Annotated in this window: 52 protein-coding genes (2 of these 52 running past the window's edge); 17 read left to right on the top strand and 35 right to left on the bottom strand. The window is 62.6% G+C overall.

Features of this window, described 5'->3' with window-relative positions; genetic code table 11:
• The 7 genes from argC to leuB form a co-directional block, all read right to left on the bottom strand.
• Positions 1–699 carry the 5' portion of an N-acetyl-gamma-glutamyl-phosphate reductase gene (gene argC / locus KOM00_RS16450; RefSeq protein ID WP_216500023.1) on the bottom strand. The gene continues 342 nt to the left of window position 1, outside the view, so the window shows 699 of its 1,041 coding nt (coding positions 1–699); its start codon is at positions 697–699; its stop codon lies beyond the left edge, outside the window.
• Positions 700–1,003: 304 nt separating this feature from the next.
• Entirely contained in the window at positions 1,004–1,393 is a 390-nt protein-coding gene (gene rpsI, locus KOM00_RS16445) for a 30S ribosomal protein S9 (protein WP_015719162.1), read from the bottom strand.
• A 22-nt stretch (positions 1,394–1,415) separates the two neighbouring features.
• Entirely contained in the window at positions 1,416–1,844 is a 429-nt protein-coding gene (gene rplM / locus KOM00_RS16440) for a 50S ribosomal protein L13 (RefSeq protein ID WP_216500022.1), read from the bottom strand.
• Positions 1,845–1,967: 123 nt separating this feature from the next.
• Positions 1,968–2,720, bottom strand: coding sequence for a tRNA pseudouridine(38-40) synthase TruA (gene truA / locus KOM00_RS16435; RefSeq protein WP_216500021.1), 753 nt, complete (start codon positions 2,718–2,720; stop codon positions 1,968–1,970).
• A gap of 1 nt (position 2,721) precedes the next feature.
• On the bottom strand, positions 2,722–3,741 hold the full coding sequence (locus tag KOM00_RS16430; RefSeq protein WP_216500020.1) for an aspartate-semialdehyde dehydrogenase: 1,020 nt from the start codon (positions 3,739–3,741) through the stop codon (positions 2,722–2,724).
• 124 nt (positions 3,742–3,865) lie between these two features.
• Positions 3,866–4,963, bottom strand: coding sequence for an aspartate-semialdehyde dehydrogenase (asd, locus tag KOM00_RS16425; protein ID WP_216500019.1), 1,098 nt, complete (start codon positions 4,961–4,963; stop codon positions 3,866–3,868).
• Positions 4,964–5,031: 68 nt separating this feature from the next.
• Entirely contained in the window at positions 5,032–6,120 is a 1,089-nt protein-coding gene (leuB, locus tag KOM00_RS16420; protein WP_216500018.1) for a 3-isopropylmalate dehydrogenase, read from the bottom strand.
• Positions 6,121–6,553: 433 nt separating this feature from the next.
• Here leuB and KOM00_RS16415 point away from each other — a divergent pair, with 433 nt between their 5' ends.
• The 3 genes from KOM00_RS16415 to KOM00_RS16405 all read left to right on the top strand — a co-directional run bounded on the left by KOM00_RS16415 (position 6,554) and on the right by KOM00_RS16405 (position 11,334).
• Positions 6,554–7,813: a ChaN family lipoprotein gene (locus KOM00_RS16415; protein WP_216500017.1), complete on the top strand. Its 1,260-nt coding sequence runs from the start codon at positions 6,554–6,556 to the stop codon at positions 7,811–7,813.
• Between the two features lie 50 nt (positions 7,814–7,863).
• Positions 7,864–9,105, top strand: a complete 1,242-nt coding sequence (gene glgC / locus KOM00_RS16410) for a glucose-1-phosphate adenylyltransferase (RefSeq protein ID WP_216500016.1) — start codon at positions 7,864–7,866, stop codon at positions 9,103–9,105.
• Positions 9,106–9,195: 90 nt separating this feature from the next.
• Positions 9,196–11,334 carry a hybrid sensor histidine kinase/response regulator gene (locus KOM00_RS16405; protein WP_216500015.1) on the top strand — a complete coding sequence of 713 codons (2,139 nt, stop codon included), beginning with the start codon at positions 9,196–9,198 and terminating at the stop codon, positions 11,332–11,334.
• Positions 11,335–11,350: 16 nt separating this feature from the next.
• Here the strand turns inward: KOM00_RS16405 and msrA are convergent, their stop codons facing one another.
• Positions 11,351–11,905 (bottom strand): peptide-methionine (S)-S-oxide reductase MsrA, encoded by a 555-nt coding sequence (msrA, locus tag KOM00_RS16400; protein WP_216500014.1) that lies wholly within the window; start codon positions 11,903–11,905, stop codon positions 11,351–11,353.
• Between the two features lie 51 nt (positions 11,906–11,956).
• The gene (locus KOM00_RS16395) at positions 11,957–13,744 is read right to left on the bottom strand and encodes a GspE/PulE family protein (RefSeq protein ID WP_216500013.1); all 1,788 of its coding nucleotides are present in this window, start codon (positions 13,742–13,744) and stop codon (positions 11,957–11,959) included.
• Positions 13,745–13,899: 155 nt separating this feature from the next.
• Here KOM00_RS16395 and KOM00_RS16390 point away from each other — a divergent pair, with 155 nt between their 5' ends.
• The 6 genes from KOM00_RS16390 to KOM00_RS16365 all read left to right on the top strand — a co-directional run bounded on the left by KOM00_RS16390 (position 13,900) and on the right by KOM00_RS16365 (position 23,227).
• On the top strand, positions 13,900–14,232 hold the full coding sequence (locus KOM00_RS16390) for a phasin family protein (RefSeq protein WP_216500012.1): 333 nt from the start codon (positions 13,900–13,902) through the stop codon (positions 14,230–14,232).
• Positions 14,220–15,905, top strand: a complete 1,686-nt coding sequence (locus KOM00_RS16385; protein WP_216500011.1) for an ABC1 kinase family protein — start codon at positions 14,220–14,222, stop codon at positions 15,903–15,905. Before KOM00_RS16390 ends, KOM00_RS16385 begins: the two co-directional genes overlap by 13 nt.
• Positions 15,906–16,097: 192 nt before the next feature.
• Positions 16,098–17,015: a UDP-3-O-acyl-N-acetylglucosamine deacetylase gene (gene lpxC, locus KOM00_RS16380; RefSeq protein ID WP_216500010.1), complete on the top strand. Its 918-nt coding sequence runs from the start codon at positions 16,098–16,100 to the stop codon at positions 17,013–17,015.
• 127 nt (positions 17,016–17,142) lie between these two features.
• Positions 17,143–19,404: a sensor histidine kinase gene (locus KOM00_RS16375; RefSeq protein ID WP_216500009.1), complete on the top strand. Its 2,262-nt coding sequence runs from the start codon at positions 17,143–17,145 to the stop codon at positions 19,402–19,404.
• A 115-nt stretch (positions 19,405–19,519) separates the two neighbouring features.
• Positions 19,520–22,696, top strand: a complete 3,177-nt coding sequence (locus tag KOM00_RS16370; RefSeq protein ID WP_216500008.1) for a YhdP family protein — start codon at positions 19,520–19,522, stop codon at positions 22,694–22,696.
• A 111-nt stretch (positions 22,697–22,807) separates the two neighbouring features.
• Entirely contained in the window at positions 22,808–23,227 is a 420-nt protein-coding gene (locus KOM00_RS16365) for a hypothetical protein (RefSeq protein WP_216500007.1), read from the top strand.
• 102 nt (positions 23,228–23,329) lie between these two features.
• Here the strand turns inward: KOM00_RS16365 and KOM00_RS16360 are convergent, their stop codons facing one another.
• From KOM00_RS16360 to cdaA, 3 genes are all read right to left on the bottom strand, one after another.
• Positions 23,330–25,033 (bottom strand): B12-binding domain-containing radical SAM protein, encoded by a 1,704-nt coding sequence (locus KOM00_RS16360; RefSeq protein WP_216500006.1) that lies wholly within the window; start codon positions 25,031–25,033, stop codon positions 23,330–23,332.
• 63 nt (positions 25,034–25,096) lie between these two features.
• A complete protein-coding gene (locus KOM00_RS16355) occupies positions 25,097–26,116 on the bottom strand; it encodes a C40 family peptidase (RefSeq protein ID WP_216500005.1) in 1,020 nt (339 codons plus the stop codon).
• A gap of 128 nt (positions 26,117–26,244) precedes the next feature.
• Entirely contained in the window at positions 26,245–27,414 is a 1,170-nt protein-coding gene (gene cdaA, locus KOM00_RS16350) for a diadenylate cyclase CdaA (protein ID WP_216500004.1), read from the bottom strand.
• A 186-nt stretch (positions 27,415–27,600) separates the two neighbouring features.
• Between cdaA and ubiE the strand changes: the two genes are divergently transcribed.
• A complete protein-coding gene (gene ubiE, locus KOM00_RS16345; protein ID WP_216500003.1) occupies positions 27,601–28,308 on the top strand; it encodes a bifunctional demethylmenaquinone methyltransferase/2-methoxy-6-polyprenyl-1,4-benzoquinol methylase UbiE in 708 nt (235 codons plus the stop codon).
• A gap of 90 nt (positions 28,309–28,398) precedes the next feature.
• Here ubiE and KOM00_RS16340 read toward each other — a convergent pair whose 3' ends face one another.
• Positions 28,399–29,007: a class I SAM-dependent methyltransferase gene (locus KOM00_RS16340; RefSeq protein ID WP_216500002.1), complete on the bottom strand. Its 609-nt coding sequence runs from the start codon at positions 29,005–29,007 to the stop codon at positions 28,399–28,401.
• A gap of 180 nt (positions 29,008–29,187) precedes the next feature.
• Between KOM00_RS16340 and KOM00_RS16335 the strand changes: the two genes are divergently transcribed.
• From KOM00_RS16335 to KOM00_RS16320, 4 genes are all read left to right on the top strand, one after another.
• The gene (locus tag KOM00_RS16335) at positions 29,188–29,451 is read left to right on the top strand and encodes a hypothetical protein (RefSeq protein ID WP_216500001.1); all 264 of its coding nucleotides are present in this window, start codon (positions 29,188–29,190) and stop codon (positions 29,449–29,451) included.
• Positions 29,452–29,661: 210 nt separating this feature from the next.
• Positions 29,662–31,023 (top strand): OmpP1/FadL family transporter, encoded by a 1,362-nt coding sequence (locus KOM00_RS16330; protein ID WP_216500000.1) that lies wholly within the window; start codon positions 29,662–29,664, stop codon positions 31,021–31,023.
• Between the two features lie 27 nt (positions 31,024–31,050).
• Entirely contained in the window at positions 31,051–33,540 is a 2,490-nt protein-coding gene (locus KOM00_RS16325; protein WP_216499999.1) for a hypothetical protein, read from the top strand.
• A gap of 234 nt (positions 33,541–33,774) precedes the next feature.
• The gene (locus tag KOM00_RS16320; protein WP_216499998.1) at positions 33,775–35,400 is read left to right on the top strand and encodes a fumarate hydratase; all 1,626 of its coding nucleotides are present in this window, start codon (positions 33,775–33,777) and stop codon (positions 35,398–35,400) included.
• Between the two features lie 140 nt (positions 35,401–35,540).
• On the opposite strand, the gene KOM00_RS16315 is transcribed toward KOM00_RS16320, so the two are convergent.
• The 3 genes from KOM00_RS16315 to KOM00_RS16305 all read right to left on the bottom strand — a co-directional run bounded on the left by KOM00_RS16315 (position 35,541) and on the right by KOM00_RS16305 (position 37,508).
• On the bottom strand, positions 35,541–36,044 hold the full coding sequence (locus KOM00_RS16315) for a chemotaxis protein CheX (RefSeq protein ID WP_236027028.1): 504 nt from the start codon (positions 36,042–36,044) through the stop codon (positions 35,541–35,543).
• A 202-nt stretch (positions 36,045–36,246) separates the two neighbouring features.
• The gene (locus KOM00_RS16310; protein ID WP_216499997.1) at positions 36,247–37,209 is read right to left on the bottom strand and encodes an HD-GYP domain-containing protein; all 963 of its coding nucleotides are present in this window, start codon (positions 37,207–37,209) and stop codon (positions 36,247–36,249) included.
• Positions 37,210–37,325: 116 nt separating this feature from the next.
• Entirely contained in the window at positions 37,326–37,508 is a 183-nt protein-coding gene (locus KOM00_RS16305; RefSeq protein WP_216499996.1) for a MerR family transcriptional regulator, read from the bottom strand.
• A 251-nt stretch (positions 37,509–37,759) separates the two neighbouring features.
• Between KOM00_RS16305 and KOM00_RS16300 the strand changes: the two genes are divergently transcribed.
• A complete protein-coding gene (locus tag KOM00_RS16300; protein WP_216499995.1) occupies positions 37,760–38,737 on the top strand; it encodes an HD domain-containing phosphohydrolase in 978 nt (325 codons plus the stop codon).
• Positions 38,738–38,918: 181 nt separating this feature from the next.
• Here KOM00_RS16300 and KOM00_RS16295 read toward each other — a convergent pair whose 3' ends face one another.
• Together KOM00_RS16295 and KOM00_RS16290 are read right to left on the bottom strand one after the other, a co-directional pair.
• Positions 38,919–39,287 (bottom strand): glutaredoxin domain-containing protein, encoded by a 369-nt coding sequence (locus KOM00_RS16295; protein WP_216499994.1) that lies wholly within the window; start codon positions 39,285–39,287, stop codon positions 38,919–38,921.
• Between the two features lie 2 nt (positions 39,288–39,289).
• Positions 39,290–39,673, bottom strand: a complete 384-nt coding sequence (locus tag KOM00_RS16290; RefSeq protein WP_216499993.1) for a S41 family peptidase — start codon at positions 39,671–39,673, stop codon at positions 39,290–39,292.
• Positions 39,674–39,782: 109 nt separating this feature from the next.
• On the opposite strand from KOM00_RS16290, the gene asnS reads away from it, so the two are divergent.
• Positions 39,783–41,168 carry an asparagine--tRNA ligase gene (gene asnS, locus KOM00_RS16285; protein WP_216499992.1) on the top strand — a complete coding sequence of 462 codons (1,386 nt, stop codon included), beginning with the start codon at positions 39,783–39,785 and terminating at the stop codon, positions 41,166–41,168.
• Between the two features lie 147 nt (positions 41,169–41,315).
• Here the strand turns inward: asnS and KOM00_RS16280 are convergent, their stop codons facing one another.
• The 4 genes from KOM00_RS16280 to hpnJ form a co-directional block, all read right to left on the bottom strand.
• A complete protein-coding gene (locus tag KOM00_RS16280; protein ID WP_216499991.1) occupies positions 41,316–42,071 on the bottom strand; it encodes a DUF3108 domain-containing protein in 756 nt (251 codons plus the stop codon).
• Positions 42,072–42,238: 167 nt separating this feature from the next.
• On the bottom strand, positions 42,239–42,619 hold the full coding sequence (locus tag KOM00_RS16275) for an EamA family transporter (RefSeq protein ID WP_216499990.1): 381 nt from the start codon (positions 42,617–42,619) through the stop codon (positions 42,239–42,241).
• On the bottom strand, positions 42,612–43,478 hold the full coding sequence (gene hpnK, locus KOM00_RS16270) for a hopanoid biosynthesis-associated protein HpnK (protein WP_216499989.1): 867 nt from the start codon (positions 43,476–43,478) through the stop codon (positions 42,612–42,614). The genes KOM00_RS16275 and hpnK overlap by 8 nt, the downstream gene beginning before the upstream one ends.
• A 43-nt stretch (positions 43,479–43,521) precedes the next feature.
• Positions 43,522–44,943, bottom strand: coding sequence for a hopanoid biosynthesis associated radical SAM protein HpnJ (hpnJ, locus tag KOM00_RS16265; RefSeq protein ID WP_216499988.1), 1,422 nt, complete (start codon positions 44,941–44,943; stop codon positions 43,522–43,524).
• A 157-nt stretch (positions 44,944–45,100) separates the two neighbouring features.
• On the opposite strand from hpnJ, the gene KOM00_RS16260 reads away from it, so the two are divergent.
• The gene (locus KOM00_RS16260) at positions 45,101–45,874 is read left to right on the top strand and encodes a phosphorylase family protein (RefSeq protein ID WP_216499987.1); all 774 of its coding nucleotides are present in this window, start codon (positions 45,101–45,103) and stop codon (positions 45,872–45,874) included.
• A 2-nt stretch (positions 45,875–45,876) separates the two neighbouring features.
• Here the strand turns inward: KOM00_RS16260 and ptsP are convergent, their stop codons facing one another.
• From ptsP to hldE, 13 genes are all read right to left on the bottom strand, one after another.
• Positions 45,877–47,637, bottom strand: a complete 1,761-nt coding sequence (gene ptsP, locus KOM00_RS16255; RefSeq protein WP_216499986.1) for a phosphoenolpyruvate--protein phosphotransferase — start codon at positions 47,635–47,637, stop codon at positions 45,877–45,879.
• Positions 47,618–47,884, bottom strand: coding sequence for an HPr family phosphocarrier protein (locus KOM00_RS16250; protein WP_216499985.1), 267 nt, complete (start codon positions 47,882–47,884; stop codon positions 47,618–47,620). The genes ptsP and KOM00_RS16250 overlap by 20 nt, the downstream gene beginning before the upstream one ends.
• A gap of 56 nt (positions 47,885–47,940) precedes the next feature.
• Complete coding sequence (locus KOM00_RS16245; protein ID WP_216499984.1) at positions 47,941–48,336, bottom strand: PTS sugar transporter subunit IIA; 396 nt, start codon at positions 48,334–48,336, stop codon at positions 47,941–47,943.
• A complete protein-coding gene (gene rapZ / locus KOM00_RS16240) occupies positions 48,333–49,196 on the bottom strand; it encodes an RNase adapter RapZ (RefSeq protein WP_216499983.1) in 864 nt (287 codons plus the stop codon). Before rapZ ends, KOM00_RS16245 begins: the two co-directional genes overlap by 4 nt.
• Before the next feature lies 1 nt (position 49,197).
• Positions 49,198–50,148, bottom strand: a complete 951-nt coding sequence (gene hprK / locus KOM00_RS16235) for an HPr(Ser) kinase/phosphatase (protein WP_216499982.1) — start codon at positions 50,146–50,148, stop codon at positions 49,198–49,200.
• 150 nt (positions 50,149–50,298) lie between these two features.
• Positions 50,299–50,847, bottom strand: a complete 549-nt coding sequence (gene hpf / locus KOM00_RS16230; protein WP_183349769.1) for a ribosome hibernation-promoting factor, HPF/YfiA family — start codon at positions 50,845–50,847, stop codon at positions 50,299–50,301.
• A gap of 60 nt (positions 50,848–50,907) precedes the next feature.
• Complete coding sequence (gene rpoN, locus KOM00_RS16225) at positions 50,908–52,455, bottom strand: RNA polymerase factor sigma-54 (protein WP_216499981.1); 1,548 nt, start codon at positions 52,453–52,455, stop codon at positions 50,908–50,910.
• 277 nt (positions 52,456–52,732) lie between these two features.
• Positions 52,733–53,470: an LPS export ABC transporter ATP-binding protein gene (lptB, locus tag KOM00_RS16220; protein ID WP_216499980.1), complete on the bottom strand. Its 738-nt coding sequence runs from the start codon at positions 53,468–53,470 to the stop codon at positions 52,733–52,735.
• Positions 53,451–53,942 carry a lipopolysaccharide transport periplasmic protein LptA gene (lptA, locus tag KOM00_RS16215; RefSeq protein ID WP_216499979.1) on the bottom strand — a complete coding sequence of 164 codons (492 nt, stop codon included), beginning with the start codon at positions 53,940–53,942 and terminating at the stop codon, positions 53,451–53,453. The genes lptB and lptA overlap by 20 nt, the downstream gene beginning before the upstream one ends.
• Positions 53,942–54,514: an LPS export ABC transporter periplasmic protein LptC gene (gene lptC, locus KOM00_RS16210; protein ID WP_216499978.1), complete on the bottom strand. Its 573-nt coding sequence runs from the start codon at positions 54,512–54,514 to the stop codon at positions 53,942–53,944. The genes lptA and lptC overlap by 1 nt, the downstream gene beginning before the upstream one ends.
• A 205-nt stretch (positions 54,515–54,719) precedes the next feature.
• Entirely contained in the window at positions 54,720–55,649 is a 930-nt protein-coding gene (gene fcl, locus KOM00_RS16205; RefSeq protein WP_216499977.1) for a GDP-L-fucose synthase, read from the bottom strand.
• Positions 55,639–56,691, bottom strand: coding sequence for a GDP-mannose 4,6-dehydratase (gene gmd, locus KOM00_RS16200; RefSeq protein ID WP_216499976.1), 1,053 nt, complete (start codon positions 56,689–56,691; stop codon positions 55,639–55,641). Before gmd ends, fcl begins: the two co-directional genes overlap by 11 nt.
• Before the next feature lie 75 nt (positions 56,692–56,766).
• Positions 56,767–56,975, bottom strand: partial view of a bifunctional D-glycero-beta-D-manno-heptose-7-phosphate kinase/D-glycero-beta-D-manno-heptose 1-phosphate adenylyltransferase HldE gene (hldE, locus tag KOM00_RS16195; RefSeq protein ID WP_216499975.1) — the 3' portion only. It continues 1,255 nt past the right edge of the window; only the last 209 of its 1,464 coding nucleotides appear in the window; its start codon lies off the right edge, out of view — the gene reads right to left on this strand; the stop codon is at positions 56,767–56,769.

Raw genomic sequence — 56,975 nt, 5'->3', positions numbered from 1 at the left:
CGGCGTGAACGAGATGGTGAGCGGGTTGCCCGCCAGAAGCGAGAGCTCCTGCTCGATCTCGGGGATATGACGATGCACGCCTCCCACGCCGTAGGCCTTGAAGCCTTCGTTGACCTCGCAGTAGAGGTTGTCCACCTTGGCACTGCGCCCGGCGCCCGAGGTCCCGGACTTGGCGTCGACGATGATGCTCTTCGGGTCGATCACCTTCCCCTTCAGAAGCGGCGCGAGGCCGAGGATGACGCTGGTCGGGTAGCAGCCCGGGTTGGCGATCAGGTTCGCCTCGCGGATCCTGTCGCGGCGCAGTTCCGGGATCCCGTAGACGGCCTGGGAGAGCAGCTCCGGGGTCAGGTGTTTTTCGTACCACTTGCCGTACACGTCGGCGTCGTGCAGCCGGTAGTCGGCGGAAAGATCGACCACGTCCTTGCCCATCTTCAGGAAGGTCGGCACCACAGCCATGGCCGCCTTGTGAGGGAGCGCGGTGAAGACCACGTCCACCTGCTCGGCGATCCCGACCGGCTCGAGGTTCTGAAGGACAAGGTCGCAACGACCGCGCAGGGTCGGGAACACGTCGCTCACCGGGCGCCCGGCGCTCTGCTCGGAGGTGACGCAAGTGACGGCGACCTCGGGGTGGGCATGCAGGATACGGATAAGTTCGACGCCGGTATAGCCGCTGGCACCGACGATGGCAACCTTGATCATAAAGATCCTCCCTTCTCACAACGAAAAAATGGAAGCTTGATGTTAGCACAGCTCCCATATAGTTGACACGCATAAACATTAAAACCATTGGCCACAGAGAAAATCTGAGGACGTCCGAGAAAACAAATCCAAAAAGAGTTGACTCTCTCGGATTTTCTCAGATTTCCTCCGAGCCTTCGCGCCGAAGCGCTACGGCTCGCAAGCGTGGCCGATGGTCTTGGGTTCTGGTTTTGAAACAGCAAAAGGAGGAACCCTGACGGATTCCCCCTTTGCAATACAGACAGCAATTGTTCCCGGCAGCGGATTAACGCTTGGAGAACTGGAAGCTGGCGCGTGCCGCCTTCTTGCCGTACTTCTTTCTTTCCTTGATGCGCGAGTCGCGGGTGATGAACCCGGCCTTCTTCAGGGTACCGCGCAGGTCGGCATCGGCCTCGATGAGGGCCTTGGTGATGCCGTGCTTGATGGCGCCGGCCTGGCCGGAGTCGCCACCGCCCTTGACGGTGCAGAAGATGTCGAACTTGCCGACATTCTCGGTCAGCTCGAGCGGCTGCATGACCACCATCTTGGAGGTTTCGCGGCCGAAGTAGCTGTCAAGAGTCTTGGTATTTACAATGATCTCGCCGTTGCCCGGCTTGATCCAAACCCTGGCGATGGACGACTTCCTTTTCCCAGTTGCGTAAAAGCTGACTGCCATTTTCTATCTCCTGATGAACGAATTAAATGTTCAGATTCTTCGGATTCTGAGCCGCGTGCGGATGGGCACCGCCGCTGTAGATCTTCAGCTTCTTCAGCATGTGGCGGGCAAGCTTGTTTTTGGGCAGCATGCCTTTGACAGCCTTCTTGATCAGCTCTTCCGGCTTCTTGTCGATGAGCTTGGCTGCAGAAATCTCTTTCAGCCCGCCCGGGAACGAAGAGTGGCTATAGTAGGTCTTGTTAGCAAACTTATTGCCGGTCAGGGCAATCTTCTCCGCGTTCACGACAATGACGAAGTCGCCGGTGTCAACGCTCGGGGTGAAGGTCGGCTTGTTCTTGCCGCGCAGCACGTTGGCGATTTCAGTCGCGACACGGCCGAGCACCTTGCTATCCACATCAACCAGGTACCAATCCCTGGTCACTTCTTCTTTTTTGGCAACTTGCGTCTTCATTGAAACCTCACAGCTATCTGGAATTAGCACATTAACTTACAGAAGATTGAGAATTTAATCGATTCGTCCGTTCATGTCAAGACAAAAAACCGGGGAGCGAATTAACGCTCTATTAAAGTGGCGTCATTCCCCGCTCTCTCCGGGGTAGAAAACCTGCATCAGGCAGAGCCCTTGGGGCGGCACTGTCATTCCCGCGTTCTGCCTGTCGCCCCCCTTGAGCAGGCGCGCCACGTCTGCCGCGCTCAACCGCCCCTGCCCCACTTCGATGAGCGTCCCGGTAATGATGCGCACCATGTTCTTCAGGAAACCGCTGCCGTTGATGTCGAGGTGCAGCAGGCGTCCCTCCTGCACCAGCTCCATGCTGTAGATACGGCGCACGGTGGTCTTGGCGGCGCAGTTGGCGCCGCGGAAGGCTGCGAAATCGTGCTCCCCGACGAAGAGCCTGCAGGCCGCGCGCATGGCCTCGAGATCGAGCTTCCCCTTGACGCGCCACGCGGTGTGGCGGACCAGCGGCGAGCGGAGGTTGTCGAGCAGCATCGTGTAGCGGTAGTGTTTTGCCTGGGCATGGAAGCGCGGATGGAAGTCCAGCGGCACCTCCGCCGCATCCCGCACCGCGATGTCGCTTGGGAGCAGGGAGTTCAGCCCCTCGCGGAAGGCGCGCAGCGGCATGGTGCGCCCGGTCTTGAAGCAGGCGACCATGCCGCGGGCGTGCACCCCCGCGTCGGTGCGGCCGGAGGCGTGCAGGGTGGCGTGTTCCCCGAGCATCCGGGCCAGGGCCTTCTCCATGACCTCCTGGATGGTCAGCCCGTTGGGCTGCACCTGCCAGCCGGCGTAGGCGGTGCCGTCGTACTCTATGATCAGTTTGATGTTGCGCATACTACTTCAGGTATTTCTCCACCAGGATCTCCGCGATCTGCACTGCGTTGGTGGCGGCACCCTTTCTCAGGTTGTCGGCCACGATCCAGAGGTTCAGACCGTTCTTGACGCTCGCGTCCTCGCGGATGCGTCCCACCAGGGTCAGGTCCTCGCCCGCAGCATCCATCGCCATGGGATACTCGCCGTTGGCCGGATTGTCCACGAGCTCCACGCCCGGCGCATCCTCCAGGAGCTCACGCGCCTTGGCGACGGTGATCTTCTTCTCGGTCTCGATGTTGACCGACTCGGAGTGACCGTAGAAAACCGGGACCCGGACGCAGGTCGCCGTGGTGGCGATGTCCGCCTCCATGATCTTCCTGGTCTCGTTCACCATCTTCATCTCTTCCTTGGTGTAGCCGTTGTCGCAGAAGGAATCGATCTGGGGCAGACAGTTGAAAGCGATGCGGTGCGGGTAGATCTCGTTCTTGGGCGGACGGCCGTTCAGAAGCTCGCCGGTCTGGACGCGCAATTCTTCGATCGCCTTGTTGCCGGTGCCGGAGACGGCCTGGTAGGTGGAGACGACGATCCTCTTGATGGTGCCGAAGTCGTGCAGGGGCTTAAGCGCCACCACCATCTGAATGGTGGAGCAATTCGGGTTGGCGATGATCCCCTTCTTCTTGTAGTCGGCAACGGCGTGCGGGTTCACCTCGGGAACCACCAGCGGCACGTCCGGATCCATGCGCCAGGCGCTGGAGTTGTCGATGCAGACCGCCCCCGCCTTGGCCGCGGACGGACAGAACTCCTCGGAGCGTGCTCCGCCCGCCGAGAAGAGCGCGATGTCGATCCCCTCGAAGGAATCGTGCTTCAGCTCCTCGACCGGGACTGCCTTGCCGTTGAACTCGAGCACCTGCCCGGCGCTTCTCGCGCTGGCCAGGAACTTGATCTGGCCCACCGGGAACTTGCGCTCTTCCAGGCACTCGATCATCTGCGTCCCCACGGCGCCGGTGGCACCCACCACTGCTACGTTCCATGTTTTCTTCATGCTTTTACATCTCCTCAAGACAAAAACGGGAGCGCGTCACCCGTGTAAGCCGGACGACGCGCTCCGTTTGTAGTTCGACCTGGGGACAATTGTCAATTGTCCATCGTCAAATGCCCCTTGCTTGCTAGCGCTCCTTCAAGACCTGCAGCATGCGGCGCAGCGGTTCGGCGGCGCCCCACAGGAGCTGATCGCCGCAGGTGAAGGCGGAGAGGTACTGCGGCCCCATCTTCATCTTGCGCACGCGGCCGACCGGAACGGTGAGCGACCCGGAAACGGCTGCCGGGGTGAGCCCCGCCAGGGATTCGGCCTTGTTGTTCGGGATGAACTTCACCCACTGGTTGTCGTTTCTGATCATGTCCTCGATCTCGCCGATCGGGATGTCCTTGGTGAGTTTCATGGTGATCGCCTGGCTGTGGCAGCGCATCGCCCCCACGCGGACGCAGATGCCGTCCACCGGGATCGGGTTCGCAGCACCGAGGATCTTGTTGGTCTCGGCGTATCCCTTCCACTCCTCGCGGCTCTGGCCGTCCTCGACCTCGCGGTCGATCCAGGGGAGCACGTTGCCGGCCAGCGGGAAACCGAACTCCTTGGTCGGCATCTCGGCGCTTCTCAGGGTGGCGGTGACCTTCTTGTCGATCTCGAGGATCGCGGAGCCGGGGGTGGCCAACTGTTCGGCCACGGAACCGTGCAGGACGCCCATCTGGGAGAGGAGCTCGCGCATGTTGGGCGCGCCGGCGCCGGAGGCCGCCTGGTAGGTCATGGAGGAGAGCCACTCGACCACGCCGGCCTTGAACAGCCCGCCCAAGCCCATGAGCATGAGGCTCACGGTGCAGTTGCCGCCGATGTAATCCTTGATCCCTTTGGAGAGGGCCGCGTCGATGACGTTGCGGTTGATCGGGTCGAGGATGATGACCGCGTCGTCTTCCATGCGCAGGGTGCTCGCCGCGTCGATCCAGTAGCCGTTCCAGCCGGCTTTCTTCAGCTCGGGACGGACCGCCTTGGTGTAGTCGCCCCCCTGGCAGGTGATGATCACGTCCAGCTTCTTCAGCTCGTTGATGTCCGAGGCATCCTTGAGCGTTCCCGCGTTCAACGGTGCGGGCTGCCCGACCTGGGACGTGGTGAAGAATACCGGCTCAACCCCTGCGAAATCGTTCTCTTCCTGCATGCGCTGCATGAGAACCGAGCCAACCATGCCACGCCAACCGACCATTCCGACTTTCATAGGCGACCTTCCTTTCTATTTAATATTTGATGTAAGTGCGGCGGGTCTCCCCGCCTCAACCGTGCTGTCTAGAGGTTGGCGATGATGGCGTCGCCGATTTCCTTCGTGTTGACCAGCTTCTCGCCCGCCTTCTCCTGGTAGATGTCGCGGGTGCGGTACCCCTGGTCCAGCACCTTGGCGACGGAGTTGTCGATGGCGTCGGCCGCCTCGACCATGCCGAAGGAGTAGCGCAGCATCATCCCCGCAGAGAGGATCTGGGCGATCGGGTTGGCGATCCCCTGCCCCGCGATGTCCGGGGCGCTGCCGCCGGAGGGCTCGTACATGCCGAAAGTCCCCTCGGCAAGCGAAGCGGAAGGGAGCATCCCGAGAGAGCCGGTCAGCATGGCGGCCTCGTCGGAGAGGATGTCGCCGAACATGTTCTCGCACAGGATCACGTCGAACTGCTTGGGCCACTTTACCAGCTGCATGGCGGCGTTGTCCACGTACATGTGGGAAAGCTCGACATCCGGGTAATCCTTGGCGATGTTGATCACGATCTCGCGCCAGAGCACCGAGGTGGAGAGGACGTTGGCCTTGTCGATGGAGCAGACCTTCTTGCCGCGCTTTCTGGCCGCCTGGAAGGCGACGTGCGCGATGCGCTCGATTTCGGGAACGCTGTAGCGCATGGTGTCCACGCCGACGCGGTCACGGCCGGCCCCATCGATCCCCTTGGGCTGGGAGAAGTAGATGCCGCCGGTCAGCTCGCGGATCACCAGTATGTCGAAACCGCCGGCGATCACCTCTTCCTTCAGGGAGGAGGCGCTGGTCAGCGACGGGAAGATGATGGCGGGACGAAGGTTGGCGTAAAGGCCGAAGATCTTGCGAAGCGGCAACAGGGCGCCGCGCTCGGGCTGCTCGTCCGGGGGAAGGGTCTCCCACTTGGGGCCGCCCACCGAGCCGAACAGGATGGCGTCGGCAGCCTTGCATATATTTACAGTGGTCTCGGGAAGAGCGCGCCCTTCTAGGTCGATCCCCGCGCCGCCTACGTTGGCGTGGGTACGCTCGAATTTCACATCGTAGCGCTTCTCGATCGCATCCAACACCTTCAGTGCTTCTGCCATAACCTCCGGACCGATGCCGTCACCCGGCAGCACCGCCACCTTAAAAAGCTGTCCCATTGCACAACCTCCGATATGTATTAAATTAGCGATTCTATTTGCGAGACAGTGATATTGTCAACATAAAAAAGGCCGTCAAACATACGTTTAGCGCCCCAAACCATGACTGCGAGCTAATGCTTTGGGGACTGATCCAGTTCCGGCACGAAATGAGCCTTACCAGAGGCTTTTTATTAGAGAACGGTAAAACTTTCGGTTTATCTCCGTGAGGTGTTGTGGTACATTCCCCGACTACCGGCCCGGCTCATCCGGCTCCAGAAACCTCGCCGCAGGCGCCGCTAACTAAAGAGCTGCTAACGAGAAGCGCCGGCTGGACAAATTCATTAGAGTAGGTATCATTCCTAGGCGCCCGCAAGGAAGCCTCCCCTCTCGATGGAGCCGTGAACGCCATGACCGTCCCCCCAGAGGGAACATCATATTTTCAGGAGAAGAAATGCTATCGATCGCTCGTCTCGCGCAGTACGCCGCCGTGCTATCTCTGCTCACCATGACCGCCTGCTCGACGCCCCGCACCGGCAAGCACGTGCTCGGCAACCCGGAGAACCCGTACCCCCTGCAGAAGGCTCCCGAGATCGGCGACGTCATCCACCTCCCTACCGGTACCCTGGTGACGCCGCAGCAGATGTTCGACGTGGTGACCGATGCCCGCGTGGTCTACGTCGGGGAGACCCATGACAACCCGGCGGCCCACCGCCTGGAACTGGATACCCTGAAGGCAATGGAGCAGCGCCATCCCGGCAAGGTCGCGCTCGGCATGGAGATGTTCGTGAGGTCGCAGCAGCCGGTCCTGGACCGCTGGGTGGCGGGGGAACTGGATGAGAAGGCCTTCTTGAAGGCGTCGCGCTGGTACGACAACTGGAAGATGGATTTCGCCTACTACCGCGACCTGCTCCTCTACGCGAAGGAGAAGCGCATCCCGGTCATCGCGCTGAACGCGGAGAAGGAACTGGTGCAGGCGGTCCGTTCCAAATCCCTTGACGAGCTGACGCCGGAGCAGAAGGCGCAGCTGCCACAGATGGACCTCTCCGACCCGTACCAGCGCGCCCAGACCGAGAGCATCTTTTCCGGACACGGCAGCCACGGCAAGCTCGCCGCCGAGGGGTTCATCCGGGTCCAGACCCTGTGGGACGAGACCATGGCCGAATCGGCGGTGCGTTACCTGACCAGCCCCGAGGGGAAGGAGCGCAGCCTCCTGGTGGTGGCCGGCGGTACCCACGTCAGCTACGGTTTCGGCATCCCGCGTCGCGTCTTCCGCCGCCTCCCCACCTCCTACGCCACCATAGGCGGCCGCGAGCTTGCTGTGCAGCGCGCGGAAAAGCCGGAGACCATGGACGTGGAACTTCCCGACTACCCGAGCGTCGCCTTCGACTTCCTGGTGAACTACGCCTACGAGGGGCTCCCCGAGCCGGGGGTGCTGCTCGGCGTCATGTTCGAGCCGGACCCGAAAGGGCGCGGGTTGGTGGTCAACACGGTGGTACCGGACTCCAACGCCGCCCGGGCCGGGGTGCAGACGGGGGACCTGTTGCTGGCCCTGGACAACGATCCGTTGAAGGACAGCCTCGACCTGATCTACGGGGTGAAACAGAAGCACGTGGGGGACAAGTCCACGTTGAAGCTGGAGAGAAAGGGAGAGGTCTTGAACCTCGAGGTGGTCTTCAAGATCGGAGAAGCCCACAAACACGGCACCCCCTGAAAACCGCAGGGTAGCCACCCAGACCGCGATACCGGAGGACAACGACTGTTATGTATGCCATGAGTAATGTCGGGAACACCATCGCCATGGTGCTTGCCGGCGGCAAAGGGGAGCGCCTCAGCCCCCTCACCAGCAGAAGGGCCAAGCCGAGCGTCATGTTCGGCGGCAAATACAAGATCATCGACTTCGTCTTGAGCAACCTCTTCAACTCGGGGATCAAGAAGGTCTACATCCTGACCCAGTACCGCGCCTACTCGCTCACCAAGCACATTCGCGAGTCCTGGGGCAAATGGACCGGCCTGGGTGAGTTCTTCGTGGCCATCTCGCCCGAGACCAGCTCCGAGAGCGAGGAGTGGTTCAAGGGGACCGCGGACGCCATCCTGCAGTACCTGCGCTTCGTGGAATCCTCCGATGCGGACTACGTGGCCATCTTCGGCGGCGACCACATCTACAAGATGGATGTCAGCCAGATGATCGACTACCACCGCAGAAACCGCGCCGACCTGACCGTGGCGGCTCTCGAGGTCCCGGTGCAGGAGGCGAGCCGCTTCGGCGTCTTCTCGGTCGACGACGACTTCAAGATCACCGCCTTCGCCGAGAAACCGAGCCACCCAGAAAGCATCCCCGGCAGGGACACCTGCTTCGCCTCCATGGGCAACTACATCTTCTCGACGAAGAAGCTCATCGAAGTGCTGCAGGTAGGCAAGAAGCTGTACGAGGACCTCGACTTCGGCAAGCACGTCATCCCGATGATGCTGGAGAACCGGGACAAGGTGTTCGCCTACAACTTCAACGACAACATCATCCCCGGCATGAAGGCGGAGGAAAAAGGGTACTGGAAGGACGTCGGGACCATCGAGAGCTACTACGAGGCCAACATGGACCTGATCCACGTCTCGCCGCAGCTGAACCTGTACAACTACAAGTGGCCCATCCTGACCAACCAGGGGAACCTCCCGCCGGCCAAGACCGTGTTCGACGAGGAAGGGCGGCGCGGCATGAACATCGACTCCTACGTCTGCGCCGGCTGCATCACCAGCGGCGCCACGGTGCGCCGCACCATCCTCGGCCCGCGCTGCAAGGTGAACAGCTACAGCGAGATCGAGGATTCCATCCTCTTCGAGAACGTCACCGTCGGGCGCCACGTGAAGATCAAGCGCGCCATCATAGACAAGAACATCGTCATCCCCGACGGCACCGAGATCGGCTACGATCACGACAAGGACCGGGCCAAGGGGTACCGGGTCACCGAATCGGGGATCGTCGTGGTGTCGATGGCGGAAACCAAGTAACCGGGCGGCCTCGGCCGCCTCCAAACAAGTCGAAACGGCAGCAAACACCTCGGCCACCGCAGCCTATACGTCCCATGGGCGGGAGCACGCATGCGGGGAGCATCGAAGCGCAACCAAAGACGCGAGATAAACAAGATTGTCGGGGTCTACGCCCTGTTCGGCAGCGCCTGGATCTACCTCTCCGGCTACGCACTGATATGGCTGGTTTCCGACCGCCACATCGCGGAGCAGATCGAGGTCTACAAGGGGCTCATGTTCATCATGGTGACCTCGGCGCTGCTCTACCAGCTGATCTCGCGCTTCGCCCGCCGGCTGGCGGAATCGGTGAGCAGGCTCGAGGAGAGCGAGGCCCGCTTCCAGGCGATCTACCACAGCGTCAACGACGCGCTCTTCATCCACGATGCGGTTACCGGGCAGTTGGTGGACGTGAACCGCACCATGTGCGAGATGTTCGGCTATACACCGGAGGAGGCCCGGAACCTCACCGTGGGGGAGTTGAGCCTGGGGGAACCTCCCTACGCGGAGGAAGACGCACGGCTTCTTCTGAACCAGGCGGCGGCGGGTCCCCCGATGACGGTGCGCTGGCGCAGCAGGAAGAAGGACGGCTCGCTTTTTTGGTCCGAAGTCAGCCTGCGCCGGGCCGACATCGGCGGCAGCGATCGGGTCCTCGTCCTCGTGCGCGACATCACGGCGCGCCACGAGATCGAGGAGGCACTGCAACAAAACGAGGAGATCCTCAAGGTCCTCATGGAGGAGATGCCGGCAGGGGTGGGGTGGGCCGATGAGAGCGGCAGGGTCCAGTACCTCAACAGCTACGTCAGCGACTGGCTGGGCTACGTCTCCGAGGATCACCCCACCCTTGAAGAGCTCATGCAACGCGCCCTTCCCGACCCGACCTACCGGGAACAGGTCCTGGGGGGCTGGCGCGAGGAGATCGGGAAGACGCTGGAAAGCGGCGTCCCGGTCACTCCGCAGGAGGCGAAGATCTCCTGCGTCGACGGCTCCTCCAGGCACGTCATCCTCAACACCCGCCTGGTTCACCACCGCATCCTGTTCACCCTGACCGACATAACCAAGTGGGAGGCGATGCAACAAGAAGTGCTCAAGGCCCAGAAGCTGGAGTCCCTGGGGGTCCTGGCAGGCGGCATCGCCCACGACTTCAACAACATCCTCACCGGGATCCTGGGCAACCTATCCTTCGCCGAACTGCTGCTCGACCCGGAGCACCCGGCGCAGGGAGCGGTGAAGAACGCCGAGAAGGCGTCGCAGCGCGCCGCGGAACTGGCGCACCAACTGCTGACCTTCTCCAAGGGGGGGCAGCCTATCAAGAAGGTGATTCCGCTCGGGAGACTCCTGCAAGAATCCCTTTCCCTTGCCCTGCACGGCACCAAGGTGCAGACCCGGCTGAAGCTCCAGGACGGGCTGCACGCCATCGAAGCGGACGAAGGGCAGATGAACCAGGCCTTCAGCAACGTCATCATCAACGCCTGCCAGGCCATGCCGGGCGGCGGAGTGCTGACGGTCGAGGCGGCAAACCTCTCCCTCACGGCCAACAACGAGCTGGCGCTTCCTCCCGGCGACTACGTGAAACTCTCCTTCATCGACCAGGGGTGCGGCATCCCCTACGAGGACCAGAAGTTCATCTTCGACCCCTACTACAGCACCAAGCCGGGGGGGAGCGGACTGGGCCTCGCCTCGGTGCATTCCATCGTGATCAAGCACGGCGGCAGGGTCGAGGTGGCGTCCACGCCCGGAGCGGGCACCACCCTCACCTTCTACCTCCCCTCCGCAGGCGAGGCGGTCGCGGAAGAGGCGCCCCGGCAACAGGAACGGACCGCCAAGGCGGGGGAAGGAGCGGTGCTGATCATGGACGACGAAGAGGCGATCAGGACGCTGACCCGTGACATGCTGCAGTACCTGGGGTACCAGGTGGTGACCTGCGTGAACGGGGAGGAGGCCGTGAGGCTGTACCGGGAGGCGGCCCAGGCGGGGAAGCCTTTTGCGGCAGCCATCATGGACCTCACCATCCCCGCCGGCATGGGGGGGAAGGAGGCGGCGCAGCGGATCCTCGAGGTAGACCCCGCCGCCAGGCTGATCGTCTCCAGCGGCTATTCAAACGACCCGGTCATGGCGGAACATGCCGACTACGGCTTCTGCGCCGCCGTGGTCAAGCCGTACCGCTGCGACGAGCTGCAACATGCCCTGGAGAGGGTGCTGTCCGCCCCCTGAGCGGCGCTACCCCGGGCTACTCCTTTTCCCGCCCCCACAGTTCCTTCAACCTCCAGTTTCGGCCGCACCCCTCGTGGTAGCGCTGGTAATGGTAGGGCTCCTTCTGGTAGTACTGGCGGTGGTACTCCTCGGCCGGGTAAAATTCCGAAGCGGGCAGGATCTCGGTGACCACGGCGGCGCCGAGCTGATTGGAGCGCTCCGCATCCTCCCTGCTCTCCTCGGCCTCCCGCTTCTGTTCCTCGCCCAGGTAGAAGATGGCGGTCTGGTACTGGCTGCCGTAATCGCAAAATTGGCGGTTCTTGGTGGTCGGGTCGATGTTCCGCCAGAAGACCCGCAGCAGCTCGCGGTAGCTCACCTTAGCCGGGTCGAAGACGATCTGCACCGCCTCGACGTGCCCGGTGTCCCCTTCGCAGACCTCCCGGTAGCTTGGGTTCGGCGTGCTCCCGCCGGTGTATCCCGGCAGCACCGAGAGCACCCCCGGCATCTTGTCGAAGACCGGCTCCATGCACCAGAAACAACCGCCGGCAAAGATGGCGGTTTCGGTGGTGGCGTCGGTGGCACTGTTTTCCATGGTTCCTCCTTTGGCGCCGCGTGGGTTCGCGCGACAGACGGGTCAGACCGGTCAACCGGTCACCGCGACGACCTCCTCGTAGGTGGTGACCCCTTCCAGCATCTTGCGCACCGCCTGCTCGCGAAGGGTCACCAGCCCGTCCTTCCGGGCCGCCGCCTGCAACTCGGCCAGGTCGACCCGCTCGCCGATCACGGTCTTGATCGCCTCGTTCACGTCCATCACCTCGAAGATCCCCGTCCTCCCCTTGTAGCCGGTGCCGCGACATTCGGCGCACCCCTCCCCGGACCAGACCCTGGCCGGCCGCTTCAGTCCCAGGTACTCCGACTCCTCCGCACTCAACTGGCTCTCCCGCTTGCAGGCGGGGCAGATCCTCCGCAACAGCCTCTGGGCGATGATGCCGATCACCGTGGAGGAGATCAGAAACGAGGGTACCCCCAGGTCGATCAGCCGGGTGACCGAGGAGGGGGCGTCGTTGGTGTGCAGCGTGGAAAGGACCAGGTGCCCGGTGAGAGCGGCCTGCACCGCGTTCTCGGCGGTCTCCTTGTCACGGATCTCGCCGATCATGATGATGTCCGGATCCTGCCTGAGCACGTTTCTGAGCACCTTGTCGAAGGTCACCCCGATGCCGCTTTGCACCCCCACCTGGTTGAACTCCTCCATCACCATCTCGATCGGGTCCTCGACGGTGACGATGTTGACCTCGGGCGAGGAGAGGGTTCTCAGCGACGAGTAGAGCGTGGTGGTCTTGCCGCTGCCGGTGGGGCCGGTGACCAGGATGATGCCGTTGGGACGGCGCAGGAAGGAGCTGTAGAGCTGGTACTCGCGCGGGTAGAAGCCGATAGAATCCAGCTCCTGCATCAGCACGTCCGGGTCGAAGATTCTGATCACCACCTTCTCCCCGAAGGCGACCGGCAGGGTGGAGACGCGCAGCTCGACCTCGCGCCCCTGGTGGCTGGTCTTGATCCTGCCGTCCTGGGGGCGTCTCTTCTCGGCCAGGTCCATGCGGGAGAGCATCTTGATGCGGGAGACGATGGGGGGATGCAGCTGTTTGGGGACCACGTGCACGTTGTGCAGCACCCCGTCAACCCGCAGGCGCACCAGTGACTTCTCCCGCTTTGGTTCGATGTGGATGTCGCTCGCCCGCTGGTCGAAGGCGTACTGCAGGAGGAAGTCCACCGCCGAGATGATGTTGCGGTCGGTTCCCTCGATCTCGTGCCCGCTCTTCAGGCGCACGAACTGCTCCAGGTTCCCGAGGTCCACGGAGGCGGACACCTCGCTCTCGGCGGCCTGCACCGAGGCCCTGAAACCGAAGAACTCCCTCAGTATCTTCAGGATGTCGTTGCGCGAGGCGAGCACCCGGCGAAACTCCATCCGCTTCAACGCCTTCAGCTCCTCGATGACCTGCTCGTTGAAGGGATCGGCGACGGCCAGGGTGACCACACCGTCGGCGACCCCCACGGGAACGATCAGGTGCCTGAGGGCGAAGGGGCGGGAGATGTGGGTGGTGACCAGGTCGAGGTCGAGCTTCATCGGGTTGATCTTCAGGTAGGGGAGCCCCACCGCGGCGGCGAGCACCTCGGTGACGGCGTCTTCGGTGAGGAGCTTGCCGCCGGAGCCGGGGATCTCGAGGTTCAAGGAGGCGATGATCTCCGCGGGGGATGGCTTTTCCGGGGTCTGCTGCAGCCGCCGGGAATACCCCGCCTGCTGAGCGCCCGCCAGCCGGTGGGCCTGCGCCTCCCCCTTGGCCAGCAGTTCGTCGAACTGCTTCTCGTCGACCAGTCCCCGCTGCAAAAGGATCTGGGCCACGTTCTTGATGGTGACCATCTTCTTTTTCTGCATGCCGTCACCCTTTAATGGGAACAAGTATGCGATTATCCGCGAGAAACATAGTGATGTCAAGGAGGTGCGAGTTTGACAACGGGCGCCCCGCCGATATCATTAAATAGCGCCTATGTGGGAGGCGTGCCACTACCAGATGCCAAAGGAGGGATACCATGTTCGAACTGTTCGAGAAGGCTGTGCTCACGGCGCTCGGCGCGGCGGCGCTCACCCAGAAAAAAGGGGAAGAGCTGATCCAGGAGATGAAGTCGCGCTACAAGATCAGCGAGGAGGAGGGGCGCGCCTTCCTGGACCGGATCCAGGAGATGGCGCGCACCGGGCAGCAAAAGACCGCCGAAGTGGCCGAGACCGAGGTAAAGAAGGCGCTGGACCGGATGGGTATGGTGTCGCGCGACGACTTCGAGAAACTGGAACGGCGCGTCAGGGCGCTCGAGGCCCTTTCCGCCGAGAGCGTCACCTCCCAGCCGGAGGACGAGTGCTTAGGCTAGTAAACATCAACCGCAACGTCAGGAGCATCCGGCGCTACCGCCAGATCATCACCGTTCTCGGCGGCTACGGGCTTGGGCACCTCCTGGAGTACCTGAACCTCGGCCACGTGGTCGACTTCTCGCGCCGCGTCTTCAGGCGACGAAGCCCCAAGACCGAGCACCTGACGCCGCCGGAGCGCCTGCGCCTCGCCCTGGAGGAGCTCGGCACCACCTTCATCAAGCTGGGGCAGCTCCTCTCCACCCGCGCCGACATCATCCCCGCTTCCTTCGTCCAGGAGCTGGCCCACCTGCAGGACAAGATCCCCTGCCTTCCCTTCGAGGAGATCAGGGAGCAGATCGAGCACGAGTTGGGGGTGCCCCTGGAACAGCGTTTCCTGCACGTGGAACCGGAGGCGATCGCCGGGGCCTCCATCGCTCAGGTGCACCGCGCCACGCTTGTCACCGGCGAGGACGTTGTGGTCAAGGTGCGCCGCCCGGGGGTGGTCGAGGCGGTGGAAACGGACATCGACATCCTCATGGGGGTGGCGCTCCTTTTGGAGCGCCACATGGCCAGAAGCGACATCTACGATCCGGTCGGGGTGGTGCGCGAGTTCTCCTACACCATCAGGCGCGAGTTGGACCTGACCCGCGAAGGACACGCCATCGAGAAGATCCGGGACAACTTCAAGGGGGATCCCAACCTCTACTTCCCCCGGGTCTACTGGGAGGCAACCGCCAAGGGGGTGCTCACCACCGAGTACGTCGAGGGGATCAAGGTAAGCGACATCCGCGCCATCGAGGCGGCGGGGCTGGACCGGCGCGAGATCGCCCGCCGTGGCGCCCGGGTCTTTCTCGAGATGGTGCTGGAACACGGCTTTTTCCACGGCGACCCCCACCCCGGCAACGTCCTGATCTTCAAGGACAACGTGATCTGCCTGCTCGACTTCGGCATGGTGGGGAGGCTCGATCCGGCCGTGAAGCGCTACCTAACCGACGTCCTGATGGCGGTGATCAACCGCGACATCGAGGGGCTCGCCGACATCATCGTGGAGGCCGGGGACGCCGGCGAGACGGTGAACATGCAGGCCCTGAAAAAGGCGCTCGCCGAGTTCATGGACAGCTACTTCGAGATCCCCCTCAAGGAGATCGAGGTGGGGCGCATGCTCATGGAGTTCATCGACCTGATCTCCACCCACCGCATCAAGGTGCACCCGGACCTGACCATGCTGGTGAAGGTGCTGGTGGTGGTGGAGGGGATGGGGCGAAAGCTCGACCCGGATTTCGACATGGTCGGGCACCTGCGCCCCTTCCTGGAGCGGGAGTTCCGCCGCCAGCGCTCGCCCGGGCGCCTGTTCCAGGAGATGGAGCAGGGGGTGGAGGGGTACCTCACCCTGGCGCGCAACCTGCCGCGCGACATCAAGGAGATCCTGAACAAAGTCAACCGCAACAAGTTCCGCATCGACCTTGAGCACCGCGGCCTGGACCGCTTCTCCAAGGAACTGGACCGCTCCGCGAACCGCCTCTGCCTCTCCCTGATCATCGCGGCCCTCCTGATCGGCTCCTCGATCGCCATGCAGGGGAACCGCGGCCCCATGCTCTGGGGCCTTCCCGCCTTCGCCTTTTTCGGCTACAGCTGCGCCGGCGTGGTCGGCGTCTGGTGGATGGTCGCCATCCTCCGCTCCGGCAGACTGTAGCAAAAAAGCCACACCCCCCGTTGCACTGGCACCACAGGCGCAAAATCGCCACACCCCCTCCCCGCCCCCATCCCCGAACCGATCCCGTCTACACACCCGAAGCAGCACGCTTTTTTCCAATGAGAAGCACCCGCCCGCCGTTGGCGCATTATTTGCTTAATAGTAAGCATACTGACTATCAGGAGCAAGCAGATGATATTCCAACAGACTTTGGGCAACAAGGTAACCTTCAGCGGCATCGGCCTGCACTCCGGCAAGACGATCACCATCACGCTGCGTCCGGCCGAGCCCGGCACCGGCGTCGTCTTCCACAGGGTTGACCTCACCCCGGCTGTCTCCATAGAAGCGCACGCGCAGAACGTGGTCAACACCAGGCTCTCCACCACCATCGGCCGCGGCGAGGCAAGCGTTTCCACCATAGAGCATCTCATGGCGGCCCTGTACGGCTGCGGCATCGACAACGCCCACGTGGACATCAACGGCCCGGAAGTCCCGATCATGGACGGCAGCGCCGCCCCCTTCGTGGCGGCCATCGTCAAGGCCGGCATCAAGGAGTCCAAGAAGCCGCGCAAGTACCTGGTGATCAAGAAGCCGGTTTCCGTTACCGAAGGCGACAAGAAGGCCTCCATCATCCCGTCGCGCCACTACAAGATCTCCTTCGACATGCAGTTCGCGCACCCGGCCGTGAAGAGCCAGTTCCGCTCCTTCGAGTTCAGCCAGGCCAGCTTCACCGGCGAGTACGCCGCCGCCCGCACCTTCGGCTTCCTGGCCGAGGTCGACATGATGAAGGCCCACGGCCTGGCCCTGGGCGGCTCCCTCGAGAACGCGGTGGTGATCGGCGACCAGGGCGTGCTGAACCCGGAAGGGCTCAGGTTCCAGGACGAGTTCGTGCGCCACAAGATCCTCGACTCGGTGGGCGACCTCTCCCTCGCCGGTCACCGGCTGATCGGGCACGTCAAGGCCACCAAGTCCGGCCACGACCTGAACCACAAACTGGTCATGGAGCTCCTGAAGCGCCCCGACTGCTACACCCTGATCGAGTTCACCCCGCAGGCCTTCAACGCCCCCTTCAACCTCGCCCTGCCCGAACTGTCCTGGCTGGAGGCTTAACAACAGGCTGAGTTTAAGGTTGAGGTTAAGAAAAAACACGAAGCAGCTCCTCCGGGGGCTGCTTTTTTCGTACCCGTGGAGGATGGAACTGCTTGAAACTGTTCACCCGTTCGTATAGAGTGGCCTGATGCCGATGTCCGACCCAAAAGGGGGGCTCCCCCCGCACACCCAGGGTGCCGAACTGCCCGCCGGAGAGATCCGCAAGCGCAAGCGCGAGGCGATCATCGTCTGCGTGTCGCTGCTCTCGATCGTGCTCCTCACCTACCTCGAGATCCACCTGTCGCGCCTCTCCTCCGAGGTGCCGATGGGGAGCAACATCGTCATCTTCGCCATCATCAACGTCATCATCCTGCTCATCATCCTGCTGGTCTACCTGGTGTTCAGGAACATCACCAAGCTCTTCCTGGAACGGCGCAAGAACACGCCGGGGGCCAAGCTGCGCACCAAGCTGGTGCTCGCCTTCGTCACCCTGTCGCTGGTGCCGACCATGCTCCTGTTCTTCGTTTCCGCCGGCTTCATCACCAACAGCATCCAGAACTGGTTCAACAAGCAGGTGGAAACCTCCCTGAACGAGTCCATGGAGGTGGCGCAGGTCTACTACAAGACCTCGGCCGCCAACGCGCTCTACTACGGCGAGCAGATCAGCGACGCCATCAAGGAGAGAAAGCTCCTCAACGAGGAGAACCTCCCCCAGTTGAAGGCCCTGGTGCGCCAGAAGCAGAAGGAGTACAACCTGGGGGTGGTCGAGGTCTTCTCGGCGCAGCGCGAGGAGCTGTTCCGCGCGGGGAACCCCAAGCTCCCCCTGGGCGAGTTCACCAACCCCTCCTCCGAGGACATCAACGTGGGGCTCGCCGGGCAGAAGCTGACCCGGGTCAACGCCATCGGCAAGGCCGACCTGATCCGCGGCATCGTCCCGATCCGGAGCAACTTCAACGACAACGACGTGGTCGGGGTCATCGTGGTCAACTACTACGTCCCCTACTCCCTGGTCTCCAAGATGCGGGAGATCTCCGCCTCCTACCACGAATTCCGCCAGCTGAAGATCCTGAAGCACCCGATCGCCACCGGCTACATCCTGACCCTGTTCCTGATCACCATGGTGATCGTCTTCCTCGCGGTCTGGTTCGGGGTCTACCTGGCCCGCAGCCTCACCATTCCGATCCAGGAGCTGGCCGAGGCGACCCGCCAGGTGGCCGAGGGGAACCTGGACGTGCACCTTGGCGAGGGGGGCGGCGACGAGATCGGCATGCTGATCGCCTCCTTCAACCGGATGACCGAGGACCTGCGCGAGAACCAGCTCGCCCTGCAGCACACCAACGAGGAACTGCAAAAGAGCAACCTGGAACTGGAGCAGCGGCGCCGCTACATGGAGGCGGTGCTGGCCAACGTCACCGCCGGCATCATCTCGGTGGACAAGGACGGGCTCCTCACCACGGTGAACAAGTCGGCCGAGAAGCTTCTCTTGATCAACAGCGACAAGGTCACCGGCAAGAACTTCCGCGAGGTGCTGCAGGTCGAGCACCTGGACATCGTCAAGGGGCTCCTGCGCGACATGGTGCTCGACAAGCACGACGCCATCGTGCGCCAGGTCACCATCCCTATGCGCGACGGCGAGCTGACGCTTCTCACCAACCTGACCGTCCTCAAGGACGAGAATGACGCCTTCATGGGGATGGTGGTGGTGCTGGACGACCTCACCTCGCTGATCAAGGCGCAGCGGATGGCGGCATGGCGCGAGGTGGCCCGCAGGATCGCCCACGAGATCAAGAACCCGCTCACCCCGATACAGCTCTCGGCGCAGCGGCTGAGAAAGCGCTACCTCTCGCGCTTCGAGGGTGAGGAAGAGGTCTTCGACCAGTGCACCAACATGATCATCAAGTCGGTGGACGAGCTGAAGGGGCTGGTGAACGAGTTCTCCAACTTCGCCCGCATGCCGGCCTCGGTCCCCAAGCCCAACGACCTGAACGACATCCTCAAGGAGGCGCTCACCCTCTATGTGGAGGCGCACCGCCACATCCGCTTCACCCTCAACACGGACGACAAGATGCCCCCCATCATGCTGGACCGGGACCAGATCAAGCGGGTGGTGATCAACCTTTTGGACAACGCGGTGGCCGCCATCGAGGGGGAGGGAGAGATCGAGCTCGCCACCTGCTACGACAGCACCCTCAAGATGGCCACCTTCACCGTCTCCGACACCGGCCACGGTATCGCCGCCGAGGACCGCCCCCGGCTCTTCGAGCCGTACTTCTCCCGGAAGAAGAGCGGCACCGGCCTTGGCCTTGCCATCGTCAACACCATCATCTCCGACCACCACGGCTTCATCCGTGCCAAGGAGAACCACCCCAAGGGGAGCCGCTTCATCATCGAGCTCCCGGCCGATGCATGAACTTCGGGTCGAGGTAAAGGTCGAGGTTGAACCTCGAATCGAGACCAAAATGAAGATCCTAGCGGACAGGTTGAGATCGGGCGTGCCGACGCCGGCTTCCCTGCAGAGATAGCTTATGCCTCTTAAAAAGATTCGGGCCTGGCTTTTGCCGCTTCTGGCCACCATACTGACCGTCGTCGTCCTCGGGGTGAGCCTCCTCCCCCGCCTGCTCGACCTCGACACCTACAAGTCCGAGATCCTGGCGCAGGTGAAAACCTCGCTGAAACGGGACCTGCAGTACCAGACCGGCGCGTTCACCATGCGGCTCACCCCCGCCTTCACCTTCACCGGAGTCACCATCAAGGAGAAGGACGGGACCACCGAGTTCGCCACCGCCGATCGGCTCACGGTCAGGATCGCCATCCTCCCTCTTTTGCGCCGTGAACTCGTGCTCTCCCGGATCGAGCTGGAACGCCCCACGCTGAGGTTGTGGCGCGACCGACAAGGGGTCTTAAACATCGCCGACCTCCTCACCCCCAGCGGCGGCGAGGCCCCGGGGATCCGCGGCGTCGAGCTTAAGAAGGCCCAGATCCGGTTCACCGACTACGCCTTCGCGGAGCAGCCGCTGATCACCGAACTCTCCGACACGGACCTCTTCCTGAGCCGGATCACCCGCGGCAGGGATTGCGACTTCAAGCTCGACGGCCAGCTCCTCTCGGGCAGGAGCAAGGTCCCCATCCACCTCTCCGGCGTCGCGGGGATCCCGGCAGCCGGGGCACCGTTGGCAGCCATGCCGGTGCATGGCAAGATCAAGACCGGCCCCATCGACGTCGGCCATTTCTGGCCCTACTACAGCCGCTTTGTCCCGTTTAAAAGCCTATCCGGCCAGTTGGAACTGGAGGCCAGCCTCAAGGGACACCTGAACGCCTTCAAGGGGAAGACCGAGTTCCGCTTCACCAGGATGAACCTCGACTATCCCCAGGTGTTCCACGCGAGGCTCACGCCGAAGTCCTTCAAGGGGTCCTGCTCCCTGGAACTCACCGAGCGCAACCTCGAGATCGATCACGTGAAGGCCGACCTGGACGGCTTCAAGGTGAACGGGAAGGTTAAGCTCTCGGACCTGCACTCCGGCGACCTGCGCATCACCGCCAGCGCCAGCAGCAACAGCTTCAACCTGCGCGACTACCGGCAGTACATCCCCTACGGCATCATCGTCGACGACACGGCGCATTTCATCGAGCAGAAGATCACGGGGGGGGTATACCGGCTGGACCAGGGACGCCTGGACGGGCGGGTGAGCCAGATCCTGCACATGGAGCGGGGGCAGAACTACAACGTCCTCTACATCAAGGCGCACGTGGAGGAAGGGGTGGTCAACTACGGCTCCGGCATACCGGTCTTCAGCGGCATCAAGGGGCAATTGGAGCTTGCCGGCAAGGACTTCTTCCTGAAGGGGATGACGGGACGCTTCGGCACCTCGCCCCTTGCCCTGGAAGGGCGCATCACCGACTACCCGCTCGACCACCCGTGCCAGTACCCATTCACAGCGAAGGTCCAACCGAGGCAGCCGGAAGTGGTCTGGCTGCTGGGGAAGGGAATCGGCTCCTTCACCACCAACTCGATCCTGAACCTGAAGGGTGAGGGAGGGACCGCGCTCTACCGGCTCTCCGGCGACAGCGACCTCACCACGGCCTCGTACAGCTTCAAGGACCTGGTCGCCAAACCAGCCGGACGCACCAACAGCGTATCCTTCAGCATGGACTTCGACAAGGAGCAGTTCCGGATCACTTCGCTGCATTACCAGCTCCCCCCCGCGTCCCTCTCGGCCACCGCGGTGAGCCGGTACGACGGCCCGGTGACGTTCGAGATAAGGACCAACCCATTCCAGAGCACCGAGGTCGGGCAGCTGGTCCCCATGGTGAAGAAATACCACCCCACCGGGGTGGTCCAGCTCCTGTTGCACGCCGGCGGCCCCGACATGGACCGGCTCACATGGAGCGGCAACGTGGGGCTCTCCGGGGTGACCCTGAAACCGGGGGAGAAGATCAAGCCTTTGACCGGGGTGAACGGCACGGTGAAGGTGAACGGCGAGACCTTCGAGACCTCGCAGCTCCAGGTGAGGCTCGGCAGCACCAGCATCAGCGGGCGGGGCGTCCTGACCGGGCTGCAGAACCCCAGCTGGCAGCTCGTCTTCAGCTCTCCCTCGGTGGATCCCGCCGACATAGGCTTCGCCAACGGCGGCGCCCCGGTGCGGGTTGAGAGGGTGCAGGGGAACCTCACCTACCAAAAGGACAACCTGCAGATAACCTCCCTCTCCGGTTCGCTGGGCAAGACATCGCTCCAGGTTAAGGGAAGCGTCAAGGACCTGCAGCACCCACTGGCGGAGCTGGTGGTCGCCGCTTCCTACCTGAACCCCGACGACCTGATGCCGCTGTTCGGCGGGCCCGGCGGAGAGAACCACCTCACCCTGAGGGCCCACCTGACCGCGGCGGAGGGAAAGCTCAAGGACTTCCCGTTCCAGCACCTAAGGACCAGCGTCTTCTACGAAAACCACGTACTGCAGCTGCTCCCATTCGGGTTCAGCTCCTTCGAGGGGGAGGTCACCGGCAGGCTGCGCAGCGACCTCGCAGCGCCGGCGCGCCACACGCTCTCCTGCACGGTGCAAAAGGTCTCGGCGGCCGCGCTGTTGCACTCGTTGGGGGTGAAGAAGCAGGAGGTCACCGGGGCCATGTCCCTGCAAGGCGACCTGGCCGTGCGCGGTGAGAGCGCTGCCGACTTCAAGCGGAGCATCCAGGGGAACGTGAAGCTCAGGATCGAGCGCGGCAGCATCAGGAAGTTCTCCACCCTCTCGAAGATCTTCTCCATCCTGAACGTGTCGCAGCTCTTCAAGGGACAGCTCCCCGACATGGTCTCGGGAGGGATGCCCTTCAACAAGATCACCGGGGACATCGCCTTCAACAACGGGGTCGCCACGACCCAGAACCTGTTCGTGGACAGCAACGCAATGAACATATCGGCGGTGGGGAAAGTGGACCTCGTGAAAGACGAGCTCGACTTGAACGTCGGGGTGCAGCCGCTGCAGACGGTGGACAAGGTGGTGAGCAAGATCCCCATCTTCGGATGGATCCTGACCGGGAAGGACAAGTCCCTCATAACCACCTATTTTGAGGCGAAGGGGCACATCGAGGACCCGCAAGTCACGGCGGTACCGGTGAAGTCGCTCGCCAAGGGGGTCTTCAACATCTTCAAGAGGGTGTTCGAGCTCCCGGCGCGCCTGATAACCGACACAGGGGAAGTAATCATAGGGCGTTAGGGCCTCCACGGGCGCATGTATACCAGACTTTTTAGTTGTAAAGTCAGCTGGGGTTGTGCTATTTTTTTGAGCGTTGTCAATTTCTTAATTCCATCCAACACGGAGGACACTGTGAAGAAGACTTTGGTTGTAATGTTGGCAATCGTTGCCGTGGCAGCTGCCGGCTGCAAGAAAAAAGAAGAAGCACCGCAGGCACCTGCTCAGCAGGCACCGGCTGCAGCGCCCGCAAGCCAGATGCCCGCAGCAGCCCCGGGCACCGATCCGCACGCAGGGCTGAAGCCGCAGGAAGTGAAGCCGGGCGCAGGTCACAAAGGAAAGGTCCTCGAGACCATGGACTCCGGCGGGTACACCTACGTCCAGATCGAGGAGAAAGGCGAGAAGCTGTGGGTTGCAGCAATGCAGACCAAGGTGAAAGTCGGCGACACCGTTGAGTTCCCGGATTCCCCGCCGATGATCAACTTCCAGAGCAAGACTCTGAAGCGCACCTTCGACAAGATCATCTTCGCACCGGGCCTGGCCGTCAACAAGTAAGCCACCCCGCAGCAAGGATAAAAAAAGGCGCCCCCCGCAAGGGAGGCGCTTTTTTTGTCCGTTTAATGATGCATGCCGCTATCCCCTGATAATCGCGCCCCTTTACTTCCCGCGCCCGGGTTTGTGGCCAGGTTTGCCCCGCCCCGCTCCCGCCTGTGCGGCGCCTTCGAGAGCCGCCTCGTCACAGGGGTCGAGCTCCAGCGCCCTTTGATAGTGACGTGCCGCCGCGGCACGGTCTCCCTGGGCCAGGGCCAATTCTCCCATGGCCACGAAGGCGGGGAGGTGCAGGGGAACCAGCTGCGCAAGTTTTTGGTAGGAGCGCGTCGCACCGGCCAGGTCGCCGGCACGCTCCTGCAGGCCGGCCAACTGAAGCCAGCCCCAAGGGTTGTCCGGCTCCTGCCTCGTCATCCCACGGCAGAGCCTGACCGCCCCATCCCAGTCCCCTTCCTGCTCCAGGGCTTCCGCCTGCAGCAGCTCGGTCACGAAGCTGTACCCCACCAGTTCCCGCTGGGCCGCGAAGTCGGTCCGGGTGAAGCGGGCCTTTTTCCCCGCCTTTTGCAGCGCCTTCAGTATGGACTGGCGCGAGCGCTCCACGAAGGGGTCGCGGCGCACCAGGAACCCCTCCCCCTCCTCTTCGTCGAAGAGATGGGACGTCACCTCGTGACGCCGCACCGCGCGTTGCAGCAGTTCGGTTCCCGGGTAATACACCAGGGGGGATACCTGCCCGTCCTGAGGGCGGATCCGGTCGATCAGGCGCACGGTCTGCTGCAGGTCCTCGTCGTTCTCCCCGGGAATCCCGGTGATGAGGTAGACGGAGAGGTTGATCCCGGCCTTGCGCGCCGCTGTCGCCGCCCGCTCCACGTCCGCCGGCAGGATCTTCTTCCCCAGCGCCTTGAGCATCTCCGGCGAGCCCGACTCCACGCCGAACTGGATGCACTCGCACCCGGCGCGCTTCATGGCCACCAGCATCTCCTGGTCCACCGCGTTGACGCGGGATTGGCAGTTCCAGAGGATGTGCAGCCGCTGCTGCTCGATCAGGCGGCAGATCTCCAGCACCCGTGCACGGTTGGCGGTGAAGGTGTCGTCACGGAAGGAGAAGTAGATGAGCCCGTAGCGCTCCTTCAAAAGCCGCAGCTCCTGCACCACCGAGGCTGGGGAGCGGAAACGGACGCCGCGCCCCCAAAACAGAGGGGAAGAGCAGAACAGGCAGCTGGCCGGGCACCCGCGGGAGGTGATCACGAATTCGAGCTGGCGCCGCAGGTCGACGCCGATGGTCTCGCCGGGGTCTTCAGCGGCCAGGGGGAGCCGGTCCAGGTCGGCCACGGCGGCGCGGGGCGGTCCCAGCACGGCCTCTTTCCCTTCCCGGCAGGCAACTCCCGCCACCTGCGACAGCGGCCGCCCGTCAACCAGCGCCTGCACCAGTTCCAGCAGGGTCTGCTCCCCTTCCCCCAGCACGATGGCATCCACCTCGCGGTGCCGCTCCAGCTGTTCCTGCCAGGAATGGGTCGCGTGCGGGCCGCCGAAGACGACGCAGCAGGCGGGGTCGAACTCCTTGGCGAGGGAGGCGAGGCGGATGGATTCCGAGCGGTTATGGGTGAACTGCGAAACGCCGACCAGCTCGGGGGAGAGCCGCTGCAGGAGTTCGCGCACCTCCTTCCAGGAGGAGCGGGAGAGATTGGCCAGGGTGACCCGGTGCCCCGCCTGCCTGAGCACGGCGCTCAGGGAAAGCAGGCCGACCGGCAAGAGCGAGGTGAAGGGGTCACGCGCCCCTTGGGGGTGGCATTTGTAAGCCAGGAGAATCTTCATGCAGCGCTCATAAAAAAATCCGGCCCGAGGGCCGGATTCGTGAAGGGTAACGTGTGCCGGAGGTTAGTTGCTGGTGAGGCCATCCTCTTCCATCGAGTTTTCGGAGTTGTCCTCCTCGACGCCGAGGATCAGGTCGTCAAGCTTGAAGACGTCCGGGTTGACCTTGGCGATCCGCTTGGCGCCCAGGAAGCGCGACCGGTAGTAGGAGGTGTTCAGGGAGGAGATCACTACCCTGCGGTCGCGCGAGGAAGCGTGGATCATCTTGTTGTTGCCGAGGTAGATGCCGACGTGGGAAGGATAGGAGGCGTAGGTCGCGAAGAAGATCAGGTCCCCCCTCTGCAGATCGCCCGGCGCCACGGCGTTCCCGACTTCGAACTGCTCGCGCGCGGTACGGGGCAGGGAGACTTCCAGCTCCTTGAACACGTGCTGCACGAAGCTGGAACAGTCGATACCGGAACGCGAGCTCCCGCCGAAGCGGTAGCGGGTCCCAAGGAAGCCGTAGGCGGATTTCTTGAGCTCCTTGATGCTGTCAGCCTTGAGTTCGGTGCTCTTGGAGAGGTCGACCTGCCGTTCCGGTTCGAGCGAGGCAAGTTCCTGAATGCTCTGCTCGTAGTCCTTCTCGTTGAAAAGATCGGGGTGGCGCAGCTGCAGCTTCTTGGTGACCTTCACCTTCGGCTCGTCCGCGGGCTCGCTCTCCTTCAGTACCAGCACCTTTCCCGCCTTGACCCTGCTGCTGCTAAGGCCGTTCAGCCTCTTCAGCTCGGCAACCGAAACGCCGGTCTTCTTGGCGATGCGGGACAGGGTCTCACTCTTTTTAACCTTGTACACCTTGGCGGCGGCGGCCGACGCGCTCTTCCCCTCGGATACCGAACGGGGCGGGATGACCAGGAGCACGCGCGGCTTCACGCTGTTGCCGACCAGGTTGTTGGCGGCCTTCAGCTCTTCGACGGTGACGTTATATTTTTTGGCGAGTGAGTATAAGGTTTCGTGCTTTTTGACACGATGGGTCTTTGCGGCGAAGGCGAGCGAAGGTATGGAGAGCATGACGATGCACAGGGTAAAGAGCTTCAGGCTTTTTATCATGAGTCCTCCTTCATTGTTTTAGAAAAAAAAGCGGGTGCGTCGATTTATATAACAAAAGGCACGCCCTGTCAACGTTAATGACCTTTCCTGGCCTTGCTCCGAAGAGCACCCCCTTTGTTTTCAAAGCCTTAGCGCTTGCGGGCGGAAGGCTTCGGTTGTTTCTTTTCCACGGTCACCCGCACCAGGGAGCGGTCCAGGTTCACCACCACCACGCCGGGGGGGAGCCGAATCAGGTCCTTGCTGATCTGGATGTTGTTGTTCCCCTCCTTTGCCTTGGACAGGTCCAGGTCCACCACGATGTCGAGATTCTTCGGCGACCCCACCAGGTTGGAGAAGGACTTTAGCTGCAGATCCACCTCGTCCGGGTAGCTGCGGGTCAGGGTGAGGCTGTCGGGGAGGTTGTGGAAGGTAACCGGCGCTGTGACCGTCAGGATCTCGCCCTGGCGATAGGTGATCAAAAGCCAGCTCACCACGACCACGCAGAAGATGGCGACCTTGGGCCAGAAGTTGGAGAAGAGCCGCTTGAAGATCCCCACGCGCTGCTCCTCGCGGGATAACGGCTGCAGCAGGGAGGTGAGCCGCTCGTGCAGTTGCGCCTGCGACGCCATCACCTCCAGCTCCCCCTGCAGGGAGAGGGAGACCTCGCCCCGCTCCTCGGAAACCACCACGATAACCGCGTCAGAGCGCTCGGAAAGGCCGAGTGCGGCGCGGTGGCGGGTACCCAGGTGCTGCGGCACCTCGGCACTTACCGACAGCGGGAGATGACAGGAGGCGAGGGCGACCCGGCCGTCCTTCACCAGCACCGCTCCGTCGTGCAGCGGAGAGCCGGGCATGAAGATACTGGTGACCAGGGAACCGCTCACCAGCGAGTCCATGGGGACCCCGTGCAGGATCAGGTCGTCCAGGAGCTCCGCGCGTTGGAAAACGACCAGTGCTCCGATGCGCTGCGAGGCGAGCGAGAAGACCGTGGCCGAGAACTCCAAGAGGTCGACCCGTACCACGCTCTCCTGGTGCTCGAAAAGGTTGCGCAAAAGGCTCAGGCGGTACAGCGCCTGCCGGATCTCCGACTGGAATACCACGATCAGCAGGACCAGGAGCACGGTCCCCAGCTCCTGCAGGATCCAGCTGGTCATGAAGAGCCCGAGCCCCTTGGTGACGAAGTAAATCACCCCGAGGAACAACAGTCCTAACACGACCTGGAGTGCCTTGGAATTCTTGAACCAGCTGTAGAGCTGGTAGAGCAGGAAGGTCATGATCAGGATATCGGCGATATCCTGGGGCCTGATTTGCGGGAACAACGGTGGCCTCCTTGGGGGACGACGCTGGCGGGGAGCCTTAGGCGGACGGCGTTAAAACAGGGCGGGCCGCTTTTTGCTGGCAAGCCGTGGCGCTTTGTGCTAAAAATCAAGCCTTGCAAAAGGGCTTCCCGCGTGGGGAAGCGGTCAAAATTTATAGCATTTCGGGCGCCAAAAAGGTAGGAAAATATGTACGCATTATCGGAAAAGGGTGAGCGCATCCGCGCCATGTTCGGGAGCATAGCTCCGCGCTACGATCTTTTGAACAGGCTCCTGTCGCTCGGGATCGATCGCCGCTGGCGTCGTTTCGCGGTGGGGAAGATCGGTCTGCGCGGTCCGGGGCTCGTGCTGGACGTGGCTACCGGCACCGGCGACGTCGCCCTGGAGATAGCCGCCCAGACCCCGACTTCCGTGAACATCGTCGGCATCGACTTCACCCCGGAGATGATCGAACTGGGACGCGTCAAGGTACAGGAGTCGCGCCACGCCGGCCGCATCACGCTCGAGGTCGCCCCCTGCGAGGATATCCCGTACCAAGACGGCAGCTTCGACGCCGCCACCATCTCCTTCGGCATCAGGAACGTCGTGGACCGGATCAAGGGGCTCACCGAGATGCGCCGCGTGCTCAAGAACGGCGGCAAGATCGTTATCCTCGAATTCTCCACGCCGACCATGCCCGTGTTCAAGGACATCTACCACTTCTACTTCCTGAAGGTGCTCCCCAAGATCGGCGGCGCCTTCTCCCGGTTCAGCGCCTACCAGTACCTTCCCGACTCGGTCCTTGAGTTTCCCTCCCGCGAAGTGTTCAAGGGGATGATGGAGCAGGTTGGTTTCAAGGACGTTCACCACTTCGATCTCACCGGCGGCATCGCCACCGTCTACGTCGGAACTAAGTAGAAACAGGTTGAGGTTAAGGTTGAGAAAAAGGCTGTGGCTTGCGACCACAGCCTTTCTTTTTGCCCGGGCTCAAGCGACACGGTCGGCCTACTAGACTTCCTCAACCTCAACCTCAACCTTGACCTCAACCTGCTTCTGAAACATGACCCGCGCCACCGGCATCTCCGGCGCGTCGACGTCTTCCTCCAGGAGCAGTATCCTACCGGCATACCCCGCGAAGATCCGCCCCAACTCACCTGGTTGCAGCAGGAAATCCTTGCGATGCTCTACCGGCACCCCCGGCGCGTCCAGAATGGTCTCCATGAGCAGCACCCCTCCCGGGACAAGCACCTCCACCAGCGAGGGGATCAGGTCCCGCATAAGGAAGTTGAAGTTAAGGATCAGGTCGTACCCCCCTTGCGGCCGCCAGCTCTCCAGGTCAGCCTCTATGAACTCCGCGGCGACACCGACCTCGGCCGCCCGCCTTCTGGCGCGCTCCAGCCCCCGCGGCGAGATGTCCACCCCCGTCGCATCGAAGCCGTGCTGCGCCAGGTAGATGCTGTTGCGCCCCTCGCCACAGGCCAGGTCGAGAGCCCGCCTCCCCGGAACCAGGAACAGGATGCGCTCCAGCGAATCGGCCAGCAGACGCGAGGGGGCCAGCGAAAAAAAATGTTCCGGACCGCTGTAGCGCTGGTCCCATTTGACACGATCGGACTCCATCCCCCACCCCTTCCCTGCCGTTCTCCGAGCCGAGCCACAAAATCCGCATTTTCGGGTCGATTGTCAAGCCTTTCCACTCCCGCCGGCAGTCCCCGGCGCCACCGCGTCCACCCCGCTCACGCGTAGCGACATTTTCTGTCGCGCACATATGATTTCCTGTAGAAAAACAGGAGGTGCACCATGATCTACCTAACCAACGATGCGCTGGACCAGGCGGTTTACTTCGAGATGCGGGGCAAGGAGGCCCTGCGTACCGGGAAATCCTTCCAGCAGGTCTACCACGGGCTCCTGGGCAACGGCGTGCACGAAGTGGAGGTTACCCTGAAAAAGAGAAGGGGCTCCGTGGAAGTGGCCTTCGGCGACAGCGCCCTGTTCTGCTTCGTAGAAGAGGACGCCCTGCGCCGGATGCTGGAAGGGATGATGAAAGGGAAGACCGTGCACTGAGCACCGGCTCCACCCCGCTTGACTTCGACCTCACGGGCGGTAGCATTAGCGAATGCTAATTATTGCCGATCCCTCGGGGTTCACATGCAGACAGCCGCTTCCCGGCGCGCTGTCCCCCTCGGGCCAAAATCCTATGGCTAACGCGGTCTTGCCACTTGCGGCAACGCTTGTAGCGGCCGAATATCAGCAGGATCGGCAGGGGGGACACCAATGAGAAAATGGTTGTGGTGCGTTCTGCTCCTCTGCGCCCTCCCGGGGCTGCGCGGCGTGTGTCATGGGGCCGGCTTCAAGGTCAGCGAGCAGGGAGCCAAGGCGATGGGTATGGGCAACGCCTTCGCCGCCCAGGCCGATGACCCGAGCGCCCTGTACTTCAACCCGGCCGGCATCGCCTTTCTGCCGGGCATCCAGGTGAACCTCGGGGCGTTAGGGATCATGGTGCCCCAGACCGAGTTCCAGGGGACCACGCCCCTGTCCGGCACTCCGCCCCTGGACACCGGCACCGCCGTAGTCACGGAACGCTCCAGGCGCGACGTCGTCATCGCCCCCAACTTCTACGCGAGCTACACGCTGGAAGGCCTCCCCCTCTCCTTCGGCCTCGGCATCAACGCGATCTATCCCTTGTCCAAGTCCTGGGACGACTCCAGCGTCTTCCGCAACCAGGTCCAGATCGCCTCGATCAAACCGATCAACTTCCAGCCCACCGTCGCCTACCGTTTCGACGCCTTGAACCTCGGGGTCGCCGCCGGGATCGACATAACCTACGCGCAGGTATCGCTGCAAAGATCGCTCTATTCGCCGGCCATCGACCCCACCGCACCTGTGCCCCCCTTCGGCGCCTACGAGTTGGGCTCGCTGGGGCTGGATGGCACCGCAACCGACCTCGGGTACAACCTCGGGTTCCTCTGGAAGCCGCGCCGCGCCCTGAGCTTCGGCCTCGCCTACCGCAGCAAAATCACCCTCGACATCCGCGGGGAAGCCAACTTCCTGGCCACCACGCCGACCGGGTTGGGCGCCATCGGATTGGCCGATTCCGCCCTTTTCCCCTACACCAGGGCTCGCGCCAGCAGCGACGCCTCGACCAGCATCACCCTTCCCGACACCCTTGACTTCGCGGTCGCCTGGCGGCCGACGGAACGGCTCACCCTGGAATTCGACGCCACCCGCACCGGATGGAGCAGTTTCGAACGGCTGGAGTTCCACTTCGACTCCCCCGAATTCGCCTCCTTCAACCACCAGCCCGAACTCCGGAACTGGCGTGACGTATGGAGCTACAAGTTCGGGGGGCAGTACGAGGTCAATCCACGGCTTGCCCTGCGCGCAGGCTACTCCTTCGACGATTCCCCCGTCCCCGACCACACCGTGGACCCGCTGCTCCCCGACGCGGACCGACACAGTTTCTCGGTGGGCGCCGGCATCGCCAACACGCTGGGGACCCTCGACCTCGCCTACATGTGGGTGCACTTCGTGGATCGCACGGTGCACAACCAGGACATGGCTACCCTGCGCGGCGCCAACGGCGTCTTCAGGAGCGACGCCTATCTACTGGCAGCGAACCTGAACCTGAAGTTCTGACCCCCATCCGGCAGCGGAGGATACCACATGACCCAGCACCTGCAACGCCTGTTCGGCACCCTGCTGTTCCTCCTCACCCTGGCCGGTTGCGGCTCTGACTCGGGGGTGAGCCAGTCGATCAGCCCCAATACGGCCCTTTTCGATCCCACGACCAGCGAGATCCCCCTCCCCAACGTGCTCGCCACTGCGACGGCGCGGGACCCGATCACCCAGTACACCGACCCTGCCACCGGAGCCGTGGGCATGAGGCCGGCGAACCGCCCCATGAACCCGTTGGAGGCGCTCGCCTACGTGAACCGTTACGAAGTCGGCGGGACCAACGCGGTAGCCGGCGTCAACGCCCCCATTTACCTCCGCTTCGCCCGGCCGCTGCAGCCCGTCACGGTGAACGCGGACAACATCAAGGTGTTCCGGATCGGAGCCGACAGCGCGGCGCCCGCTGCGACCGAGAACAACCCGCTCAGCTTCAGCGACGTGACCGGCAATTTCAGCTTCAGCTACGCCCCCGGACGCAGCGACGTCTCTCTCTTCCCCAGGTTCCCCCTCCAGCCTGGCAGCCGCTACCTCTACCTGGTGACCGACCGGGTCAAGGACGCGGCCACCGGCGGTTCCGTGAGCAGCTCGGTCTACTTCTCGGCGTTGAAGTCCGAGCTCCCCCTGCTGGGCCCTTTCGAGCCACTCGAGCGGATCAGGGGCAACACCGTCGACGGCAGCGGCAACGTGCTCTTCGCCGGCTACGCCAAGGTCATGAACGACCTGACCGCGTCCCCGGCCGTCACCAGTGTGGCGAGCCGCAGCCAGATCGTCCTTTTGGGGCGCTTCAACACGACGGCGGCGGGTTTCGTGGCTGCCGATCCGGCGGACCCGGTCGGGAGCCTGGTGCCGATGGAGAGCGCGCTGCGCGCCTTCGCCGCCGGCAGCGACCTCCCCGGCGGCCTGGCAGGCAAGAGCTGGCTCGGCGCGGGTCTCAACATCGCCACCGTCACCGGCACCCTGGCACCGGCAACGTACTGGAGCGCGGTTCTCGCCGGGACCGGCATCCCCGCCTCGGCACCGGCCAGCGTGGGCGCCGTGATCACCGGGAGCTTCGCCAGCGCTGACATCTCCATGAACCCGGTCGTGGCGCGCAGCAACCCGGCGATGAACCAGAACCTCGCCTTCGGCAGTTACAACGCGGCGAGCGCCGTGCTGCTCCCCTTCCGCGACCCGGGCACCGGCAAGCTCACCGGGTTTTACTACACCGATCGCCAAGTCCCCTTCGTGTACTTCGCCCCCTCCGGCACCCCTCCCGCGGGGGGATGGCCGCTGGCCATCTACCAGCACGCCATCAACGGCAGCAAGGAGCAGGCGATCGCCGTGGCCGGCACGCTCACCGCCGTGGGGTACGCGGTGGTCGCCATCGATCTCCCGCTGCACGGCGAGCTCGCCCTGCCGGGTCACCTTACCGGCACCGTCTGGGGCGAAGACTTCATCGCCCTGGGGGCGCCGCTTGCCGCCCGGACCAACGTCCAGCAGGCCGCCTTCAACCTGAACCGGCTGGAACTGGTGCTGGCCACCCCGTCATTCAACCCCGCCTTCGCGGCGCAAGGGTTCGCCGCCTTGGGTGGGAACGCGCCAAACCCGGCCCTGAAGCCCAAGTTCGTCGGCGTGAGCCTCGGAGCCATCGTGGGAGCCTACTACCTGGCAGGCAACACCACCATCTCAGCGGCTGGCACCCCTCCCTATACCCAGGCCACCCTCGACGCCGACATGAAGGGGCTCTTGAGCGTCCCCGGCGCGCGCATCGCCTACCTTTTGCAGGACAGCGTCGCTTTCGGCCCCAGCATCGACGCCGGACTGGCGCAGGAGGGTATCGCGGCGGGTACCCCGCTCTACAACAAGTTCTTCCAGCTCACCCAGTCGGTGTTCGACCCGGTCGACCCCGCCACCATGACCACGCCGCTGCCTGATCTGCGCACCGGGAGCACGCTCCCATCCAGGCTCTCCGGCCGGGTGTTGATCCAGGAGGCGACCAGCACGGCTTTCGACGCCGGCGGGCGCCCGACCAACGGCGACCTCGTCATTCCCGACTGGAGCACCCGTTACCTGGGTAACGCCCTTGGTGGGCGCGGCGTGCTGGGGACACCGGAAGCCCTCGCGGTGGCGCCCGGTTTCGACCAGGTGAGCTACCTCTCCGGCCGGGTGCCCGTCCCCTTCATGATGACCCGCTCCGACGGCACCATGATCCCGAAGGTCGAGCCGGCCGCCGGCGATGTCGCGGCGAGCGGACCGCGCGAGGGTTACTTCCAGTTCGACCAGCCGGACGTGAGCCATGGCTTTTTGATCGACCCGGTCACCTCACCGCAGAGTTTCCTGTTGGGCCAGAGGCAGATGAGCTACTTCGTTCGCACCGGGCTGGTGATCGATCCGACCTTCGTCTCTGCGGCGCTGCCCAAGCCGGTTCGCGCCCCGCCGCCCCTGCCTCCCTACCGGGTGATTCCCCCGCCGCTGTCGCGGCTCTTCGCCCAGCCGTCCTGATCCAGGGCCGGGCCCCGCCGTCTCTGGCGGGGCCCGCCACCCTTCCGGCACCGCGCACGCACCGCAGCCCCCTCCCCCAATACCTTTGCAGACACTCCCCGAGTAAACTTAGCTCTCGACAAAATTGGCCTTTTGCAATATATTCCGCGAATCGTGTATACATTTTTTACCGTGCCGTCCGCACGGTTACGAATACCAGTCACCATCAATCCCACGCAAAGGAGAACAGAACCGATGGCAACTCCAGAGTTCAAGTACCAGGAAGCTTTCCCGCTCGGGCCGGACACCACCAAGTACCGCCTCATCCCGGACTCCCAGCAGTACGTTTCGGTCGCCAACTTCGAAGGGCAGGAGGTGCTCAAGGTAGCTCCGGAGGCCCTTGCCGTAGTGGCCAACGCCGCCATGAAGGACCTCTCCTTCCTGCTCCGCCCTGAGCACAACGAGATGGTCGCCAAGATCCTGACCGATCCGGAAGCCTCCCAGAACGACAAGGGTGTTGCCCTCGCCTTCCTGAGAAACGCTGAGGTGGCGGCCAACTTCGAACTCCCCATCTGCCAGGACACCGGCACCGCCATCGTCATGGGCAAGAAGGGTCAGCAGGTCTGGACCGGCGCCAACGACGAGGAGTACCTCTCCAAGGGGGTCTACCGTACCTACACCGAGGAGAACCTGCGCTACTCCCAGACCGTCGCCCTGGACATGTACAAGGAGACCAACACCGGGACCAACCTCCCGGCCCAGATCGATCTGTACGCCACCAAGGGTGCCGAGTACAAGTTCCTGTTCATGGCCAAGGGTGGCGGCTCCGCCAACAAGACCTACCTGTACCAGGAGACCAAGGCGCTCCTCAACCCGGACAGCCTGATCAAGTTCCTCGTGGCCAAGATGAAGACGCTCGGCACCGCCGCCTGCCCGCCGTACCACCTCGCCTTCGCCATCGGCGGCACCAGCGCCGAGGCTTGCCTCAAAACCGTTAAGCTCGCCAGCGCCAAGTACCTCGACGCGCTCCCGACCAGCGGCAACGAGCACGGCCAGGCCTTCCGCGACCTCGCCCTCGAAGCGGAGCTCCTGAAGGCGGCCCAGGAGTCCGGCATCGGCGCCCAGTTCGGCGGCAAGTACTTCGCCCACGACGTGCGGATCATCCGCCTGCCGCGTCACGGCGCCTCCTGCCCGGTCGGCATGGGCGTTTCCTGCTCCGCGGACCGCAACATCAAGGCCAAGATCAACAAGGAAGGGATCTGGGTCGAGCAGATGGACGAGAACCCGGGGCGCCTCATCCCCGAGCGTTTCCGCGGCAAGCACGAACACGGCGTCAGGATCAACCTGAACCAGCCTATGAAGGACATCCTGGCCGAGCTCTCCAAGCACCCGGTCTCGACCCCGCTGCTCCTCTCCGGCACCATCGTGGTCGGCCGCGACATCGCCCACGCCAAGTTCAAGGAGATCCTCGACTCCGGCAAGCCGCTTCCGGAGTACCTGAAGAACCACCCGATCTACTACGCGGGTCCGGCCAAGACTCCGAAAGGAAAGCCCTCCGGCTCCTTCGGCCCCACCACCGCCGGCCGCATGGACTCCTACGTCGATCTGCTCCAGGCCAACGGCGGCTCCATGGTCATGATCGCCAAGGGTAACCGCTCGCAGCAGGTAACCGACGCCTGCAAGAAGCACGGCGGCTTCTACCTCGGCTCCATCGGCGGCCCGGCCGCGATCCTCGCCGAGGAGAACATCAAGAAGGTGGAGTGCATCGACTTCCCCGAACTGGGGATGGAAGCGGTCTGGAAGATCGAGGTTGAGGACTTCCCGGCGTTCATCCTGGTGGACGACAAGGGGAACGACTTCTTCAAGCAATTGGGAATTTAGTTGCAGAAGTGAGGGGGGCGAATGATTATTCGCCCCTGCAGAATCATCGTTGGATGGAAGAAAGCCCCCGTGCCGTCATGGCAGCGGGGGCTTTCTTTTGGTTTCTTCTAGTCCCTAGTCCCTGTAGTTGCCCTAGTCAGCTACATGTAAACCATGACCCGGAAGTGGAGCTTCCCATCCATGGTGGTGAAGGGGATGGTGACCCCCTTACATTGCACGCTCATGCTCCCGTCCATGGTGGACTGTTCGGGGGGATCGGTCATCGGCCGCAGCCGTCCGGAGAGAACCAGGGGAAGTCCCAGGGCCACGCTGCTGTACTGCTCGTGGTACTTGGTCTTGAAGACCCCGGCAATGTTGTTGGCCACCTCGCCGACCGCGTCGCTGATCGCCTCGTCGTCAGCCTCGTCCAGCATCAGGAGGTCCTTGGCGATCTGTTCCGCCGGCCCCTTCTCGGTCGCGAAGATGATGTAGCCGACCCGGTCTCCCGCCACCCCCACGATCCCCACCACGTCGCTTTGTAGCGGGTTGATCTTTTTCTCCACCTTGCCCGCGTATATGTCGGTATTCATGTAGCTCTTGAAGGTATCCTGGGTCGCCGACATGATGGTGAACATGATCTCTTCGAACGTTATGCTGTTGCTCAAGGCACCCCCCTTTGCGCAATTGAGAGTCGATAATTGACTACGATTTTCCTGCCTTCACTACTTCTTCGTCACTTTCGCCCATACCTTTAGAACGCAATTGCCGCCGTCCTTGCCAGGGCGTTGACTCCCTCTTGCCCGTGGAGCTATAGCCATGAACGGGCAGCCTCCACCGTTCCCGCTGTCCATCCATTGCCCGTTGCCTCTAGAGGAACTGTGCCGGGTTATCGGTACAGACGATTCCCTCCAGGGCATCCAGCAACCGCTCGTTGAAGGAGCCCTTCATCTCCTGCTTCATGATCAGCAGGGCTATTGCCGAGGAGAGTGCCTTGCGGCAGGAGCGGTCTATGGTCAGGGTGCAGTAGACATCGCAGATGGCGGCCACCTGGGCGCTGCGCGAAATCTCAGGCCCCTTCAGCCCCTGCGGGTAGCCGTTGCCATTGTTGCGCTCGTGGTGGCAACGCACCACCCCCAGCGAGATGTCGGAGAGCTTGGTGTGTTTCTTCAGGTACTGGTACCCCTCTTCGGGGTGCCTGCGGTACTCCTCCAGCTCACTCGGGGTAAGCTTCCCCTCCTTGCTGAGGATGGTAGGGGAGACGAAGACCTTGCCGAAGTCGTGCAGCAAGGTCCCGATGCCGACGTCGAGCATCTCGTCATGGGAAAGAAGGTAGGCCTCCGAATGCAGCAGCACGGACAGGGCGGTCACCTGCAGGCTGTGCACGAAGGTGTAGTAGTTGTGGGTCATCACGCTTTCCAGCGACTGGAATGAGTCCCGGTCGCTGGACAGGTACTGCAGGAGGTTCTTGACCATCCTCTGGCTGCGGGAGAAGTCGGAAACCTTCTCGGGGTGTTCGAAGATGTCCCCCACGAAGTTTATGGAGGTCTGGTAGATGATCTTCCCCTTGATCTTTGCCTGCAGCGTGTCGTCATTGAGTACACGCTCGGCGTTGCTCTCCATGTAGGCGGTGATCACCTCGAGATCGGCCGGGCTCACGAATAGGAATTCGACCTTGTTCTCCATCAGGCGCGCGGCATCCTGGTTGGAGAAATTCCGGCCATGACTCTTGTAAAGGATGTACTTGTCGCCGCTTTTTATGTAAAGGGCGACATCCGGGAAGACATCCGCCTGGATGCTTTCTATGCTGACGGGTACGTAGAGCTCCCCCATGGCTACCTCCGCATGGAACTCGTGCGGCGTATGGATGAAACGCGCCGCACAAGATCCTTATCGGCAGCAAAGGGGCGACCTTGAGTCTCGCCGGCCGCTTTCTCACCAAAAAACAGTTAGATCCCGGTCAACTCATCGATCTTCAGTTCCAGATCGTCGCCGTTTACCCGCACCACCTTGCCGCTCTCCTCCTCGGTGCGGATCACCCCCTCGTCGATCCATACCTGCAGACGCTCCATCTCCACGCCGAATTTCTCGCACGCCTCGGCCAGGGTGTACCAGCTCTTGGATACCAGCATGATCGTCCCTCCTTCGCTTCGGTCCCACCCGGAGCTGAGGCGCTTGCGTTGAAAAGAGAGCAGCCGCCTCGGTTTTAATGACAGTTTCACCGTTGGATGGTACCGCTTAAGCCTACCATGTCAAGCCGGGGCATGGCGTAGCACCTCAAAACGATTAGAATTTTAGGCAGCGCTATTTTTTCCCTTTTCTTTGCGGGAATTATGCCGATAAGGAGACCGTGGCTACTTAATGAGTAGCTGGGAGAGAGCGCATGCAAAATAAGGAACTACAGCGCGAGACGGTGCTATTCGTGGACGACGAGAAGAGCTACCTGGCGTACACCAGCGAGCTCTTCGAGAACAGGGGACTCACGGTTCTCACCGCGTCTTCCGCTATGGAGGCGCTGCAGATCGTCGAGCACCAGTCGGTCGCAGTGGTCGTTTCGGACAACGAGATGCCCGGGATGCGTGGCATCGAGCTACTGTCGCGCATCAAGGAGATTTCGCCCCACACCGTCAAGATCATGATGACCGGCAGCGCCGACCTTTCCACGACGCTGGCCGCCATCAACAGCGGCGAGGTGTTTCGTTTCGTCCTGAAGCCCTGGAAGAAGGCCGAGATGCTGCGTGCCGTCAAGGACGGCATCCGCCGCTACCGCGTGCTGCAGGCCATCAAGCGGGAGGACGAGTTCATCCTGCACTCGCTGGCGCAGACCATCGAGCTCAAGGACGCCTGTACAAAGGGACATTGCGACCGGGTCGCCACCTTGGCCCTCCGGCTCGCGGCGAAGCTGGGGGTCCCGGAGGATGTCCAGCAGGAGATCAGGTACGGGAGCTGGCTGCACGATTGCGGCAAGATCGGCGTCCCGGAGGCGATCCTCAACGCCGAGCGAGCGCTGACTCCGGAAGAATTCAAGATCGTCATGAAGCACCCTGAGTGGGGATGCGAAGTGGTCAGAAAGGCGAACCTCTCCAAGACGGTCCAGAACATCGTGCTTTACCACCACGAGCGCTTCGACGGCAAGGGATACCCTTACGGGCTGGAAGGCAGCAAGATCCCCATAGAGGCCCAGATCGTCGCGACGGCGGACATCTGCGATGCGCTCACCATGGACCGCCCCTACCGCAAGGGGTTCAACCGTGAAGAGGTCATGTGGACCATGAAGGGGATGAGCGGCTGCAATATCGATCCAAAACTGGTGCAGGTCCTGTTCTTCCTGCTGGCAGAGGACGAACCGACTGAGATGTGAACCGGAACCTTTGGCCACGGAGAAAATCTGAGAACTTCTGAGTAAGGCAACAGCCGCTTTGGTTATGCCTGAAGCGTTCGCCTCTCTCCGATTTGCTCAGATGTTATCCGCGGCCAAAATATTGAACAAAAAAAGGGAGCATCGACGATGCTCCCCCCTTACCGACGGCTGATCCAGCCCGTTATTTCTTCTTGCGTACCTCGTCGAGCGCCTTCTCGAAGCGGGGCTGGTCAAAGCCCTTTAGCACCTTGGCGTCCTCCCCTATCACGATCACCGGAACCCCCTGGCTCTTGTACTTGCCGGTGACCAGTTCCATGGCGGCACTGTCCAACTCGACATCCCTGTTGATGAAGGGGATGTTGTTCCTGGTGAAGTATTCCTTTGCAGCCCGGCAATGGGGGCACCAGGAGGTGGAGAAAAGCACGATCTTCGGGTATTTGGTCTGCACGCTGCGGCTTCCGAGCGGGCTCTGCGGGAGTTGCTCGGCGCCGGCCCCGGCAGCCGGGGCCAGCAGGGATACGGCCAGGATTGCAGTCAGCAGGATGCGCATGTTCACTCCCCCTTTGCTTCTTTTTTGGCGGGTCCGGCTACCTTGAGTTGGCGCCGGACCAGTTTGAAACTCAGTGTCTTCGGGTTGCCGGGACGGTGCACCAGGACCAGGACCGAGGTCCCGGCGCGACCGCGCAACCGCCGCTCGACGATGAACTTGAAGTCGCTGCCGGCGGTCGGGGTGCCGTCAACCTGGGTGATGATATCACCGGCCTTGATCCCGGCCAGATGGGCCGGTCCACCGGCAACCAATTGCCGCACCACGATGGTGCCGTCTGCCCTGGGGACCCCGTCGATGCCGACTCCGCCGAAAACGGCGGCAGCCTGGCTGCGGGCCGGAAGGAGCAACAGGGCGAAGAGCAAAATGGCGCAAAGGGTCTTGATCATGGCCAGTGAAGTTATACGAGAGCCACCCCGGCTGTCAACTATGCTTTTGCCGAGCCCACCCCTGTATGCTATAAGTGATGCATTAAAATCCACCAGTGGAGTTGTTCACATGACTGCTAGAACCAAGGTGAAACAGGCGCTGGACCAGAGCAAACCAGGCAGCACCATTCTCGTCAAGGGGTGGGCGCGCACGATCAGAAACAGCAAGGAGGTGACCTTCATCTCCCTGAACGACGGGTCGTGCCTCTCCGGAATACAGGTGGTTGCGGAGCCCGACCTCCCCAACTACGACGAGGTTACCGGGATCGGCACCGGCAGTGCCCTTGCCGTCACCGGACTGTTGCAGGAGTCGCCGGCGGCAGGGCAGAAACTGGAGCTGAGGGCGCAGCAGATAGAGGTGGTTGGCGGGGCGGACCAGGAATACCCGATGCAGAAGAAGCGGCATAGCTTCGAGTACCTGCGTACCATCGCCCATCTCAGGGTGCGCAGCAACACCTTCGGTGCGGTGTTCCGGGTGCGCTCGGCCCTGGCCCAGGAGGTGCACCGCTTCTTCGCCGAACGCGGATTTCTCTACGTGCACACCCCGATCATCACGGCCAACGACTGCGAGGGCGCCGGGGAACTGTTCCGGGTCACCACGCTCGACCTCGCCCACCCGCCGCTCGTAAACGGAGAGATCGACTTTTCCAAGGACTTCTTCGCCACCGGTACCGGGCTCACCGTGAGCGGGCAGCTCGAAGGCGAGCTCTTCGCCCAGGCCTTCTCCGACATCTACACCTTCGGGCCGACCTTCCGGGCCGAAAACTCCAACACGGCACGCCATGCAGCCGAGTTCTGGATGATCGAACCGGAGATGGCCTTTGCCGACCTCGCCGACGACGCCGACCTGGCCGAGGCCTTTTTCAAGAGGCTGTGCCGCTTCGCGCTGGACCACTGCGGCGAAGACATGAATTTCTTCAACACCCAGATAGACAAGGGGCTGATCCAGAGGATCGAGGCGGTGGCGCAGGCCTCCTTCGCCAGGATGGACTACGGCGAAGCGATCGAGCGGCTCAAGAAGGCACCGGTATCGTTCCAGTTCCCCGTGGAGTGGGGGCTCGACCTGCAGTCCGAGCACGAGCGCTACTTGACCGAACAGGTGGTGGGGGGTCCCGTCTTCATCCTCAATTACCCAAAGGAGATCAAGGCCTTCTACATGCGGCAGAACGATGACGGCAAGACCGTCGCCGCCATGGACCTGCTGGTCCCGAAGGTAGGCGAGATCATCGGCGGGAGTCAGCGCGAGGAGCGCCTGGAACTGCTGGAGCGGCGCATGCTGGAGACGGGGATCTCGTCGGAAGCCCTTTCGTGGTACCTCGACACCCGTCGCTGGGGTTCCACGCCGCACGCGGGCTTCGGGCTCGGCTTCGAGCGGCTGATCATGTACCTGACCGGGATGGAGAACATCAGGGACGTGATCCCCTTCCCCAGGACGCCGAGGCACGCGGAGTTCTAGGAACAGACCGAGATTAAGATTAAGACTGAGAGGAAACCCAAAACAAAAAAAGGAGAGGCAAGGGCCATGGGTGCCTTGCCTCTCTTCGTTTTCTCAATCTAAATCTTAGTCTTAATCTCAGTCTTAATCTTAGTCTAAATCTTAGTCTTAATCTGCCTTTTGCGCCGCCTGCGGCCAGTAGCTCCCGCCGGTCAGCACTGCCTTAATCTTGCCGATCTTCACCTTGGTCGACACCATCACCGGTATCTTGAGCGCGTCATCGGTGAGCCATACCTTGACCTCACCGGTGCGCGCGAAGAACCCGTCTGCCTTCATCAGAGGCTGCACCACGATGGTCTTGAAGTGTCCCACCGGCGTATCGATCTCCTCCCGTTTGAGCACCTTCACCTCGGTATTCCAGAGTTTCTTGCAGTCGTAGATGTCGACGAAGAGGGAGCGACCGGGGACGAGGTCGAGGGTGCGGACGTAATAGACGATGGAAAGGGGATCGTAGGTGGTCGCGCTGATGTCATCGACGCGCTGGGTCTTGTGCAGGAGGTCCTTCGACTCCACCTTGAGCTTCTGCTGGTCGAACCTCGCCTCCTTGAGGCGGCGGTGATTTCCCTCGCTGATCTTGTTCCGGAAGTACCTCGGAAAGCCGAAGCGGTCGCCACTGCCGCGCACGACCACGGACTCGGCCCGGTCTTCGACCCTGAAGAAGGTGTCCAGCCACGGCGTGGAGCGGGTGGTGGTGACGATGTGAAGTTCGTTCCCCTTGGTGCTGAGCTCCTGTACCGTGACCCCCGCCTTGATCCCGGTCCAACTGACGTCGTAGACCAGCCTTTCGTTGGGGTTCATCGCGCGGGCGGGGAGAGCGGAGACTATGAGAACTGCGAAAAAGGACAATATGGCTGAAATTTTCATGTCCACAGATTAGCCCCTGGCGACATTTTTTTTCAAGGGAAAAAGCTTAGGGATTACCTAATGTTAGACATTTCACACGCGCGATACTGTCGGAATCGGGGAAGTTGACGGGAGAAGTCGTCGTAGGGCGAGGGGATGGGGGGGATGGGGCGAATGATTATTCGCCCCTACGCCCCGCTGCTCTTGGTGATCATGATCACCCCGACCGCGACCAGAACGGTCCCCGCCCAGCGCAGCGGGCTCACCACCTCGTGCAGGAAGTACTGGGACAGGAAGGCAACCAGGATGTAGTTCAATGCCTGCATCGGCAGGGCCACCGACAGGTCCTCCCAGGAGAGAACGGCGAGCCAGAGGAAAAAGAAGACGGCGAGCATGGCGGTGCCGAACACCAGCTTCGGCGTGGTGAGAGCCTGCACGGCGACCCTCATGATCCCCCTCAGGTTCATGGTGGAGATGTCTCCCAACTCCTTCATGCCGCTGGCCAGCAGCAGGTCCCCTATGGTTCCCGCCGTGACCGCCGCCAGCATGACCACTACGGTCTTAAACATACGTCTTTTCCTCTCCGCGGTAGTTTCTCAGTCTGATGCCGGCTCGGGCCAGCTTCTCCCTCACGCGCGGGCTGGTCAGTGCCGCCAGTTCCGCCTCGTGCTGATAGTCGGGCATGCGGCGCTTGAGCGTCGCACAGGGGTGGCAGCCGGGGTGGAAGTAGATCTCGGTGGTTCCCTCTCCCAACGCGTCCAGCACCCGCAAGAGGTACTCCTCCGTCATCTGCCCGGAGTTCAACAGTCCCTTCACCTCACCTGCGTAGCTGATGCCCAGCCGTTCCAACCGGGGACGGCAGCGGTCGGCCAAGCGGGCGAAGATGAAGGCGTCGGCACATTTCCCCGCCAGCCTCTTCCGGTCCAGCGCCAGGTTCGCCGTGAGGTTCTCCCTGGTGAGGCGAAAGCTCTTGATGCCGTAGCCGGGCATCAGCTCGCAGAGGATGTCGAACACCACCGGATGCATGTGGATGTTGAGGTGACCGTCGACGTGGGAAAGCTCCACACCCGCGTCCCGGCACTTCGCCAGTTGCGCATCGATCTCCAGCCGGAGTTTCTTCCTGAGTCCCTTCAGAAAGAAATAACGCATCCCCGCCAGCACCGGGTCGTCGGTGAACTCTCCGCCCGCGTCCGTCAATGCGGGCAATCCCCCCTGCGGCAGGACCGCGCTCCCCTGCACCAGGGTGAGGTGCAGCCCCACCTGAAGGCCGGGGTTCGCGCGCGCAAAGGCCGCCGCCTCCTCGAAGGCGTCTCCTCCCACCATGAGGGAGGTGCTGGTGAGGAGCCCCTCCTGCCAGGCCTTGATGATGCCGCGGTTCGCCCCGGCGCTCAGGCCGAAGTCGTCGGCGTTGAGAATAATCTCTTTCATATCGGCTCGGTGACTCCTCCCCCCGAAGGGGAGGGAGGAGCGACTAGCAGGCGGCCTGCTTGCGCTTTCTCATGTAGCTCAGGTACTGCGCCCCTTCCTTCAGAAGCTTGCGGCGCACCTGGGAGTCGACCAGCATGCTGAAGATGCTGCGCGCTATGTAGCGGGGACGGAAGTAGAACTTGTTGTAGAACAGCTCCACCGCGTCGAAGATCTCCTGGTTGGTGAGATCGGGGTAGTTGATGACGCACTTCTGGTGCCCGGTCTCGTCGAGGAAGCTGTCGGAGGCGATCCAGCCGTTCTCCTTGGCCATCTGGTAGAACTCGGTGCCGGGGTACGGGGAGGCCAGCGAGACCTGGATCGAGGTGAGGTCGAGGTCGATGGCGTAGGCGATGGTTTCCTTGATGGTCTCGCGGGTCTCGCCGGGAAGCCCCAGCACGAAGGCGCCGTGCACCGTGATGCCGAGTTTCTTGCAGTTCCTGGTGAACTCGATCGCCTGTGCCTTGGTGACCCCCTTCTTGATGTTCTTGAGGATCTGCTCGTTGCCCGACTCGTAGCCGACCACGACGTGGTGCATCCCGGCGTCACGCAACTCCTTCAGGGTCTCGTAGTCGCAGTTGGCGCGGGCGTTGATCACCCAGGAGACGTTCAGGGGCTTGATGAGCCTGGCAATGGCGATGGCGTGCTGCTTGTCCGCGGTGAAGGTGTCGTCATCGAAGGAGATGTCCTTCACGTAGGGGAGGTTCTCCTTGATCCACTTCACCTCTTCGTACACGTTCTGCGGACTTCTCTTTCTCAGGGTCCGCCCGGAGAAGGTCTGCGGCCAGAGGCAGTAGATGCAGCGCGACGGGCAGCCGCGGCTGGCGTAGATGGAAACGTAGGGATGCCTGAAATGCGGGATCACGTACTCTTCGATGGGAAGGTCGCGCTGATAGATCTGGCTGGCGAAGGGGAGGACGTCGAGGTCGGCGATGGGGGCGCGGTCCTTGGTGTGGACTACCGTCCCCTCTCTGAGAAAGCTGATGCCGTCCACCTCTTCCCACGGTTTCCCCTCACAGAGCTCCTTCGTGGAGTAGTCGAACTCGCCGCGGCAGACGATGTCGACCGCGCCGGCAGCGAAACGGAGGCTTTCCTCGGGGAGGATGCTGACGTGCGGACCGGTGAGCACCGTAACCGTGCCCGGTTTCTGCGCCTTGACCCGGCGCGCGGTCTCCACGTCGATGGCCAGCGTCGGGGTGGAGGTGTACATCACCACCATGTCGTAATCTTTGGCTATCTCAAGACAGGCATCGAGGTCCAGACGCTGCACGGGTGCGTCGACGACGCGCGACCCTTCGATCATCCCCGCCGGGTAGGTGAGCCAGCCGGGGAACCAGAAGGAGGTCACCTCGCGCGAGGCCTGGTAACGCGCACCGGCACCTCCGTCAAAATCCTCAAAGGTCGGCGGGTTCAAAAACAACGGCTTCATATAACCCCTCCAGATTAATAGCGTCACACAAAAAAAGAAGCCCTGACTATAAGACGGCGGCCCCCCTTTTGTCAAGGCGAACCGGGGCCAACTCCGGTAAAGCGTTGCGGTGGCGGCTCCCCTCTGATAAAGTGGCCGGTCGAAAGGGAGAAGCGCAATGACCAAGGAAAACAGAAACCTGGGTGTGGTAGCCGCCATGCCCCAGGAGATCGCGCCGGTGCTGGCGCGCATAAAGGGTTACGCCAAGGGGAACATCGACGGGCGCAACCTGTACCGGTTCCCCGTGAACGGCAGCTGCGTCTATCTCATCGAGTCGGGGATGGGCCCCGCCCAGGCGGCGGCGGCGACGAGGGCGCTGATCAGGCACGCACAGCCGGACGCCATCCTCAATTTCGGCTTCGGCGGCGCGGTCCTTCCCGGCCTGGAAGTCGGCGAACTTGTGCTGGCGGACAGGGTCTTCCGTCTGGACCAGGGCATCATCGGCGAACTGCCGCAGCCCGACTCCGCACTCGCGGCCCTCATCCAGGACTACTGCGCCAAGGTGGGGCTGCAGTTGCGGCGCGGTGGGTTCATCACCGCCTGCGGGATCAGGAACAAGGGCGAGATGGCCAGCCGGCTCGGGGGGAGCACCGCTCTTCCCCTGCTAGAGATGGAGACGGCGGCGGTACTCGAACAGGCACAGGCTGCGGGGATACCGTTGGTGTCGGTCCGGGGTGTGAGCGACGCGGCCGACGAGGAGCTCGGCTTTACCATCGAGGAGTTCTGCGACGCCAACCTGAACCTCAACCCGTGGCGGGTGGCGTGGACCATTTCCAAAAGACCTTGGCTGATTCCGCAACTGGTCAGGCTGGCGGGGAACTCACGCAGGGCGGGGAAGCGGCTGGCGCTGGCCGTCGAGCTCGCGCTGCAGGCGCTGACGCGGCAGACCTAGCTTTAGTCGAAGCTCTCGGAGAAACGGGCGGCGATCTCCCCCTTCAGGTAGGCGTCCGCCTCGGCCGCGGTGCAAAAGCTCAGGGCCTTCAGGGCCACCTCGCGCGCCTCCTGCACGGTGCAGCGACGCAGGATCTTCTTCACCCGCGGGATGGAGACCGCGTTCATGGACAACTCGTCGTAACCAAGCCCCAGGAGGATCGGAAGGTACTCCGGGTCCCCCGCCATCTCGCCGCAGATGCAGGCGTCGATCCCCGCCGCGTGGGCGGCATCGACGATGGTCTTCAGCGAGCGGAGCACCGCCGGGTGCAGCGGCTGGAACAGCGCGGAGAGGTGCTCGTTGGTGCGGTCGATGGCCAGCGTGTACTGGATCAGGTCGTTGGTGCCGACGCTGAAGAAGTCGACCTCCGCCGCCAGGAGGTCGGCTATGACCACGGCGGAAGGGATCTCGATCATGATGCCGACCTGCACCTTCTCGTCGAAGGGGTGCTTCCCGCGCAGTTCCTCCTTCACCTCCTCCAGAAGGGCCTTGGCGGCACGCACCTCGGCCACCCCCGACACCATGGGGAAGAAGAGCTTCACCTCGCCGAAGGCGCTCGCCCTCAGGATGGCCCGCAACTGGGCCTTGAATGCCTCGGGCTGGCGCAGCGAAAGGCGAATCGCCCGCACCCCCAGCGCCGGGTTCATCTCGTCGGAGAGGTCGAGGTCGGTGAGGCACTTGTCACCGCCGATGTCCAGGGTCCTGATGGTCACCGGCTGCGGCGCCATTTTCTTCACCAGCGCCGAGTAGGCCTCGAACTGCTCCTCTTCGTCCGGCAGCGTGCTGCGGTTGAAAAAGAGCATCTCGGTGCGGTACAGCCCGATCCCCTCGCCGCCGTGCTTGTGCACCGAGGCGACCTCCTCGATGAACTCCACGTTCCCCTTGAGACGCATCCGATGCCCGTCCAGGGTCTGGGCCGGCAGGTCCCGCAGCTTCAGCAGTTCCCGCTCCACGTACTCGTAGCGCTGCTTCTTCTGCAGGTACTCCTTGAACTCCTCCGCCCCCGGGTTGACGATGACGACGCCGGTGGAGCCGTCGATGATCAGGGTGTCCCCTTCGCTGACCTCGGCGGTCGCCCGCTCCAGCCCCACCACCGCGGGAACCTCGAAGGCCCGGGCCAGGATGGAGGAGTGGGAGGTCTTCCCCCCCAGGTCGGTGATGAAGCCCATCACCTTGGCCTTGTCGATCTGCAGGATGTCGGCCGGGGAGAGGTCGTGGGCCACCACGATCACCTTTCCCTCGATGTTGTCGAGGGGCTCCAGCTTTTGCCCCACCATGTGCCTCAGCACGCGTTCGACCACGGTCTCCACGTCGCCGCCGCGCTCGCGCAGGTACTCGTCGTCCACGCCTTCGAAGAAGGCCTTGAAGCGCCCGAGGGTCCTTTTCAAGGCCCCCTCGGCGTTGATCCCAAGCCGTTCGATGTACTGCGTGGTCTCGCCGACCAGCATGGTGTCGTCCAGCAGCATGAGGTGGGCGTCGATGACGCAGAGGTGCTCGGGGCCGTGGGTGCTGGACAACTGCTCCTTCAGGTCGTAGAGCTCCCCCTTGGCCCGCTCGATGGCCCTCGTGAAGCGATCGAGTTCCCCCGGGATCTCCTCGTTGGCCACCAGCACCTCGGTGACCGCGACGCGGCGCCGGTCGGTGATGCGCACCTGCCCGATGGCGATCCCGGAAGAGGCACCGATCCCCTTCAGCTGTCTCGACTCACTCTTCTCCGAATCCATTCCGGATCAGCTCCCCGATGGCGGCGTAGGCCTCGACCTCGTCCGCCCCCTCGACCTTGAGGGTGATGGTGCTCCCCTTGGCGGCGGCCAGCATCATGATCCCCATGATGCTTTTGCCGTTCACCTCGATCCCCTCCCGCTCGATTCTGATCTCGGAGGAGAAACCGCTCGAGGTCTTCACCAAGAGCGCGCTGGCCCTGGCGTGCAGCCCCAGCTTGTTCGGTATTACGAATTGGCCTTCTATCATATCGTGCACCCCCCTGTCCACGGCAAGGACCGCGGCGGGCGAATCCTCCTCTGTCTTTACTTCTTCAGGAAATCCCCGGCTACCGTGATACCCTCCTGGGCGCTCTCCTTGAGCTTCAGGGCCAGTTCACTGACGCTGCAGCGGTTGCGCTCCTGGGTGAAACGGATCAGCATCGGGAGGTTGACCCCGGTCAGCACCTCGACCTTCCCTTCCTGCAAAAACGAGATGCTCATGTTGGAGGGGGTGCCGCCGAACATGTCGGTCATGATGATGGCCCCGTCGCCGGAGACCCGGGACACCGCGTCCTTGATGGCGGCCATGACGTCGGCAGCGGACGCGTCGTGCGCGATCCCCACCGCCTCGGCGAGTTCCAATTTCCCCACTATCATCTCCGCCGCGGTCAAAAGCTCACTGGCCACGCCGGCGTGTGCTACCAAAAGCAGTCCTATCATCCCAGCCCCTTCTCTATATCTCTGTGAGAAATTTTAATGTTCACGTTCCGTTGCCGGAAGTAGTGGTACAGCTCTTCTGCGATGGCCACCGAGCGGTGCCTGCCGCCGGTGCAGCCGATGGAAACGGAGAGGTAGGACTTCCCCTCCCTCCGGTACCCGGGCAGCAGGAACTCCAGCATGTCCCGGAAACGTTCCAGGAACACCATGGTTTCCTTCTGCTTCAAAACGTAGTCACGCACCCCCGGCTCCAGGCCGGAATAGGGGCGCAGCTCGGCCACGAAGTACGGGTTGGGGAGAAAGCGCACGTCCATGACCAGGTCGCTCTCCAGGGGGAGCCCGTAGCGGAAGCCGAAGGACTGCAGGTTCACCTGCATCTCCAGGGCCCCCTCGCCCCCCTTGACCAGCCCGATCACCACCTCCTTCAGGCGGTGCACGTTCATCTCCGAGGTGTCGATGATCGCGGTGGCGATGCGCCGCAGCCCAGCCAGCTGGTCGCGCTCGAAGCGGATCCCCTCGGGGACGCTCGCCCCCTCCAGCGCCGGGTGGCGGCGGCGGGTCTCGGAGAAGCGCCGGATCAGGACCTCGTCGGTGGCGTCGAAGTAGAAGATCTTGACGCTGTGCCCGGCCGAGGCGATGGACTGGAAGACCTGGTCGTACCCCTTGATGAAGTCGCGGCTCCTGATGTCCATCACCAGTGCCACGTCCTTGATGTCCTCGCGGGAGTGCTCCACAAGCTCGATGAAAGTGCTCACCAGGGAGACCGGGAGGTTATCCAGGCAGAAGAACCCCTCGTCCTCCAGCGCCTTCACCGCCGTCGATTTCCCCGATCCGGAGAGGCCGGTTATGATGACGATGCGCATGCTATTCCACCTCGTTGCCCAGGGGGCGGAACTCCAGGCGGGCCAGGAGCTTCTCGTGGAACTCGCGGGCCGAGTGGTACCCCATCCCCTTCAAGAGGAAGTTCCTCGCGGCGACCTCGATGATGGAGGTCAGGTTCCGGCCCGGACGGACCGGGATCTTCAGGTGCGGCAGGTCGACACCCAGGATGGTCTTCACCGGCTCGTCGATACCCAGCCGCTCGTACTCCTGGTTCGCGTCCCACTCCATGAGTTCCAGCACCATGTCGATGATCTTCTTCTCGCGGATCGAGGAGACCCCGTACAGGTCCTTGATGTTGATGATCCCAAGCCCGCGGATCTCCATGTGGTACTGGATGGTCTCCCCCGCCTGCCCCACGAGGGCTGCCGGCATCTTCTTCTTTATGTGGATCACGTCGTCGGCCACCAGCCGGTGCCCGCGGATCACCAGGTCCAGGGCGCACTCGCTCTTGCCGATGCCGCTCTTGCCCAAAAGCAGCACGCCCACCCCCAGGACGTCGACCAGCACGCCGTGGATGTGGGTGGAGGGGAGCAGGCTCTCTTCGAGGAACTTGGTGATCAGGCTGATGAAGGTGGAGGACTGGTGGTGGGTCACCAGCAGCGGGATGCCGGCGGCCTGGGCGGAACGCTTCAGGAACTCGGGGGGGTCCAGCCCCTTGGTGACGATGAAGCAGGCGATAGGATAGCTGCAGAGCTTCTCGATGTGCCGGGAGCCGACCTCTTCGGGGATCTGGCTCAGGTAGGAGATCTCGGTGTTGCCAAGTACCTGGACCCGGTCCGGATGCAGGTGCTCCGTGTAGCCGGTGAGGGCCAGGCCCGGCTTTTGGATGCGGGAGCTGTAGAGCCGATTGCTAAGGCCCTCGTCACCGCACAGAAGCTGGAGGTCGAGGCCGTAAGCCTTGTCTTCCAACAGATCCTTGATGCTGAGGCTCATGCTTGTCAATGCTTCGACCTTTCCCCCGTGCACGCGAACAGCCCCAGAAGGGGCCGTTATCACGATGGGAGGCGCCACGGGGACGCCTCCCATCCGCTCCTCGACCCGGAGTCTTACGCTCCGGACCGTTCTTTCAGTTCAAAAAGAGCGCTACGGGTTCTCCGGGGAGATCAGGCCGTAGTTGCCGTCTTTCCTGCGATACACCACGTTGATGGTCTCGGTGGAGGACTCGGTGTAGACCAGGAAGTCCTTGTGCAAAAGTTCCATCTGCATCACCGCCTCTTCGACGGACATCGGTTTCATGGTGAAGCTCTTGGTCTTGATGATGACCGGGGCCTGGGTCCCTTCTTCGATCCCCTGGGCCTGCACGATCGCCTTCTGCACCTGGCGCTCGCGCGCGTCGGAAGCCGGTTTGTGGGCCTTGATACGCTCCTTGAAGCGGCGCAGCTGGCGCTCGATCTTGTCGGATACAGCATCGATGGAGGCGTACATGTCGTTGGTCTCTTCCGCGGCCTTGATGGTGATCCCCTTGGCGTTGATGGTCACCTCGGCCATGTGACGGATCTTCTCAACGGTCAAAAATACCTGGACGACAATCGGCTCGTCTATATATTTCTTAACCCGGTCCAGCTTCTCCTCTGCGTAGCTCTTCAGCGCTTCGCTCGGTTCCATGTGCCTGAAAGTCGTGGTTATCTGCATACGAAGTACCTCCCTTTATTGTCAATACACGCGAAGTGACCGCCCGGGGCGGGGTCCGCGTTAGAAATGCTTCTTGCGCTCCGAGGACGAGCCGATGCGGAGCATCTCACGGTACTTGGTAACGGTGCGCCGGGCGATCACGATGTTGTGGTCGGAAAGGAGCTCCGCCAGGCGCTGGTCCGAGTAGGGGCGCTTAGGATCCTCGTTGTCCACCAGCTCCTTGATCTTGCTCTTGACGCTCTCGGAGGCGATGAAATCCCCCTCGCCGGTGGAGATCCCCGAGTTGAAGAAGTACTTCAGCTCGAAGAGCCCCTGGGGGGTCTGCATGTACTTGTTGGTGGTGACGCGGCTGATGGTGGATTCGTGCATGCCGATGTCCTCGGCGATGTCGCGCAAAACCAGCGGGCGCAGGTACTCGATGCCGCGGTCCAGGAAGTCGCGCTGGAACTTGACGATGCTCTTAGCCACCTTGAAGATGGTGCGCTGGCGCTGCTGGATGCTCTTGATGAGCCAGATGGCGGAGCGCATCTTCTCGCCGATGTAGTCCTCGGCCACCTTGTCCACCTGGCGGGTGCTCTTGGTGTCGGGGGCGTAGATCGGGTTGATCCTCAGGTTGGGCATACCCTCGTCGTTGAGCATGACCACGTACTCGTCCCCCACCTTGTGCACGAAGATGTCCGCGGAGATGTACTGCACGTCGTCGCTGCCGAAAATCCGCCCCGGCTTGGGATCGAGCTCGGCGATGATACGGGTCGCCGCCAGGATGTCGTTCACGTCCACGCCGAGCACCTTGGCCGCCTGCTTGTACTTGTGGCTCTCCAGGTCCTTCAGGTGGTCGCGCAGCAGCGCCTCGACCAGGCTTCCCGACATCCCCAGGCTCGCCACCTGGATCAGCAGGCACTCGCGCAGGTCGCGCGCACCCACCCCCACCGGGTCAAATTCCTGGATCCGCTTCAGAACCCCCTCCACCAGTGGGGTCAGCACACTCTCGGCGAAGCCGTCGGCCGCTTCGGTCAACTGCTCCTCGGGGGCGCCGGCGGAAAGTCCCGACCACTCCAGGGCCTCTTCGCTGAAGGGGCTCACCTGGACGCAGGCCGAGGCGATATCCTCGAGGCTCGCACGCAGATAGCCGTCCTCGTCGATGTTGCCGATGATCTCGGCACCCACCGCCATCTCCCGGTCGGTGAGACGGGTCAGGCTCAGCTGCCAGAGCAGGTGGTCGAAGAGGGTGGATTTCTTGGTGAGGAGATTTTCAAAGGAGGGGCGGTCCTCGTCGTCGTAGTACTGCTCGCCGGAACTGTAGTTGTAGCCGTCTATGTAGGAGTCCCAGTCGGCCTCGCGGGTCTCTTCACCGGCACGGACTTCCTGGAAGTCGCTGGCGGAACTTTCCGGCTCGGCTTCCTTTTCGCGCAGTTCGAGCTGTTCGGGCTCGCGGATCTCCTCCTGTTCAATCACCTCGTCCAGGATCGGGTTCTCCTCGAGTTCCTGCCGCACTACGTCCTGCAGCTCCAGCCGGGAGAGCTGAAGCAGCTTGATGGCCTGCTGCAACTGGGGGGTCATCACCAGTTGCTGACTCATTTTCATCTGCTGGCGCATCTCAATTGCCATAAGTCCTCACAAACCCTTGAAAACCGAATAAACCTTGAAACCCGTTTTACGTGCTACGCAACGTTCTATGTTCCATGCTCTACGTTGAAAAGCTTGGGAACCCTTTGATAAATCGTGTAATTGACGAGCTCGAGCTGTGTGAGAATTGAACTTTCCGATGTTCATGGAGTATCCGCTCTCTTTGTTCTCATTATAGCGCGGGCAAGGAACTTTGGCGACCTCGATTTCGCATTTTAACGTAGAACCTGGAACGTAGAACATAGAACGTCTTTTTTCTTTACAGCCTGAACTTGTCTCCCAGATAGATTTCCCGAGCCTTCTTGCTCTGCGAGATCTGAACCGGATCACCCACTTCGAGAACCTCGCCGGCGTTCATGATGTAGGCCTTGTCGCAGACCCCCAAGGTCTCGCGCACGTTGTGGTCGGAGATCAGCACCCCGAGCCCCTTCCCCTTCAGCGCCCTGATGATGTTCTGGATATCGATCACCGCTATCGGGTCGATGCCGGCAAAAGGCTCGTCCAGCAGGATGAAGCTGGGATCGGTAGCCAGAGCCCGGGCGATCTCGACGCGGCGCCTCTCACCGCCGGAAAGGGCGTAGCCGCGGCTGCCGGCGATGTGCTCGATGCGGAATTCCGCCAGCAGTTCCTCCACCCGCTCCCTGCACCGCACCGGCTCGAGGTCCATGGTCTCCAGGACGGCAAGGAGGTTGTCCCTCACGGTGAGGCGCCGGAACACCGACGGTTCCTGCGGCAGGTAGCTGATGCCGCGGCGCGCCCTCTGGTACATGGGGAGCCCGGTGATCGGCTCGCCGTCCAGGAAGACCTCTCCCTGGTCCGGGCGGGCCAGCCCCACCACCATGTAGAAGGTGGTGGTCTTGCCGGCGCCGTTGGGACCGAGGAGCCCGATCACCTCGCCCGAGGAGATCTCCAGGTCCACCCCCTTCACCACCATGCGCTTGTTGAAGCCCTTCTGGAGTCCCTTGGTGTAGAGGGTGCTACGGCTTGGCGCCGACATTCTTTCCTCCCGGATGGATGACCGCTTCCACCCGTTCCTTCGGGCCGCTGGTAACCACGCTCCTCTGCTCGTTGACGTAGTAGATGATGACCTTGCCGGTCACCACGTCCTCGCCGGATACCACCTTCGGGTTACCGTCCAGAACGATGCGCGCCGTCTTCGGATCGTACACCCCGTGGGCGCCGGTCGCCTGGCGGTCCTCCTGGACGATGCGCACGTTGCCGAAAGCCTCGACCTGCGACACCTCGTTGTTGGGCCCGTTGTAGGAAACCACCATGCGGTCCGTGTACAGGGTCATGTCACCCTGGCGGGCGACCACCTTTCCCTCGAACGTCGCGGTCTTCTTCTCGTTATCGGTATTGAGCGTGTCCGACTTTACCTTTAAAGGCTCTTTGTTGCTGACGCCCTGCGCGGCATAGCCCGCCGTCGCCAGGGCAAGCAGCAGCGCGAGACAGGAGACGATACGGCGCATCACTTCCCTCCCTGCCGGTACACGGCGCTTACGTCCTTCAACAACCTGAATTTTCGAGTCTGCGTGTAGTACTCCATACCTGTCCCTTCCAACTCGCTTCCGATGTCCGTCAACCTGGCCCGCTCGGAGGTCTGCAGCATGCTGCGCGCCGCGACGTAGTTGACGCGGGGGGCCGAGAACCCGTACCCCTTGCTGCTTTTCCCCCGCACGTTGCCGATGAGGGCGACGTCCCTGGTCCCGTTATGGTATTCGCCGCGGTCCGCCGTTATCAGCAACTCGCCGACCCCTCCCGCCCCGTGCACCACCATCTGCACGCCGGAAAGGTAGGAGATGTCGGCCTGCTTGTTATAGTCGGCTCGGTCGGCGGCGAGCTCCCAGCGCTTGATGCCCTGTTTGGTTTCCGTGTAATGGAACTTGTGCAGGGAAACATCCACCTGGAGCGGAAGCTTGCGCACCGACAACTTCGGGGCTACTTCCTGCTGCATACGGAAGACTATGGTGGCAATCACCAGCAGGGAAGCAACAACTGCCAGGACACCGAGGAATCGCTTGAAATTATTGAAGTTATGCATGATTTCGCTGGAAGTATAGCATCTAAGAATTTCACTGTAAAGCGCATTTTGGTGCGCTTCGAAAATTTTGGCACAAAGATTGAAGAAGGCGCAAAATAGCGGTTGGCCGACTAACTCATGAGAATTCGGCACCTTAAATGCGCCGCCGGTCCCGGCCTGAAAACGGGACGGGCGGCGCCTGGAGCTGTCGGAAAAGGAGACGCAATCAGCAGCGGTTGGCGAGGTACCAGGCGTAGGTGTCTTTGAGCCCCTGGTCGAGCCCGATCTTGTGGTGCCACCCCAGCTCGTGGATGCGGCTCACGTCGCTGAGCTTTCTGGGGGTGCCGTCGGGTTTGGAGGCGTCGAACAGGATCTCTCCGGCAAAGCCGACCACCGCCGCGATCCTGCGGGCCAGGTCGGCGATGGAGAGTTCCTCGCCGCTCCCCACGTTCACCGGGTCCCATCCCTCGTAATGCTGCATGAGGAAGAAGGAGGCGCCGGCGACGTCGTCCACATGGACGAACTCGCGGTATGGGGTACCGGTCCCCCAGATGGTGACGCTTTCCGCCCCGGCCGCCTTGGCCTCGTGGAACCTGCGGATCAGGGCGGGGAGGACGTGGGAGGTGGTGAGGTCGAAGTTGTCGTTGGGGCCGTAGAGGTTGGTGGGCATGGCGCAGATGAACCGGGTCCCGTACTGGCGGTTGTAGGACTGGCACATCTTGATGCCGGCGATCTTGGCTATGGCGTACGGCTCGTTGGTCGGCTCCAGCGGACCGGTGAGCAGCGCCTCCTCCTTGATCGGCTGCGGGGCGAGCTTGGGGTAGATGCAGGTGGACCCCAGGAGCAAGAGCTTCTTCACCCCGGCGAGGTAGCTCGAATGCAGCACGTTGTTCTGGATCATCAGGTTGTCGTAGATGAACTCCGCCGGAAAGCTGTTGTTGGCGACGATGCCGCCCACTTTCGCCGCCGCCAGGAACACGTACTCCGGACGTTCCGCCTCGAAGAAGGCCCGCGTCGCCCCCTGGTCGCGCAGATCGAGCTCGGAGCTCTTACGCAGCAAGAGGTTCCGGTACCCCTGGCGCTCCAGTTCCCGCACCAGTGCGGAACCGACCAGGCCGCGGTGCCCGGCCACGAAGATCCTGGCGTCATTTTCCATCGGCTCTCAGCTCCCGTTCCGCGATGGCGAGATCGGCCTCGGTCATCATCTTAACCAGTTGCGGAAAGCTCGTCCTGGGCTCCCAGCCCAGCTCGCGCCTGGCCTTAGTGGCGTCCCCCAGCAGCAGGTCGACCTCGGCCGGGCGGAAATAGCGCGGGTCGATCTCGATCAGGACCTTCCCGGTCTTGACGTCGATCCCCTGCTCCTGCTCCCCCTCCCCCTTCCAGGTGAGCTCCATCCCCAGGCTGCCGAAGACCTGCTCCGCGAACTCGCGGACGCTGTGGGTCTCGCCGGTCGCCACCACGTAGTCGTCGGCCCGGTCCGCCTGGAGCATGCGCCACATCGCCTCGACGTAGTCGCCGGCGAAGCCCCAGTCCCTCTTCGCCTCCAGGTTACCGAGGTAAAGCCGGTCCTGCAGCCCGAGCTTCATGCGCGCGGCGGCCCGGGTGATCTTCCTGGTCACGAAGGTCTCGCCGCGGCGCGGGGATTCGTGGTTGAAGAGGATGCCGTTGCAGGCGAACATGTTGTAGCTCTCACGGTAGTTCACCGTGATGTAGAAGGCGTATGCCTTGGCGCAGGCGTACGGCGAGCGGGGGTAGAAGGGGGTGGTTTCCTTCTGCGGCGTCTCCAGCACCTTGCCGTAGAGCTCGGAAGAGGAGGCCTGGTAGAAACGGGTCGTGATCCCCGCCTCCTGGATTCCCTCCAGGATGCGCACCGCCCCCAAGGCGTCCACCTCGCCGGTGTACTCCGGGACGTCGAAGGAGACGCGGACGTGGCTCTGGGCGCCCAGGTTGTAGATCTCATCGGGATGGATCTCCCGCAGCAGGCGGTTGATGGAGCTGGCATCGTTGAGGTCGCCGTAATGGAGGAACAGCCGCGTGTCCGCCTCGTGCGGGTCGCGGTAGATGTGGTCGATCCGGCCGGTGTTGAAGGAGGAGGAACGGCGGATCATGCCGTGCACCTCGTACCCCTTTTGCAAGAGGAGCTCGGCGAGGTAGGAGCCGTCCTGGCCGGTGATGCCTGTGATAAAAGCCTTTTTCATGATTCCTCCAGGGAAAATCGAATTAGATATGAATAGCATGCCGGGCCCGGACCGCAACCCGGCGCAGGCGCTGCGTCAACTGGAGGAGAGGATCTTCTCGATGATGCGGCTGGTGGAGCGACCGTCGACGAACTCGATCAGCTCGACCCGCCCTCCCATGGATTCGACCAGTTCGCGCCCCACCACCTGGTCGATGCTGTAGTCCCCCCCCTTGACCAGGATGGACGGGCGGAGCGCCTCGATCACCCTGAGCGGGGTGTCCTCGTCGAAGAGCACCACGAAGT

Origin of the sequence: Geomonas diazotrophica, assembly GCF_018919385.1 — a bacterium.
Taxonomy (GTDB): Bacteria; Desulfobacterota; Desulfuromonadia; order Geobacterales; family Geobacteraceae; genus Geomonas; species Geomonas diazotrophica.
This window is presented reverse-complemented; position numbering and strand designations above follow the sequence as displayed.

Coding starts and splice junctions, on each gene's coding strand:
- lptB (WP_216499980.1), bottom strand. CDS start 53,470: ATGTCGGCGCCAAGCCGTAGCACCCTCTACACCAAGGGACTCCAGAAG.
- gmd (WP_216499976.1), bottom strand. CDS start 56,691: ATGAAAAAGGCTTTTATCACAGGCATCACCGGCCAGGACGGCTCCTAC.
- fcl (WP_216499977.1), bottom strand. CDS start 55,649: ATGGAAAATGACGCCAGGATCTTCGTGGCCGGGCACCGCGGCCTGGTC.
- KOM00_RS16370 (WP_216500008.1), top strand. CDS start 19,520: ATGCCTCTTAAAAAGATTCGGGCCTGGCTTTTGCCGCTTCTGGCCACC.
- KOM00_RS16295 (WP_216499994.1), bottom strand. CDS start 39,287: ATGCGCATCCTGCTGACTGCAATCCTGGCCGTATCCCTGCTGGCCCCG.
- asd (WP_216500019.1), bottom strand. CDS start 4,963: ATGAAAGTCGGAATGGTCGGTTGGCGTGGCATGGTTGGCTCGGTTCTC.
- lptC (WP_216499978.1), bottom strand. CDS start 54,514: ATGCATAACTTCAATAATTTCAAGCGATTCCTCGGTGTCCTGGCAGTT.
- rpoN (WP_216499981.1), bottom strand. CDS start 52,455: ATGGCAATTGAGATGCGCCAGCAGATGAAAATGAGTCAGCAACTGGTG.
- KOM00_RS16325 (WP_216499999.1), top strand. CDS start 31,051: ATGACCCAGCACCTGCAACGCCTGTTCGGCACCCTGCTGTTCCTCCTC.
- KOM00_RS16260 (WP_216499987.1), top strand. CDS start 45,101: ATGACCAAGGAAAACAGAAACCTGGGTGTGGTAGCCGCCATGCCCCAG.
- KOM00_RS16375 (WP_216500009.1), top strand. CDS start 17,143: ATGCCGATGTCCGACCCAAAAGGGGGGCTCCCCCCGCACACCCAGGGT.
- KOM00_RS16390 (WP_216500012.1), top strand. CDS start 13,900: ATGTTCGAACTGTTCGAGAAGGCTGTGCTCACGGCGCTCGGCGCGGCG.
- hpnJ (WP_216499988.1), bottom strand. CDS start 44,943: ATGAAGCCGTTGTTTTTGAACCCGCCGACCTTTGAGGATTTTGACGGA.
- rapZ (WP_216499983.1), bottom strand. CDS start 49,196: ATGCGCATCGTCATCATAACCGGCCTCTCCGGATCGGGGAAATCGACG.
- KOM00_RS16430 (WP_216500020.1), bottom strand. CDS start 3,741: ATGAAGAAAACATGGAACGTAGCAGTGGTGGGTGCCACCGGCGCCGTG.
- KOM00_RS16305 (WP_216499996.1), bottom strand. CDS start 37,508: ATGCTGGTATCCAAGAGCTGGTACACCCTGGCCGAGGCGTGCGAGAAA.
- KOM00_RS16280 (WP_216499991.1), bottom strand. CDS start 42,071: ATGAAAATTTCAGCCATATTGTCCTTTTTCGCAGTTCTCATAGTCTCC.
- glgC (WP_216500016.1), top strand. CDS start 7,864: ATGTATGCCATGAGTAATGTCGGGAACACCATCGCCATGGTGCTTGCC.
- hpf (WP_183349769.1), bottom strand. CDS start 50,847: ATGCAGATAACCACGACTTTCAGGCACATGGAACCGAGCGAAGCGCTG.
- asnS (WP_216499992.1), top strand. CDS start 39,783: ATGACTGCTAGAACCAAGGTGAAACAGGCGCTGGACCAGAGCAAACCA.
- rpsI (WP_015719162.1), bottom strand. CDS start 1,393: ATGGCAGTCAGCTTTTACGCAACTGGGAAAAGGAAGTCGTCCATCGCC.
- hpnK (WP_216499989.1), bottom strand. CDS start 43,478: ATGAAAGAGATTATTCTCAACGCCGACGACTTCGGCCTGAGCGCCGGG.
- lpxC (WP_216500010.1), top strand. CDS start 16,098: ATGATATTCCAACAGACTTTGGGCAACAAGGTAACCTTCAGCGGCATC.
- hprK (WP_216499982.1), bottom strand. CDS start 50,148: ATGAGCCTCAGCATCAAGGATCTGTTGGAAGACAAGGCTTACGGCCTC.
- KOM00_RS16290 (WP_216499993.1), bottom strand. CDS start 39,673: ATGATCAAGACCCTTTGCGCCATTTTGCTCTTCGCCCTGTTGCTCCTT.
- KOM00_RS16245 (WP_216499984.1), bottom strand. CDS start 48,336: ATGATAGGACTGCTTTTGGTAGCACACGCCGGCGTGGCCAGTGAGCTT.
- leuB (WP_216500018.1), bottom strand. CDS start 6,120: ATGGGACAGCTTTTTAAGGTGGCGGTGCTGCCGGGTGACGGCATCGGT.
- KOM00_RS16335 (WP_216500001.1), top strand. CDS start 29,188: ATGATCTACCTAACCAACGATGCGCTGGACCAGGCGGTTTACTTCGAG.
- KOM00_RS16250 (WP_216499985.1), bottom strand. CDS start 47,884: ATGATAGAAGGCCAATTCGTAATACCGAACAAGCTGGGGCTGCACGCC.
- KOM00_RS16355 (WP_216500005.1), bottom strand. CDS start 26,116: ATGATAAAAAGCCTGAAGCTCTTTACCCTGTGCATCGTCATGCTCTCC.
- KOM00_RS16340 (WP_216500002.1), bottom strand. CDS start 29,007: ATGGAGTCCGATCGTGTCAAATGGGACCAGCGCTACAGCGGTCCGGAA.
- msrA (WP_216500014.1), bottom strand. CDS start 11,905: ATGGAAAACAGTGCCACCGACGCCACCACCGAAACCGCCATCTTTGCC.
- lptA (WP_216499979.1), bottom strand. CDS start 53,942: ATGCGCCGTATCGTCTCCTGTCTCGCGCTGCTGCTTGCCCTGGCGACG.
- KOM00_RS16360 (WP_216500006.1), bottom strand. CDS start 25,033: ATGAAGATTCTCCTGGCTTACAAATGCCACCCCCAAGGGGCGCGTGAC.
- KOM00_RS16300 (WP_216499995.1), top strand. CDS start 37,760: ATGCAAAATAAGGAACTACAGCGCGAGACGGTGCTATTCGTGGACGAC.
- rplM (WP_216500022.1), bottom strand. CDS start 1,844: ATGAAGACGCAAGTTGCCAAAAAAGAAGAAGTGACCAGGGATTGGTAC.
- KOM00_RS16415 (WP_216500017.1), top strand. CDS start 6,554: ATGCTATCGATCGCTCGTCTCGCGCAGTACGCCGCCGTGCTATCTCTG.
- truA (WP_216500021.1), bottom strand. CDS start 2,720: ATGCGCAACATCAAACTGATCATAGAGTACGACGGCACCGCCTACGCC.
- KOM00_RS16330 (WP_216500000.1), top strand. CDS start 29,662: ATGAGAAAATGGTTGTGGTGCGTTCTGCTCCTCTGCGCCCTCCCGGGG.
- ptsP (WP_216499986.1), bottom strand. CDS start 47,637: ATGGATTCGGAGAAGAGTGAGTCGAGACAGCTGAAGGGGATCGGTGCC.
- KOM00_RS16405 (WP_216500015.1), top strand. CDS start 9,196: ATGCGGGGAGCATCGAAGCGCAACCAAAGACGCGAGATAAACAAGATT.
- KOM00_RS16275 (WP_216499990.1), bottom strand. CDS start 42,619: ATGTTTAAGACCGTAGTGGTCATGCTGGCGGCGGTCACGGCGGGAACC.
- KOM00_RS16320 (WP_216499998.1), top strand. CDS start 33,775: ATGGCAACTCCAGAGTTCAAGTACCAGGAAGCTTTCCCGCTCGGGCCG.
- KOM00_RS16395 (WP_216500013.1), bottom strand. CDS start 13,744: ATGCAGAAAAAGAAGATGGTCACCATCAAGAACGTGGCCCAGATCCTT.
- KOM00_RS16310 (WP_216499997.1), bottom strand. CDS start 37,209: ATGGGGGAGCTCTACGTACCCGTCAGCATAGAAAGCATCCAGGCGGAT.
- ubiE (WP_216500003.1), top strand. CDS start 27,601: ATGTACGCATTATCGGAAAAGGGTGAGCGCATCCGCGCCATGTTCGGG.